We start from the raw sequence: 57,284 nt of genomic DNA, 5'->3' as shown, positions 1-57,284 counted from the left end.
CCCCGGCATCCCTATACGCGCCAGTTGCGCGAAGCCGTGCTATTGCCTGAGGTCGCCAGCGCCCCGGCGATCGTCACGCCCAACATGAACGGTCTCAGCCCCGGAGCACCTGAGAGGAGAGCATGAGAAAAGCCAGAGTTCTGATCGACCGCGACTTCGCCATCGGTCACACCGACCCTCGCTTGTTTGGTGCGTTCGTCGAACATCTCGGTCGATGCGTCTATGGCGGCCTCTACGAGCCCGGCCACCCGACCGCGGACGAAAGCGGCTTTCGCAAGGACGTGCTCGCGCTGGTGAAGGAGCTTGGCCCGACGCTCATCCGATATCCCGGCGGTAATTTCGTCTCGGGCTACAATTGGGAGGATGGCGTTGGCCCGCTGGAGACGAGGCCGGCCCGTCTTGACCTCGCCTGGTTCAGCACCGAGCCGAACAGTTTTGGCACCAATGAATTTATGGACTGGTGCAGGGCCGCCGACGTCGCGCCGATGATGGCTGTCAATCTCGGCACCCGCGGCGGCGATGCTGCGCGCAATCTGGTCGAATATTGCAATCATCCGGGCGGCACGGCCTGGTCGGAGCTGCGCCGCACCCACGGCTGGGACAAGCCGCACGACATCAAGCTGTGGTGCCTCGGCAACGAGGTCGACGGGCCCTGGCAGATGGAGCACAAGAGCGCCGCCGACTACGGCGCGCTCGCCCGCGAAGCCGCCAAGATGATGCGCTGGATAGATCCCACCATCGAGCTCGCGGCGTGCGGTTCGTCGGGCCGCAACATGCCGACCTTCGGCCAGTGGGAGGACACGGTCCTCGAGCATACCTTCGATCACGTCGACTACATTTCCCTTCATACCTATCTCAACAATTACAAGCAGGACACGGCGTCCTTTCTCGCCAGCCCCGACCTGATGGACAGCTTCATCGACGAGGTCGTTGCGATCGCCGACGCGGTTGCCGCCAAGCGGCGTTCCAGCAAGCGCCTGATGCTGAGCTTCGATGAATGGAACGTCTGGTACCGAACGCGGCGCAATCGCGCCGACCGGGTCAAGGAAGGCTGGCCGGTGGCGCCGCCGATCCTCGAGGAAATCTACACGATGGAGGACGCGCTCGCCTTCGGTGGCGCCTGCATCTCCCTGCTCAATCATGCCGATCGGGTCAGGGTCGCCTGCCTCGCGCAACTCGTCAACGTCATCGCACCGATCATGACCGAGACGGGCGGCGGCGCGTGGCGCCAGACCACCTTCTTTCCGTTCGCGCACACGACCCGCTTCGGCCGCGGCAAGGTCTTGCGCGCGCAGGCGGAGTCCGAAACCTACGATTCCCACTACTACGATCCCCGTGGCACCCAGGAGCAATTTTTTCCCGTGCCTAACGTGCCCTATCTGAAGATCGCGGCCGTGGCGGCAGAGGATGGCGGCCTGTCGCTGTTTCTGCTCAATCGGGATCTGAGGCAGGAGATGGAGGTGAGCGTCGAGGCGAGAAGCTTCGGCAGGCTGACGGTGAGCGAGCGGCTCGAGCTCCGGCATGATGATCTCAAGGCAACGAATACCAAGACCGCGCCGACTAAGGTCAAGCCGGCGCCGCTGCAGGATGTGTCGTTCGATGGTGGACGATTGCAGACGACGCTCAAGCCGGCGTCGTGGAATGTGATTCATCTGTCCGCGAGCTGAGGATGGCAAAGCTTGGGTAGGTGCGAGCGGAGGAGTTGTCGATCGCTGTGGTATTCAACGTGTAGGGCCGGGACGTCCTCGCGAGTCGAGGACCTGGCGAATGGCATGCGCCAGATCTGCGGGCCGGTACGGCTTGCTCAGCAGGGTGATATCCGGGTCGAGTCGACCGTCATGCATCATGGCGGCTTCCGGATAGCCCGACATATAGAGCACGGGCACGTCAGGGCGCCGCTGGAGTACGGCATCGGCAAGTTCGCGGCCGTTCATCCCGCCGGGCATGACGACATCGGTGAAAAGCAGATCGAAGGCCGTGCCTTGGTCGACGAGCGCGAGGGCCTCCGGGCCGTTAGCGGCCGCGATCGTGCGATAGCCGAAGCTCTTCAGCTGCGCTTCGACGTAGTTGCGGACCAGCTCGTCGTCCTCGACCAGAAGGATGGTTTCACTGCCACGTTGCAGCTCGCCTTTCGTCATCACGCTCGCGGAGGCTGCGGCCTGCGTCGAGCGGGGCAGGTACAGGCTGAAGGTCGTTCCCAGCCTTTCTTCGGTGTCGATTCTAATATGTCCGCCGGACTGCTTGATGAAGCCATACACCATGCTCAAGCCGAGGCCCGTTCCCTTGCCAAGCTCCTTGGTCGTGAAGAAGGGCTCGAAGATCTTGTCCCGGATAGCCTTGGGAATGCCCGTGCCGGTATCACTCACCGTGACGAGGACAAAGTCGCCGATAGTGTCGTCGGGGCCCGAATTGTCCGGGCCAAAGCTGGCATTAGCGCTGCCGAAGGAGATCTTGCCTCCGCCTATCATTGCATCGCGGGCGTTGACGGCGAGGTTGATCAGGGCGGTCGAGAGCTGGCCCGGGTCGATCAACGCCTGCCAGCAATCCGTTTGCAGCGTGGAGCCGACCTCGATGTGCTCGCCCAGCGTTGGCCGTAGCAGCTTTGCGGTATCGACAATGAGATTGTTGACGTCGACGTTGCGGGGTTGCAGTGGCTGCCTTCGCGCGAATGCGAGGAGCTGCATCGTCAGATCGGCGCCGCGGGTGGCGGCGTCGTCGATCATATGTGCAATGGCGACGAGGTCAGGCTGATCCGCAAGCCCGTCAATCAGGATCTGGATGGTTCCGGTGATAACAGTCAGGATGTTGTTGAAGTCATGGGCGACACCACCAGTGAGCTGGCCGACCGCGTCCATCTTCTGCGCCTGGCGCAGCTGCTGCTCGAGGCGCAGACGCTGGCTAATGTCGCGTCCGATCACGATGATCAGCTCCTGGCCGCCCGTCGAGACGTGAGCGGCAGACATTTCGACATCGAGGCCCTTGTCTTCGGGGCCGTGCAGGCGAAGCTGCAGCAGGCCGGTCGAATTCGGCGCCAGCAGGCTGGCAACCTCGGCTGCGTCAGCCGGAACGAGGATGGATCGGAACGGCAGGCCGATGATCTGCTCCCGAGCCCGCCCCAGCATCACACCAGCCGTGCGGTTAGCCTCAATCACGCGGCCGCTTTGGTCAAGAACCAGGATCGCGTCGTGCGCCTGCTCCATCAGCAGGCGGTATTTTTCCTCGGCCTGCTTTCGCGCGGTGAGGTCGAGCACGAACGAGACGCATTGATCGGACGACCCGGCCAGCGAGGCGGACCCGATGAGAACAGGCACGCGGCTGCCGTCTTTCCTGATGAACTCCTTTTCCCGCGAGGCGGTCTGCCCCGATGTCCTGAGCTGCTCGACCCGCTGCGCGTCTTCGTCGCGATATTCCGCCGGGGTCATATCGTTCCAGCGGATGGCGTTCGAGACCAGGTCCTGCCTGGAATATCCGGTCATGCTCAGGAAGGCATCGTTGGCGTAGCTGATGTCGCCGCTGCCGTCCCAGAACAGGATGCCGATAATGTTGGAATCGACGAGCCGGCGGATGCGTGCCTCGCGCTCCTGAAGGTCGCGGTAGAGCAGCGTGTTCTCCAGCGAAATCGCCGCTTGGGCCGCGAGCAGGTCCAGCACCGCCACACGATCCGGCGTGAAGGCGTGCGTCGTCAGCGTATTTTCCAGATACAGCAAGCCGATGAGCTTGGCTTGTTTCAGCAGTGGCAGGCAAAGCATGGATCTTGGATGTCGGCGACGCACATACTCGTCACCGTAGAGCGGATCGGGCCGCGTCGCGTCGTCGACGATGAGAGGCCTTTGCGCGCGAATGACGTAGCGCAACAGCGCCTCCGGACAATCCGGTGTCGAGAGCGAGGTTTGACGCATCGCGACCGTGAACTCGTCGCCCCTGGATTGGCCCTCCGCCTCGATGCGGAAGCCGTCGTGCCGCGACAAGATCAGCAGGCCGCGATCGGCGCCGGCGTTTTGCAGCACGATCTTCATCAGCGTCTCGATCAGCTTCGGCAGCTCGATTTCACTTGAGACGGCCTGAGACGCCTTCACCACGGTGGTGACGTCCATATGCTGAATGGTCAGCCGGCTTCCGGAGCCGGTATCTTCGGCGACGTGGAGCCGAGGATAGAGGTGTTCGAGCTGCCTGACCTTCGGCTCGGCTCCCCAGCGAATGAATCCGTAGTGGGCGTCGCGCAGATAAGCATTGGCGATCTTGTCGAAGCCGCGCGTCGTATAGAAGCGCCCGGCGAGCTCATTTGCGATGGCCTCATTCTGAGGAAAGCCGTTTGCGTGCGCCGCGGCGATCGCCCGATCGTAGAATCGCATCGCATCGAGCTCGCGACCTTCGATGCGCGCGATTTCAGCCGAGATGAGAGCGGCGCGGTCGGTGAAGTCTTCCGGGCTGATCTCGGCCAATTGCTGAAGCTCGCGGTGGTGGCGGATCAGTGCGTCGAGATGCCGGGCTCGATCGCCCGGGGCGGCGACCTCGCAACACGCGCCTTCGGCCAAGGCCGCATAGAAGTGGAAGTCAATCCGATCGAACAGTGCTTTCGATGTCCACAAGAGCTTGTCGGCCTTTGCTGCGGCGGCGATGGCGGCGGGATCGTTGGCAAGCACACGTGCCTGCAGCTTGCGGGTCCAGTACCAGAATCCGGCCTGCTCTAGGTACGGCTCCGTCTCGAGACGACGTTCGAACTGCGCCTCGTTGAAGGCGGCATCGTCGAAGCTGCCGAATTTCGTGGTGAGGCCGCGCAGCGACCGGATGAGTTGCAACTGCCCAATAATTCGATCCGCCGCAAGGTCGACACGCGCCCGGCGTGCGAAATCGAGCCCCGCTTCGGCCTCCTGTTGCACTTCGGCAAGGGGATCGCCGCAGGCGAGAAGGTGCGTCAGGAAGTGATGACGGGTGAAGCTCGCATAGTTCACGTCGCCGACTTGCTGCGCGGCGTCAAAGGCGCGCTTCAGCCACGGGCGGCCTGTCCTCACATCTCGCGTCCAGCTGCCGAAGCCGAGATAGACGCGGGCCTTGAACCGGTCCAGTCCGCGCGTCTCGACCAGATCGAGGCCGAGCCTGGCAAAACGATAGCCGGCAGCGTAGTCGTCGAAGTCGGGGCCGAGCACTGTGCCGAGCACGATATAGGCGAGGCACGACGCGTCGGAGTTGCCGTATTGCAGGCTGAGATTGGCCATGCGTCCGATGATCAGGCGACGCAGGCCCTCGTCGATGTACCAGGCTGGCGAAACCAGCACCGTAAGGACATCCATGGTTCCGCGCGCGACCGGATCGGCCATCTGCGGCAGATCTAGCAGGGCCTCGATCGGACGGTCACCGATCGCCTGCCACATCCGCTGATATTCTTGCTGGACTTCATCCGGCGTTGGGTGCGCGGACCAGTCGATACCGACACGTCGCAGATAGTCGAGCGCGGTCTCGACGTCGCGATCGCTTGGCTCCATCCGCAGCCGAGTGACTGCCGCGAGATCGGGCAGGGTGGCGGCCCGCTCAGCCAGTTCTGCGAGACGCAAGTTCGCAGCCGCGTGGTCGCCTGCGAGGAATTCGCATTCGGCGCGCTGGAGGGCCAGCGCGAAACTGAGCGTGTAATGTTGCTCCCAGCGATCCCGGGGTAGCATGGCCTCGCCAGCCGCGAAGTGAGCGTGCGCCATGGTGAAGGCCGTCGCGGCCTTGGCGCGGCGACCAGCCAGCAGATTGAGCTCCGCCAGCCTGACGCGCTCGTCGGGTGCGGTAATCAAGGCCGTGCCGCGGTTGAGCTGGCTGACGATCTCGAAGACGTCGTCCTCGACGGTATCAGGCGCGGCTCTCGCTGCGAACATGCGGCCGATGCGCAGATGCGCCGCAGCCCGTTCCTGCTCCGGAATCAGCGCATAGGCTGCCTCCTGAAACCGGTCGTGGACGAAGCGGTAGGTGCCAGCTTGCGGCTCTACGAATTCCTGGCGAACGGCAGGCCACAGATCCTCGTTGACCTGATCTTCGGAGGTGCCGAGCACGACCGAAAGCACTGGCACCTCGGCGACATTTCCGAGGCAGGCCATCTGCTGCAGAGCCGTGCGTGTCGGCAGGGGCAACCGGGTGAGCTTCCCCAGCATGAGGTCGACGACATTGTCGGTGTATCGCTTGGCGTGAATGCGCTCGAGATCCCAGGACCAGCTGATCGCATCATGGTCGAAGGCAAGCAGGCCTTCGTCGACCAGCGAGAACATGAACTGGATGGCGAAAAACGGATTGCCTGCGGTCTTCTCGTGCACGAGCTGGATCAATGGCGCTGCTTGTCTGGGCTCGCAACGTAGCGTGTCGGCAAGCAACTGGCCGAGATGCCTGCGGCCGAGAGGCGCGAGCGTGATCTCCACCACCTGTCGACCGCGCGCCTTGATCGCCTCGCGCATGCGCATGACCGGATGAGCGGAATCCACCTCGTTGTCGCGGTAAGCGCCGATCAGCATCAGGTGCTTCAGCTCTGACCGGGTCAGGATGTCCTCGAGCAGCTCGAACGTCGCCATATCGAGCCATTGTAAATCATCGAGGAACAGCACCAGGGGATGTTCGGCCCGCGCAAACACGCCGATGAACTGCTCGAGTACGCGGTGAAAGCGGCTTTGCGCGTGCTGGAGCGATAGCTCCGGGACAGGCGGCTGTTCACCGACGACGGCTTTCAGCTCCGGGACCAGATCCACGACGAGCTGTCCGTTTGGACCTAGCGCGACTTGCAGGGCTTGGCGCCACTCGCTTAGCTCGGCTTCGCGTTTGCCGAGAAGGGGTCGGACGAGGCCCTGGAATGCCTTGGCAAGCGTGGCGTAGGGGATGTCGCGTTTGTGCTGGTCGAATTTGCCTGACGCAAACAAGCCGTGCGAAGGCACCAGCACCTTGTGCAGCTCGTTGACGACGGAGGATTTGCCGATGCCGGAATATCCGGAGACCAGCGCAAGCTCGGGTGCGCCGCTTCTGACGATGCGCTCGAACGAGGCGAACAGCATCTCGCGCTCGGCCGTTCGTCCGTATAGCTTCTCGGGAACGAGGAGCCGATCGGGCGTGTCGTGCTCGCCCAGCGGGAAGTCTTCGATGCGATGCCTAAGCTCCCATTCGGAAAGGCAACGTTGCAGGTCCCTCTCGGCGCCGCCTGCGGTCTGGTAGCGCTCCTCGGCCATCTTGGAGAGCAGTTTCATGATCAGCCTGGACACCGCACGGGGGACGTCGCCGCATCGCTTGGCCGGGGCTTCCGGCTCTCTTGCAACGTGACAATGCACCCATTCCATCGGATCACCAGCGACGAATGGCAACGAGCCGGTGACCATCTGATAGAGCGTGATGCCGAGCGAGTAGAGATCGCTTCGGGAGTCGATCGAGCGATTCATCCGCCCGGTCTGCTCGGGGGACATGTAGGCGAACGTACCGGCGATCTGCTCTTGCGCGGCCGCGGACAGCCGTTCGCGTGGGCGGCGGGTTGCGAAGCCGAAGCCGGTGAGGTGCACGCTGCCGTTGCTGCGGCTCACCAGGATATTTGCCGGTTTGATATCCTTGTGCACCAGTCCCTGTTGATGGACCTTGCCGAGCGCGGCGGCGATCTGGACCGCGAGGCGCAGGAAACTGCCCGTCTCCATGGGTGCGTCGGTCAGCCAGGTCAGTGGCTCGCCGCCGGAATCCTCGAGGACGAGAATGGTGCGGCCGTGATCCTGCAGCAGCTCGAGCGGCTTCGCCGCCCAGGCGCTGTCCAGTTCGTCCTTCAGTGCAAATTCGTGAGCCAGCCGGTCGAGGCTTTGCGGGCTTGGATGCTCGGCGGCCGGAACGACGGCCAGCACAACCTGCCGTTCACCGTCAATGCGTTCGCGGGAGGTGCGGCACAGCAGAATCCCTTCTTCGTCGCAAAGAACCTGCGGACCGTGGGCCCAGCCGGTACCCATAAACGATGAAAGGTTCATGTCGGTAGACCATGCCGCCGCCGAGCCCAAGCGCGAGCTCAAGTCCGAGCCGAAGCGGGGCTCCCCCGGTACTTTGCCTCACCCTCCAATAGGCCGCCCCGATACGCGCCGTTACCGTTTCTTTTTCCGCGTGCGGGACGCATGACGGGCAGAACGCACATGCGACGTCTGGCACGACAGGGCTGGCCCCTCACGCCTTCATTCCAGCGCCCGGTTCGATCGACAAGGCCGGGCACCGTTAAATCGTATCATTTGCCTCAATCTCGTCAACGGACGGCCGACCAGACGACGCAAAGCGAAGCGCATTCGAGCGCACCGGCATGCAACAGAGGTCTCTTGCGGGCGATCTCGCAACCTAAGGGAGAACAAAAGCGTCCGTGATGAGCCGGCGAGAGAATTCAGTTGTTTCAATTGGTTAGATGTTGGTGCTGACCAAGCCCCCACGAACAAGTCCACGACGTCAAGTCCGGATCACAAAACCCTTCGCAAGGTGATTGCGCACAAAATAGATCATCGCGATTCCCGGCAGGACAGCGAGCACTGTCATCGCCATAACGAGCCCGAAATCGGTTCGAAAACCGAACAGGCCGTTGATGGCCATGGTGATCGGCTTGCCGCCGGTCGTGGTCAGGATGCGGGCCAGCACCACCTCGACCCAGGAGAAGATGAAGCAAAAGAACGCGGCGACGCCGATGCCGGGCGCAATCGCCGGAATGAGATGGCGAAAGAAGAAGCTTGGTAGCGAATGGCCATCCAGAAACGCCGTCTCGTCGAACTCGCGCGGCACTGCCGAGATAAAGCCTTCCAGGATCCAGATCGAGATCGGTATGTTGAAGACGCAATGGACCAGCGCGATGCCGACCGGTGTATTTGCAAGGCCAATCTGAGCGAACAGGACGAAGATCGGCAGCGACAGCACGACGGTCGGCGTGATCCGGAACACCAGCAGCAGGAAGAACAGCTGGCGATCGCCGGCGAAGCCGTAGCGCGCGAACGCATAGGCGGCCGGCAGTCCGACGCCGAGACACAGCGCGACATTCAGCACGACATAGATGATGGAGTTGACGATCGAGTCCTTCAGAGCGGCCGAATGCAGGATGTTCTGGTAGTTGACGAGGCTGAAATGCCCCTCCGCGATCCCGGCTCTCGGCAGCGTCGAGACGAAGCTGGTGATGATCGTCTGCGCCAGCGGCACAAGAATGAAGGCGCCGATCACGGCAAACAGGGCGATCCGCCCCCAAGACGACGGCGCCCTCACGTGGCGAGCTCCTGGGTCGGCGGCACCGCGGGCGCTGGCGCGCTCGTCGCCGCCTTGAAGGTCCATGCGACCGTCAGCACGATCAGGAAGTAGACGATCGAGCGGGCCGCTGATGGTCCGTAGTTGAAGGACAGGATCTCCTCGCCGAGGTCGAGACTGAGAAATGCGGTGGCGCTGTCAGGGCCGCCTGCATTGATGCGGAACGCCTCGATATAGATCATGAAGCTGTCCATGAAGCGAAGCAGCACGGCCATCGACAGCACGGTCTTCATCTTCGGAAGCTGAATGAAGCGAAATACCTGCCATTGCGAGGCGGCGTCGATGGCGGCGGCCTGGTAGTAGGCGGGCGGAATGCTGGAGATGCCGGCATAGGCGAGCACGACGACCAGCCCCAGCCAGTGCCATGTGTCCATCACGACGAGCACGATCCAGGTGTGCAAGGCGTTGAACTTGTAATCGAAGCCGACGCCCGGCCACGCCAGCATTTTGCCGGCGAGACCCGCATTGGGATTGATGAAGTTGAGCCAGATCACCGGGATCATGTTCCAGGGCACCACCAGCGGCACGGTGATCAGAACGAGGACGGTGCTGACGATGAACTGGTTGGAACGCTGCAGCAGCAGCGCGATCCAGATGCCGAGTGGAAGCTGAATCGACAGCACGATCGCCGAGAACAGGAAGCTGCGTCCGAGGCTTGCGTAGAATCGTTCCGAGGTTACGATGTTCCGGTACCAGTCGACGCCGACCCAATACGGATTGTTCAGGCTGAAAAGGTCCTGGAAGGAGTAATTGGTGACGGCAATCAGAGGCACGATTCCGACGAAGGTCACGATGACTAGCGCAGGAAACACCAGGAACCAGGCTCTGTTGTCGTATAGCTTCATGTCGAACGATTGCAGCGGGACACGCCCGGTCACGAAAAAAAGGCCTCGATTGACACCGAGGCCTTCCCAGCATTCCGGATCGAGCCTGACCTAGCCTGTGATCTGGCGAAAATCCAAGAGGCTGCAGCGCAGCCCAGTTCCGCGCCGCAATCATGTGTCGAGGCGCCTCGTCAGCGCTGCGCGTCGCGTCCGTTTTCCGGATCGCTCTCTGGCTCCGAGATCAGCACTACCGGCTCGTCATAGCCCTGGCGGCTGCTGTAGAACACCAACGCCATCAGGCCGGCGCCGACGATGAGCGAGAACACGGCGCCGAGCGCCAATGCGACATAACCTGCTTCCGGAACCCTGGTATCCGTGCTGGTCCAGCCGAGATAGCCGAGAATGCAGGCTGCAAGGAGTAGTGCGCACATCACTGCAATGACGGCCCATCTGGCAAATTTGCCGCCTTCAGAGCCCGACGGCGCGACGGCCGGTTGATGGTCGGTGCTGGTCATGGATTCCTCCTCACACTATGGCGCAGTGGCCTTGGTCGCGATCGCATGCAACGCGCCGGTCAGCGCCGCGACGACGGGCGTGGCCGGCTCGCCGGCGCCGTGACGTTGTGCGAGAAAGGCCGGATCGTTGTAGGACAGCCAGGTCGCGCCCTGTTCGTCCTGCCAGACCAGGGCCTTCAGCGGCAAGTCGATGCCGGCAGTCTGCGCTTGTTGCATCAAGGGCGTGCCGCCCTTGGCATTGCCGAAGATGAGCAGATCGGTCGGTCGCAGCGTCAGGTCGACGGCGGCCGCACCCGCGGCGTGATCGATGTGAGCGAACACGGTGAGGCCCCTGGCCTTCACCTCGGCCTCGAGCCGCTTCATCGTGTCTTCAGGTCCAAAATTGCTCTTGATGGAGATGAGTCCGTCCGCGGCCATGGCTTGCGTCTCCCATAAACATGTCGCTGCAATCAGCGCGACGATACCTATCAATGTCGACAGCTTCACGCTCACGCGCTCACTTCTTGTGAAACAGCTTCGCCGGGTCGAATTCCGGATCCGGAACGAAACCGTCGCGATTGGGCATCCTGATTTTCGGCAAGGAGTCCTTGTCGACCTTGCCGTCTGCCGGAACGATGCCGTTCAAGCTCAGAATGTAGGCGGTGACGGCGTAGGTCTCATCGGTGCTGAGCGAGCCCGGCGTCGGATACGGCATGGCGCGATGGATGTAATCGAACAGCGTCGTCGCATAGGGCCAGAAGCTCCCGACGGTCTTGACCGGCATGTTGGAGGCGAGCGTGCCCTGTCCGCCGACAAGACGATCCTTGATGCCGCCCTGGCCGTTCTCGCCATGACAGGCCGCGCAATTGTCGGCAAAGATCTGCTTACCCTGCGTTGCGGTGCCGCTGCCAGCAGGCAGGCCCTTGCCATCGGGACCGACGTCGATGTCCCACAGCTTGATCTCGTCAGGCGTTGCCGGACGACCGAAATCGAAGGCCAGCGCGGGCGCCGCGAGAAGGCCTGCGGTGAGCAGGCCGGCGAGAAGCACCTTGCTATGCGAGGACATTGCGGACCCTCCCGGCCTCGTCGATGCTCCAGCTCTGCTGGGCATTGTAGTGAAACAGCGCATTCGTCCCCATCGCGGCGATGAAGGATTTCCGGTCCGGCTGGACATTGCCTTGGTCGTCGGTGGAGCGGCTGACGATCGTGGTCGGCTTGCCGTCCCACACCCAATCCATCTGGAAGCGAACCTGCGCCTTGGGAAGCACCGGCAGGCTCAACTGCGCCTGCTTCCAGGTCTTGGCACCGTCGGTCGAGATCTCGACCTTTGCGATCTTACCATGGCCGCTCCAGGCAAGGCCGGAGATCCTGACGTATCCTGGTTGGATCTGCATCATGCCCGAGGGCTGGGTGATGACGGAGTTGGTGTCCATCCGCAGCTGGAATTGCCGTGCCTTGCCGTCGGCGAGCAACTGCGTGTAGCGCGCCGTCTCCCAGCGCGTCATCCATGGCGCGTTGCCGAATTTGAGCCGGCGCAGCCATTTGATGTTGAGGTTCCCCTCGAAGCCCGGCATCACCAGCCGCATCGGAAAACCGTGCGCGGGCCGCAGCGGCTCGCCGTTCTGGCCGTAGGCGACGAAGGCTTCGTTCACGATCTCGTCGGTGAGAGGAATGCTGCGGTCGACGCCGGCGCCGTCGCCGCCCTCGGCCAGCATCCAGGTCGAGCCCTTGTCCTTGGCGACGAGGTCGATCAGGAATTTGAGCGGTACGCCGGTCCATTCATTGGTGCTGACGAGGCCATGCGTGTTCTGCACCGTCAGCTCAGGGTCGGCCTTCTTCCAGTTTTCCCAGCCGTTTCCGGTGCATTCGATGAAGACAACACGCGAGATCGACGGCATCCGCTTGAGATCGTCGACGCTGAACACCAGCGGCTTTTGCACCATGCCGTGGATCAGCAGCCGGTGCTGTGCGGGATCGATATCGGGCACGCCGGAATGGCTGCGTTCGTAATGCAGATCGGTCGGCGTGATGTTGCCGACCAGCTTCTGATGCGGCGTCTTGGAATTGATGGCGTCGCTGGGATCGATATTGCGCTTGCCTGGCGAGGCCTCCGGGATGCGATCAATCTTGACGAAGCGGGATCGTTCGCTGTGTGTGCCGAGCTCGGCTCCGGGCCCGCGATCGGGGACATCCGCCAGCGATTCGGCATCGGCCGCCTCGGTCGCGGCCACGCCCAAAATGCCTGCCGACAGTCCTCCTACGAAGCCGCGGCGCGACATATTCGCAGGCCGTGACAACATTTCGATTGGCGTCTTGAACGTCATACGATCTCCCATCGGTCGTCGTGCTTTTTGGAAATTCCGATCGCGTCCATTCCGCGACGTTTACCGCACGCTGTGAAGATTGCTTGTTAGGTTGTGTTAGAAGGAGTGAGCCTGGCGCGCTCCCTCATTTTGCGCTGTTCAAGCTTCCTTGAACGCCTCGTGCGCGCGGGTCGAATAGACCAGAGCCGCGCCGGCGTTGACCGAGATGGCGGTTCCAAGCGCTTCGGCCAACTCGCTTTCGGTCGCGCCGTGCTTCTTGGCTTCGGCGGCATGGACAGTGATACAGCCGTCGCAGCGCAGGCTGATGGCGACGGCGAGCGCGATCAGCTCGCGCGTCTTAGCGTCGAGATGGGCGGTCTTGACGCCGGCGCCGCTCAGCGTCGCGTAGCCTTTGACCGTTTCCGGCGAGAGCTTTCCGATCTCGCCGACGCCGGCGACAAGCTGCCGGCGATAGGTGTTCCAGTCGAGCATTGCCATGTTAACCTCCATTGGTGTTGTTGCCTCGAATGTGCGGGCGCGTGCCGCTCACGGATATGGCCGGGCGGCTCGGGCTCATGTCTGGGCGGATCAAGGAGTGCTGATGTCGGAGGCTGAAGCAGCCGAACTGTTGAATGCCATGGTGCCGCTGTTCAGGATCCGCCCGGTGATCGAGGATTCCTGCCGGTTCGGCGGCAGCTGGGCGTCACCCCACGCGGCGAACGGCAGGGGATGGGCGCAATTCCATATGGTGACGCGTGGCTCCTGCGTGGTCGAGAGGCCGGGCTTGGGTCCGCAAAGGCTGGAGGCCGGCGACATTCTCCTGCTGCCTCACGGTGACAGTCATCTGGTGCGGAGCGAGGTGAAGGGCGCTGTAGGGCGGGTGTCGACCGAAATCCGCAATGGAGTGCGTCAGCGCGCCACGGTCGATGCTGCGGTCGATACCGAGCTGCTCTGCGGCCGGTTCCTGTTCGAAACCTCGGATGAGAATCCGCTGATCGCGGCTCTTCCCGACGAGATTATCTTGCGCACGGCCGGGGAGCCGCTGCTGGAGAGGTTTCGGCGACTGTTGCTCGACATCCGCGAAGAACTGGATGCGGGGCGGGCAGGCTCAGAGATGGTCGCGGCCGATCTCGCGAGGGCGCTGTTCGTCATGATGCTTCGTGACCACCTGACCGGGCAGGCTTCAGGCAACGGCACGCTTTCGCTTTTGCAGGACCGCACCACGGCCCGGGTCGTGTTGGCGATCCTTGGCGATCTCGCCCGCGACTGGACGCTCGACGAGATGGCTGAGGTTGCCATCGCCTCGCGTGCGACGCTGGTGCGCGCCTTTCAGAAGCGCGCAGCCGCGGCGCCGATGACGTTCTTGTCCGATCTCAGACTGGCGGTCGCACGCAAGCGCCTTGCCGGCACATTAGACCCGATCGCGAAGATCGCCCATGAAGTCGGCTACGCATCCGAAAGTGCCCTGAGCAAGGCCATCATGCGCAAATACGGCATGCGACCCGGCGCTTTGAGAGAGCCGGGTTCGCAGCCGCGTGCCGTCAGCTCCGATACCAGCTCGCAATATTCCACGTCGTGACGTCCCATCCCGAGATATCTGTCATCAGGCCATTGACGGCGCCGCCGACGATGTAGCGCGAGAGCAACGGCAGGAAGATGTTGGCCTCGCAGAAGATCTCGTCGACCTTGATCAGCAGCGCGGCGCGCTTGACCGGGTCGAGCTCGTTCTGCGCGGCCTTGTAGGCCTTGTCAGCGTCCAGATCGGACCAGCGCGAGACGTTGCGGCCGAGCCATTTGTTGTCCTTGTTGGCGATCTCCCAAGAGACACATTGGTTCAGGAATCGCTCCGAATCGGGCTGCGGTTGCGTCGCATTGTACATCTCCATGTCGCAATAGAATTTCGTGTAGGTGTCGGGATTGCCGGCGTCCGATGAGAAGAACACCGACGCGGTGACCGATTTGAGCTCGATCTCTATCCCGGCCTTCTGGCAAGCCTGCTTGATGATGGCTTGCGTCTTCTGGCGCGGTGCGTTGATCGAGGTCTGGAAGACGTATTTCAGCTGCTTGCCATCCTTCGCGCGGATGCCGTCGGCGCCCATCTTCCAGCCGGCCTCATCGAGAATCTTGTTCGCCTTGTCGATGTTGAACTCGTATTTCAGCTTGCCTGATTTGAATTGCGGGGGCTGGTTGACAAAGCTCGCCGTGGCGATCGCGGCGCGGCCGTAGATGAATTTCTGGATTCCCTCGCGATCGATCAGCAGGTTGAGGGCCCGGCGCACGGCCGGATCGGACAGCGTCGGGTGTTTCGTCCTGGCGTTGGATCGTTCGCCGTCGACCTCGGTCCAGGGGTCCGTGGTGTTGAGGATGATGAACTCGATGCCGCCGGCGGTCGTGTACTCGACCCTGCCTTTGCCACCCGTCTCCATGCGCTTGAGGATCTCGTCCTCGACCAGCAAATTCCAGGCGTAGTCGTATTCGCCGGTCTGCAGCACGGCGCGCGCCGCGGAGACCGCGTCTCCGCCGCCCTTGATCTCGAACGTGTCGAAAAAAGGCTGGTTCTTGACGTGATAGTCGGGATTGCGTTCGGCCCTGAGCAAATCGCCTGGCTTGAACTCGACGAATTTGTAGGGACCGGTGCCGACCGGCTTCAGATTGCCCGGCGCGTCGCGCGATTTCGCACCGGCATAGTCGCCGAAATGATGTTTCGGCAGGATCTGGCCGACCGCGCCGACGAAGGGGTCGGCCCAGAACGGGGTCGGTGCCTTGAAGGTGACCTTGACGGTGTGGTCGTCGATCTTCTCGACAAGGATGTCCTTGTAAGAGCCCGTGGTGTAGGCGGCCGTCGCGAGATCGGCGGCATAGGTCCAGGTGAAGACGACGTCGTCGGCGGTGAAGGGCTTGCCGTCATGCCATCTCACGCCCTGCTTCAGCTTCCAGATCACGGTGGTGCCGTCAGCAGAGAGGCCGCCATTCGCCTTGGTCGGGGTCTCGGCGGCAAGACACGGGATGAGATTGCCTTCCTTGTCCCAGCCGGCGAGGGGCTCGAAGAAGATTCGTGAGGCGACCTGGTCCTTGGTGCCGAGCGCGAAATGCGGATTGAGCAAGGTGGGGGCCTGCCAGACCAGCATCCTGAGCGGACCGCCGCCGCCGGCTTTCGTCGGCTTGTAGGCCAGTGTGGCGTTAGCCATCGCCACGTCGTTCCAGAGCAGGATCTGGCTCGCAATTGGCGCCGTGATCCCGACCGTGGCCAAGCTCTGGATGAACGAGCGTCGAGACAGCGTGCCCTGCTTCACTTCCGCAATGAGCCCGCGGATATCGTTTTCGTCCATCAGATGACCTCCACCTGCCACAAGAACAGTCGTCACCGGCGGACCCATCATGTTGCATCGGGCGCGAGGCGGCAATGCCCACAAAGTGCGAATAGCCCGCGGCGAAATAGCAGGCGCGAATTCGAGTGGGCCATGTGTCTGCAGGTCGGCAGCTTCTGCCGGGACGGATTTGCCGGCGTGAAAGATCTGTTGCCCGGAATTCATGATAACCCCTTGATTGCAAGCGCTCTCGCTTCTGGCATGCGCATTGCACGCAGAACGTGCGTTCGCAGTGACAGTGGAGTTTTGGAATGAGCGTTAGCGGCACGAGCAGTATCGTCGGTGGAAGCGCGGCGAGTTCGTCGTCATCCGCCAGCCCGTCGAAATCGACCGACGGTTCGCAAGGGGACGTCTCGACTTTCGCCTCGCTGATGAACGACGGGACGCCATATGATGAAGTGAAGGTCAACCTACCGAACGGCATATCGGTCGGCCTCGTCCATTTCGGCGGCGGCGGCCTGGATAGTAGCGCGCTCAAATCCATCGAAGATTTCGTGCAACATTTCGCCGACCGGCAGGTATCGGGAAGTTCGTCCTCCGCGACCGCCCAAAGACAGAATGACGACACGCCCGATACCGTGGGCTTCGACAAGATCCATGTCGATCTCCCGAATGGATATTCGTTCGAGGTCGTTCACTCCTCCGGCAATCAGGCATCGGACAGCGCCAGCGTGATGAAAGAGCTCACCGAGGCGGCCGAGGAGCTCACCGAATCCTTCGCGCAATATTCACCGACATCCTCGGCTGCGTCCGCTTACGCCGCGCAGCAGGCGGCGTCGTCCGGTCGGACGAGCCATGTTGACGCGCAGAGTTGAGGCTCTCCGCACTCTCAACGCCGATATTGGGGCTGCGAGCCAAAGTTCCTGACGTCACCCCAGCGACACGGCTTCGCCGTTGCGCGGGGATGACGGATTTAGATGGAACGTGCCGCACGTCGTCGTGCGATCCGTGGGATGCGGCCATGCGCGCGGTTCCGCGCATCGGTATTCCGTTGCCCTGCACGCGCGGGCCTCATTATATTGGCGAACGATGCAACCGGAGCTGCCTGCGCGGCGCTCCGCGATTGAGGGCCACGCGATGGACGATACGATCGGCTTCCCCGACCCCGGCCTCGATTTGTCGGATGGATTCAAGCCGCACACCTCGCATTGGGGCGTGTTTTCGGCGCGCAACGGCAAAGCCGGGCTCGAGGTCAGACCCTATGGCGGCGATCCCGATCCGAATGGCATCATCGACAATTTCCCCGGCGCTCTTCGCCATCAGGCCCGTATTGCGCAGCCCGCTATCCGCAAGGGCTGGCTCGAACGCGGGCCCGGTCCCGATGACAGGCGGGGCCGCGACGAATTCGTTTCCGTCAGCTGGGAAAAGGCGCTGGATCTGCTCGGCGATGAGCTGGCGCGCATCCGCGACACGCGCGGCCCCGGCGCCGTGTTCGGCGGTTCTTACGGCTGGTCGAGCGCCGGACGTTTGCATCATGCGCAGAGCCAGGTCCACCGTTTCCTCAACATCGCGATGGGCGGCTATGTCCGCTCGGTGAATTCCTATTCGTCGGGCGCCTCTTCCGTGCTGTTGCCGCAGATCATGGCGGGCTACGAGGACATCACCAAACGCAACGTCACCTGGGAGCAGATTGCTGAAGAGACCGAGATCGTGCTCGCATTCGGCGGCATGGCGCTGAAGAATTCGATGGTGGCCGGCGGCTCGATCAGCAAGCATGTCGAACGCGGTGCAATGCAAGCGGCGCGCAAGCGCGGCTGCGAGTTCATCCTGATGAGCCCCCTGCGGGAGGATTTGCCTGTCGAGGCCGGCGCCGAATGGATGACCTGCATCCCCGGCACTGATACCGCGCTGATGCTCGGCATGGTCCACACGCTGGTCAGCGAAGGCCTACACGATCAGGCCTTCCTCGACCGCTACACGGAAGGGTGGCCGGTGTTTTTGCGTTACCTCACCGGCGAAAGCGATGGTCAGCCAAAGCATGCCGAATGGGCCGCCGCGATCTGCGGTGTCGATGCCGACGCGATCCGCGTGCTGGCGCGCCGGCTTGCCGGCAAGCGCGCGCTGATCACCGTCTCGCACTCGCTCCAGCGCGCCGAGCATGGCGAGCAGCCGGTCTGGATGGGCATGGTGCTGGCGGCAGCGCTGGGCCAGATCGGCCTTCCCGGTGGCGGCTACGCCTATTCGCTTGGCGCAATCGGCTATTACGGCCGCCGCGTCAACGACGTGCCCGGGCCGACGCTGGGGCAGGGCCGCAATGGTGTCAGGGATTTCATCCCGGTGGCGCGCATCGCCGACATGCTGCTCAGTCCCGGCAACACCTATCGCTACAATGGCGAGACGCGCACCTATCCGGACATTCGCCTGGTCTATTGGGCCGGCGGCAATCCGTTCCATCACCACCAGGATATCAACCGCCTGCGCAAGGCCTTTGCGAAACTCGACACGCTGGTCGTGCACGAGCTCGCCTGGACCGCGACCGCGCGCCATGCCGACATCGTGCTGCCGTCGACTATGACGCTTGAGCGCGAGGACATCGGCTACTCCAGCAACGATCCCCTGATGGTCGCGATGCACCGCATCGCCGAGCCGTTTGGGCTCGCGCGCGACGACTACGAGATCTTCGCCGATCTGGCCGATCGCCTCGGCGCCCGTGAGCCCTTCACGGAGGGACGCAGCTCGCGGCAATGGCTGGAGCATCTCTACGAGCCGACCCGCGCCTCGCTCGCCAAGCGCGGCCTGGAGGCTCCGAGCTTCGAGGAATTCTGGAAGCGCGGCAGCCTGGTGGTGCCGCAGCAGCCCGACGATGGTGGCCGCTTGCGCAGTTTCCGCGAGGACCCGGTCGCGCATCCGCTGCCGACGCCGAGCGGACGCATCGAAATCTATTCCGCGAAGATCGCCGGCCATGGCGATGCGGATTGTCCGGGCCATCCGGTGTGGCTCGAGAAGACCGATATGCCCAAACCTGGGGCGCCGTGCTTCCTCGTCGCTAACCAGCCGGTAACGCGGCTGCACAGTCAGCTTGATTTCGGCGGACATTCGCTTGGCGCCAAGCATCGCGGCCGCGAAGTCGCGCGGATGAATCCTCGGGATGCTGACGCGCGTGGCATCAAGAACGGCGACATCATTCGCCTGTTCAATGAGCGCGGCGCGTGCCTGGCCGCGGTGCATGTCACTGACGACATCGCGCCCGGTGTCGTGCAATTGCCGACCGGCGCGTGGTACGACCCGATGGACCCCGAGGACGACGCGCCGCTTTGTGTTCACGGCAATCCCAACGTGCTCACCCGCGACATCGGCACCTCGTCCTTCGCGCAGGGCTGCACCGGCCAGCTCACCACGGTGGAGGTGGAGAAATTCACCGGCAACCTGCCGCCGATCCGGGCGTTTGATCCGGTGTAGCCACACATGGCAGCCGAACGTGCGAGCGCGTCAGCGCGCGTTCGCGATCGTCACCGCGGCGTCCACCGCATTCTCCAGGATCTCATCGGACAACTGCTTGTCGTTGACCGCGCGCGCCAATTGCAGTGCGCCGACCATGGTCGAATAGATCGTGATCGCCTTGCGCCGTCGCTCGTCTGCGGTGCCTTGCCTGATCTGCTCCGCCATCAGCCCGACGATGTCGGAGACCTTGCCGGTGAAGGCATCGCGTGTTGCCTTGGGATGCCGCGCGATCTCGGCGACCAGCGCGGCAGTCGGGCAGCCGCTGTCGGCGCGATCGCGGTGACGCGCTGAGAGATAGTCGCGGATCACGGTTTCGACCGCGATGCCACTCTCGAGATTGGCCTTGTGGCGCTCCTCGCGCCGGGTGAGCACGTCCACGAGCACCTCCCGCACCAAATCCTCCTTGGATGCGAAGTGGGTGTAGAAGGCGCCGTTGGTGAGACCGGCCTCCGACATGATGCCGGCGAGGCCGACCGCGGCGATTCCGCTCTCGCGGAACTGGGCGGAGGCGACATCGAGGATGTGCCGGCGGGTTTCGTCCTTGTGTCCTTTTTCGTAGCGCATGGCCTCAACTCCCTCCCGATGCCCGGCCTGAAATCCATGGCCACGACATCGTGAGCGATTAGCTATTGCATTACGATCACAATAACACATTATAATCATAATTCAATAGCTGCCGCGGCAGCCTCGGAACGGAACAGGACCTCAGGAATGTCAGTCGAGGACGTCGCCGCATCGTCAATGCCGACCATGGAGGTCCCGGCGCGTAGCGCGGCAGCGCCTCGCCCGGCAGTGACGTCCGCGGACCCGCGGCGCGCCGCGCTTCTGACCGCGCCGATCCTGCCGACGCTGATCAAGCTCGCGGCACCGACGGTGACGGTGTTGGTGGCGCAGACGGCGGTGAACATCGCCGAAGCCTATTATGTCGGCTATCTCGGCACCGATGCGCTGGCGGGCGCCGCGCTGGTGTTTCCGATCTTCATGCTGATGACCATGATGTCGAATGGCGGGTTCGGCTCCGGCGTAGCCTCGTCGGTGGCACGCGCGGTTGGCGCCGGGCGCCGCGACGATGCCGATGCGGCGCTGTTCCACGCCATCTTGCTTGCGATCATTGCGGGAGGGCTGTTCACGCTTGGGGTGCACTTCGGCGGTCCGGCGCTGTTCCGAACGCTCGGCGGCCGAGACGGCGCACTCGATGCGGCCGTCACCTATTCCAGCTATCTGTTCGCCGGCGCCATTCCGGTGTGGATCGTGAACCTCCAGGCCGCCGCGCTGCGCGGCTCCGGCAACGTCAAGGTGCCTGCGCTGGTGACGCTGATCGGCGCGATCGTGACCATTCCCGTCTCGCCTTTGCTGATCTTCGGCTTCGGACCCGTCCCAAGCCTCGGCATCGGCGGCGCCGGCATTGCCTTCGGTCTCTATTACGGTGCGGCGATGCTGTTCCTGTTGCGTTACATGTCCTCGGGCGCATCCGGCCTGCGGCTGCACATCGCGCCGTTGCGTGCAAAGATCTTTGGCGACATGCTCAAGGTCGGCATCCCCACCGCGTTCAATGCCGTGCTGACCAACCTCACCGTCATCCTCGTCACCGGTGCGGTCGGCCTGTTCGGCACCTCCGCGCTTGCCGGCTACGGCATCGCCTCGCGGCTCGACTACATCATGATTCCGCTGCTGTTCGGCATCAGCACGGCGACGCTGACCATGGTCGGCGTCAATATGGGCGCGGGCCAGACCGCGCGCGCGCAACGGATCGGCTGGGTCAGCGGCGCCGCCGGCATGATCATGATCGGCTCGATAGGGCTACTGGTGGCGATCTTTCCGACCGCCTGGCTGCATCTGTTCAGCCACGACACAGGCGTCGTGAGCGAAGGCATGACTTACCTGCGCATCGTGGCGCCGGCCTATGCCGCGCTGGGTTTTGGTTTCGTGACCTCCTTCGCGGTCCAGGGCACGGGCCGCGCGCTGGGCCCGCTCGCCGGCTCCATCGCGCGCATCCTGATTGCGGCTGGTGGCGGCTGGATCGCTGTCGCAAGCTTCGGGGCAGGAATGACCGGGCTTGCCACCATGGTCACGGTATCGCTCGCGGCCTACGCTGCGATCTGCGTATGGATCATGCTGTCACCGTCGACCTGGCGCGCCGAACCGCGCGCCTAGGAAGGGCTTGCGCGCGGCTCGCCCCTGCCTCAATTTGCGTTCATTTCCCATTTCGCGGCGAACGGAGAAGCGTTGCCCGCCGCCGGTGCCAAATATGAATTTCCATTTCATTGATTTCGTCCGGCGGAGAAGCGAATACGGTTCCAATTGTTGTCGCTGAGTCATGGAGACCAAGATGTCGTTTCGCCCCGCCCTGATCCTCGCAACCGTGCTCGCCGCCTGGTCGGCAGCAAGCTCAGCCGAGACCATCAAGATCGGCGTGACGCCGGGTCCGCATGCGCAGATTCTGGAGGCCGTGAAGCCGATCGCCGCCAAGCAGGGGCTCGTCATCCAGCTGATCGAGTTCTCCGACTATGTGGTGCCGAACGCCGCGCTCGATGCCGGTGAGATCCAGGCCAATTCCTTCCAGAACCAGCCTTACCTGGACAACCAGAAGGCCGATCGCGGCTACAAGATCGAGTCCGTCGCGCTGACCGTCAACTTCCCCATCGGCGTCTACTCCAAGAAGCACAAGGCTTTCGCCGACATTCCTGAAGGCGGCAAGGTCTCGATCCCCAACGATCCGACCAATGGCGGCCGCGTCCTGCTGCTGCTGCGCGACAAGGGCGTGATCAAGCTTAAGGACGGTGTCGGCTTCAAGCCGACCGTACTCGACATTACCGAGAATCCCAAGAAGCTGAAATTCATCGAGGTCGACGCTGCTCAGGCCCCGCGCGCGCTCGACGACGTCGACGCCGCCGCGATCAACACCAACTATGCAACCCAGGCGGGCCTCGATCCCGTCAAGGATCCGATCCTGCGCGAGGACCCCAAGGGACCCTACGTGAACCTGATCGCGGTGCGCAGCGCCGACAAGGACAAGCCCTGGGTCAAGACCCTGGTCGACAGCTACCACACACCCGAGATCAAGGAGTTCGTCCTCACCAAGTTCAAGGGCGCGGTGCTGCCGAGCTGGTAGGCAGCCTGCCTAGCCAAAGTTCTGCGTGGGGTACCGATCCCGGCGGGCAGCCTTGCACATTGCCCGCTTGTTTCCTGCTCCAGCAACCGACATCATCGGGACCCATTCTCGCCCGACAGGGGTCGTATGAAACGCTTTGCAAACCTGAAACGCCTCGGATTCTTCACGCGCCTGCTTGATGAGGCCCCGCCGGCCGAGCGCTATCGCAATGCCGCCGAGCAGATCGTGCGTGCCGAGAAGGCCGGTCTCGATTCCGCGTGGATCGCGCAGCACCATTTTCACGAGCGTGAGGGCGGCCTGCCGTCGCCCTTCGCCTTCCTCGGCTATGTCGCAGCCCAGACCTCGCGCATCCGCCTTGGCACCGGCATCGTCACTCTGCCGCTGGAGAGCGCGGTGCGGGTGGCGGAGGACGCAGCTGTCCTCGATCTACTCTGCAACGGCCGCTTCCAGCTCGGGGTCGGCACCGGTGGTAACCCATCGGCGTTCGCTGCCTTCGGCCTCGATGGCACTCAGCGCAACGAGATTTTTGCGCGCAATCTGGAGGTGGTCCGCAAGGCACTGACCGGCAAGCCGCTCGACGGTGGCGACACGCTCTACCCGCAGCGGCCGCAACTGGACAAGCGCATCTGGCAGGCGACTTTCTCGGTGGCGGGCGGCGCCCGCGCCGGCAAGGCCGGCGACGGCCTCTTGCTCTCGCGTACCCAGCCGCGGACCAAGGATGCGCCAAACGCTACCCTCGCCGAGATCCAGAATCCGATCATCGACGCCTATCTCGAAGCGCTGCCATCAGGGGCCGAGCCGCGCATCATGGCCTCGCGCAGCGTCTTTGTCGCGGACGATCATCGCGAAGCGATGCGGCTTGCCGATATCGGGCTACGCCGGGCGCTCCCGCAATTCATGAAGAGCGGTCACCTTCCCCCGGGCGAGACACTGGAGGAGATGATCACGGCGTTCGACACCCATGTCGGCGGCGCTAGCGAGGTGATCGCCTCGCTGCGCACGGACGCCACGCTGGAGCGGATCACCGACCTCGTCTTCCAGGTCCATTCCGTCGATGCGCCGCACCCCCAGGTGCTGCGCTCGATCGAGCTGGTCGCGGAGAAGGTTGCGCCGGCGCTGGGCTGGACCAGGACAGCGCCCGAAGTGGCCTTGGCCGGCTAGTCGGATTTGATGGATTGCATGAGGCTTTATGATGAGTACGCCTGACATCATCGACACGCTTGTCGGAATCGAGCCGGGATCGGCGCTGGACGCCATTCGCGGAAAGCGCATGCAAGCGCGCGAAAACGCGCAGAAGAGCTATCTTTCGCTGTTCGAACCGATCGATGCCGGCGATTTTTCGTTGCTCGAACGCGCCGCGGTCGCGGCCTTCGTGACCGGACTCCATGGCGAGTCTCCCGTTGCCAGCTTCTATCGCGACAAGCTTGCCGCGACCGCCGGCGGCGCGGCTCTGGTTAAGGCGATCGACGCCGAGATTGCACGCGGCAAGACCTCCGGCCCCTATGGCTCGTTTCCGGCGGGACCGCTCTCGATCGAGAACACGGCAGGCCTGATTTATCGCGTGGACGCCGCGAGCAAGTCCGCCCTCAGCCCCCGGCTGGTCGCGGCACTCGAGCATGCGCATTTGCTCGTGTTCCGGCCGCGCGATGCGGCATCCAGCGACATGAAGGCGTTGCTCGCCGCCGGCTGGTCGACCACCGGCATCGTCACCTTCTCCCAACTCGTCGCGTTCCTGTCGTTCCAGGTGCGGGTCGTCAGCGGCTTGCGCACGCTTGCCGCCGCGAACGCATAAGAGGAGGCCGCCATCATGAGCGCCACCGTCAATCCGCCCGTCGTCTTTACCCAGGATGAGCTCGGCTGGGTCTCCTGGATCGAGCCATTGCCGGAGGCCGAGCTCACCGAACGGCATTTCAACGGCTTGGTCGACCGCGCCCGCGCCAAGTCGGAATATTTCCGCCTGCTGGTGCGCGATCCCGAGGTGCTGGAAGCCCGCACCAAGACCGACAAGGACATCTTCTACAACGTCGCCGACGGCCTGCCGCGCGCCGAGCGCGAGCTCGCGGCGGCCGCGACCTCGCGCTACAACGGCTGCATCTATTGCGCCTCGGTGCATGCGCGCTTCGCCAGCACCTATTCCAAGCGCCGCGAGGACGTGCAGAAGCTGCTCGATGAAGGCGTCAAGGCCGATCTCGGCGAACGCTGGAACGCCGTGGTGAAGGCGTCGGTGGCGCTGGCCGCGACGCCGATCGCGTTTGGCCCTGACAACATCAAGGAGCTGCGCAGTGCGGGCCTTGACGATGCCGAGATCGTCGACGTCATCAACGGCGCCTCGTTCTTCAACTGGGCGAACCGGCTCATGCTGTCGCTGGGCGAGCCCTCGAAATAGGCAATTTCACCGGCACAAGACTTGCTGCTTGTTTTCAACACCTGAGTGGATGGAGCCGTGCATGAGCAACATCAATCGCCGAACCCTGGTCAAGGGCTCACTGGCCGCCATGATGGCGGGCGCAGTCTCCTCCCGCAGCGCCTTCGCCGACATCGATCCGATCATGCTCGGCGTCAGCGGTCCGCTGACCGGGCCGAACGCGCAATATGGCACGCAATGGAAGCAGGGCTTTGATCTCGCGCTCGACGAGATCACGGCCGCCGGCGGCATCAATGGCCGCAAGCTTGCCTATCAGTTCGAGGACAGCCAGAGCGATCCACGACAATCGGTCGCGATCGCCCAGAAATTCGTGTCCGATCCCAAGATCGTCCTGGAGCTCGGCGACTTTTCCAGCCCCGCCTCGATGGCAGCCTCGCCGATCTATCAGCGCGGCGGCCTGGTGCAGTTCGGCTTTACCAATTCGCATCCCGACTTCACCAAGGGCGGCGACTTCATGTGGAGCACGTCGGTCAGCCAGGCCGACGAGCAGCCGCTGTTGGCGCGCTATGCGGTGAAGAGCCTCGGCCTGAAGAAGCTCGCGGTACTGCATCTCAACACCGATTGGGGCCGCACCAGCCGCGACTACTTCAACAACGCCGCCAAGGAATATGGCGCGGAGATCGTCGTCACCGAAGGCTATATCGCCGAAGAGCGCGACTTCCGGTCCACGCTGGTGCGCGTGCGTGATGCCAATCCCGATGGCCTGGTCCTGATCTCCTATTACTCCGACGGTGCGCTGATCGCGCGCCAGGCGCGGCAGGTCGGGCTCAAGCAGGTGATCTGCGCCGCGAGCTCGGTCTATTCGCCTAAGTTTATCGAGCTTGGCGGTGATGCCGTTGAGGACGTCCATGTCGGCACGCGCTACTTCCCGGAAGATCCGCGGCCCGAGGTGCAGAAGTTCATCGCCGGCTTCAAGAAGAAGTACAATGGTCTCGAGCCCGATGCCTTCAACGCCTACGCCTATGACGCCATGAACATGGCCGCGGCCGTGCTGAAGATCGGCGGCACCGATCGCAAGGCGATCCGCGATGCCTTCGCCAAGGTGAAGGACGTCCCGAGCGTGATCTTCGGCACCGCGACGTTCGACGTCGCCACCCGGCGCGTCAAGGGCGCGATGAATGCCGAGCTCGTCGTACGCAAGGGCCAGTTCGCGCTTTGGGACGGCAAGCCGACCTGATCTCTTGGCCGGAGCTCCTGCTCCGGCCTTTCTCCCTTCATTAGGAACCCTGCGTGTCTTCCTGGCTCGACTACACCATCAACGGGCTGATCGTCGGTAACGTCTACGCCCTGGTTGCGGTCGGGCTCGCGCTGATCTTCGGCGTCAGCCGGCTGATCAACTTCGCGCAGGGCTCGATCTACCTCGTCGGCGCCTATATCGGCTGGGTCGCGGTGGTGCAGCTGCACACGCCGCTGCCGCTCACGATCATTGTCGTCGCGGTGGTGGCCGCGGTCGTCGGGCTGATCATCGAGCGGTTCGGCCTTCGGCCCCTTCAGAACTCGGTGCGCATCGCGCCGCTGCTGGCGACCATCGGCATCAGCTTCGTGCTCGATCAGCTGGTCATGCTGACCTTCTCGCCCAATCCGCGCGCGCTGCCGAGCCAGTTGCCGGATGTGCGATTTCAGGTTGGCGGCGGAACCATCGGGCCGCTGGATCTGCTGATCGCCGGCGTCGGGATCTCCAGCGCGCTGCTGCTGTTCGTGTTCCTGCGCTATACCAAGCTTGGCTGGGCGGTGCGCGCCGCCTCGCAGGACCGCGACGCCGCGATGCAGATGGGCGTCGATGTCAACCGCGTCAACCAGACGGTGTTCGGGATCGCAGCGGCGCTCGGTGGTGTCTCTGGCCTCTTGGTCGGCATGTATTACAACCAGATCGACACCGCGATGAGCCTGCAGGCGACGCTGAAGGGCGTCGTGGCTGAGGTGGTCGGCGGTGCCGGCAATGTGCCCGGCGCCGTGATCGGCAGCATGCTGCTTGGCCTTGTCGAGAGCTACGGCGTCGCCGTGTTCGGCACCAGCTATCGCAATCTGTTCGCCTTCCTGCTGTTGGTGGTCGTGCTGGTGCTGCGGCCGAACGGCCTGTTTGCCAGCGCCCGGCAGGCGCCGCCGGAGCCACTCACTGGCACCTTTATCGCGCCGAGCCGGCCAGTGCGTATTCCGCGCTGGGCCCTGGCTGTCGCAATCGTCGCATTGGCGATCCTGCCGCTGCTGCCGGTGTCGTTCTACATCCTCCAGACGCTGATCAACGCCTGGCTGCTCGGTATGCTCGCGCTCAGCCTGACGCTGGTGGCCGGCACGATCGGCCAGGTCTCGCTCGGACACGCCGCGCTGCTCGCGATCGGTGCCTATACGTCCGCGCTGCTGTCGCTGACATTGAACGTGCCTGTTGGCCTCGCCATCATGGCCGGCGGCCTGATGAGCGCCGCACTCGGCACGATCCTGATCTCGCCATCCTTTCGCCTGCGCGGGCATTACGTCTCGATCGCGACGCTCGCCATCGGCGAGATCGTGTCGCTGGTGATCCTGAACTGGGAAAGCGTCACGCGCGGGCCGATCGGCATTTCCGGCATCCCGCCGCTCTCGCTGTTCGGCTACGACCTGATCAGCCCGGCCTCGGTATATTGGTTCGCCTTCGCCGTGATGGTCGTGCTCGCGCTGCTTCAGGCGCGCCTGCTGGGCTCGCATCTCGGCCGCTGCTTTCGTGCCATCCGCGATGACGACATCGCCGCGCGCGCCTATGGCCTTAGCCTCAACCGTTACAAGTCGCTCGCCTTCATCTTCGGTGGCTTCGCAGCGGGCGTCAGTGGCGGCATCGCCGCGCATCTCTATTCCTACATCAATCACGAGACCTTCAACACGCAGCAATCGATCCTGGCGCTGACGGTCGTGATCCTCGGCGGCCTCGGCAACGTCGTCGGCGCGATTCTCGGCGCAGTGGCGCTGGTCGGCCTGCCCGAAATGTTCCGGATCGCGGCGGAGTACCGCATTCTGATCTACGGCATCGTGCTGCTCCTGCTCGTGCGATTCAGGCCGCAAGGCCTGTTGGGGACGATCTGATGGCGGAGGCGCTCGCACCGCTGTTGTCCCTGCGCGGGCTGACGCGCCGCTTCGGCGGCCTCACCGCCGTCGACGGCATCGATCTCGATCTCGCCAAGGGCGGGCTCGTCAGCATCATCGGCCCGAACGGCGCCGGCAAGACCACGCTGTTCAATCTGGTCACCGGGCTCGATCGGCCGGATGGGGGCACAGTCAGCTTCGAAGGGCAGGACATCACGGGCCTTTCGCCGGAGCGGCTCGCCGCGCAGGGCATCGCGCGCACGTTCCAGCTCGGCCGCGTCTTCGGCAATCTCAGTGTCATGGACAACGTCCTGATCGGCGCGCACACACGCTTGCGTGCCGTGAAGCCGGCCGTGCCTGTGATCGGCCCGCTGCTGGAGCTGGGCCTGGCGTTGCTGCGTCCTTCAAGCGTCAAGGCCGAGGAAGAGCGGCTGCGCGAAGACGTCAAAGCCATTCTCGCCCGCTTCGGTGAGCGGCTGCTGCCGCGGATCGACCAGCCGGCCTACAGCCTGTCCTATGCCAACCGCCGCCGCGTCGAGATCGCGCGCGCACTCGCGCTGAAGCCGCGTCTCTTGCTGCTCGACGAGCCGACCGCCGGCATGAACCCGAGCGAGACCGCGGAGATGCAGGCGCTCGTCGCCGAATTGAAAGCAGAAGGGCTGACCATTCTCCTGATCGAGCACAAGCTCGAGATGGTGATGCAGCTCTCCGATCGCGTCATCGTCATGGACGAGGGTAAGAAGATCGCGGAAGGGCCGGGCGAGCAGGTGCGTGGCGATCCCAAGGTGATCGAGGCCTATCTCGGCCACGGGCTGTCAGGAACAGCGGAGCAGGAGAGTGCGGCATGACCACGGGCGCACCCGAACCACTGCTGGCGTTGACTGATGTCAACACGTTCTATGGCCAGGCCCAGGTGCATTTCGACCTGTCCATCACCGTGGGCCGCGGCCACATCGTCTGCCTGCTCGGCGGCAACGCCAGCGGCAAGTCGACGACGATGAAGATCATTCTTGGCCTGGTGAAGCCACGCTCGGGCGAGGTGACGTTCGACGGTGCCTCGCTGATCAGCCTCACCACGCCGCAGATCGTCCGCCGTGGCATTGCCTCGGTGCCCGAGGCGCGGCGGCTGTTCGCCGACATGAGCGTCCGCGAGAACATCCTGATGGGCGCCTTCGTGCGCAGCGACCGCGACGCCGTGGCGCAGGATCTCGACAAGATGCTGACGCTGTTCCCGAAGCTTGGCCAGCGGCTGTCGCAGCGCGCGGGCTCGCTGTCAGGCGGCGAGCAGCAGATGGTGGCGATGGCGCGCGCGCTGATGAGCCGTCCGCGCCTGATCGTGATGGACGAGCCGACCATGGGCCTGTCGCCGCTCTATGTCGACCGCGTGCTCGAGCTGATCCGCACCATCAACCAGGACGGCGTCTCGATCTTCATGGTCGAGCAGAACGCCAGCCTTGCGCTCGAAATCGCGCATGAGGCTTATGTGCTCCAGACCGGCAAGATCGTGCTCTCGGGCCCGGCGCGCACGCTGAAGGATGACCCTCGCGTGCGCGACGCCTATCTCGGCGGCAGCGAAGCCGCGTAAGGCGGCTATGCGCGAATGCCGCCTCGGCGGTTCGGGTTTTGCGCTGGTCAGTGTGACAATTATCTGAAAAGATCATACCGTTGACGCAATGGGGCGCGCGGCGGAATGCGTGACGTGACGAGATGGTCTGTGCGGGCGGCTGAGCCCGGAATGGTGCTGCTGTTCGGCGGCCTCGTCGCCGCCAATGTCGCCGTATGGGCCTGGGCTTTCGCGGCGTTCGGCGAGCTGCCGGCGGTGATGGCGACTGCGCTGCTCGCCTGGGTGTTCGGCCTGCGCCACGCCGTCGATGCCGACCACATCGCCGCCATCGACAATGTCGTGCGCAAGCTGATGCAGGCGGGCGATGCGCCGCGCAGCGTCGGTCTCTATTTCGCGCTCGGTCACTCCACTGTGGTCGTGATCGCGACCATGCTGCTCGCGCTCGGCGTCGTCAGCCTTGGCGGTGGCAGCCTGTTGAAGGATATCGGCAGCCTGATCGGCACCTCGGTGTCGGCGCTGTTCCTGCTGGCGATCGCCGCGATCAACCTTGTCATCTTCGCCGGCCTGTGGCGAACCTTTCGCGCCGCGCGCGAGCAGGGCGTTCATGACGCCGCCGGGCTCGAGGCGCTGCTCGCGCATCGCGGCTTTCTCGCGCGCCTGCTCGGCCCGATGTTCCGCCTGGTGACGAAGCCATGGCACATGTTTCCGCTCGGATTGCTGTTCGGCCTCGGCTTCGACACCGCGACCGAGGTCGGGCTGCTCAGCATCTCCGCCACCGAAGCGGCACGTGGTGCCTCGCTCGCCGACATCCTGGTCTTCCCCGCACTGTTCGCGTCAGGCATGGCGCTGGTCGATACCGCCGACTCCGCGCTGATGGTCAGCGCCTATCGCTGGGCCTTCGTAGATCCCATGCGCAAGCTCTGGTACAACCTCACGATCACTGGCGCGTCCGTCGCGGTCGCGCTGTTGATCGGCGGCATCGAGGCGCTTGGCCTGATCGGCGACCGGCTTGGACTTAATGGTGGCGTGTGGGCGTTGGTCGATAGCCTGAACGAGTCGCTCGCCAATGTCGGTTTCGCGGTGATCGCGCTGTTCGTGATCGCCTGGCTCGTCTCGAGCCTACTTTATCGCCGTATGTTCGCGGCGGCGTGACGGCGTCAGGCCGACGCCGCGCTCGGCATTTGCTCGGCCGGCTGATCGTCGCCGTTGGGATCGCCAGGTGCGGTCGCCCAGGCCAATTCCACCAGTGTGACGATTCGGCGGCCGCCGCCGTCGAGCTGAACGACGATCAGGCCCTGCTCCTCCATATAGCCAAGCAGGCGCTGGGCCCGGCGCAGCGAATGCGAGCCATAGGCGCGGGCGATGGCGATGTCGCCGGGGCAGGGCCAGCCTTCCTTGGCCGCGCGCGCGAGCATCATGAACACGCCCTGCATGTCGTCGGGCAGGACCGAGGCGCGCAGCGTCACCTCCCGCCAGGAATCGTCTCCGGCAATGTCCGTGCCGAGGCCCGCGCGCGCATGCGTCAGCATGCGGCGGAATTCGGTAAGGTCAGGCACGGACGCGCCGAGGCCTTCGATGCGGCAGCGGACCACGAACTCCTGATAGAGCACGCCGATGGCGCGGAAGCCGGCATCGGGCGCGGCCAGCACCGCGCGCAACGTCCGGTCCACGCGCTCGCGCCGTTCGGCGAGCTCTGCGGCACTGACCGGCTCCTCGACCTCTTCAGTGCTGATTTCAGGCGCTGCCGCCTTGGCCGCACGAAGCTGCTCGAGCAGATCAGGCGCAGGCCGGCGCTGCGGCCGGCTGGCGTCCGGCGGCGGCGCAGCCAGGATCACGGCGCGCGCATCTTCCAGCGTTGCCTCCGGCATCGGCATCAGCCGCGGCGTCGAATTGCGCGGGGATGTTTCGGTTGGGCCGATATTCAGGCGCAAGGGGCGGCGCGACAGCGCCGGTCCCAGCGCCATGAACTGCCCGCGTTCGAGATCGCGAAAGGCTTCGGCCTGCCGCCGCTCCATGCCGAGCAGATCGGCGGCGCGCGCCATGTCGATGTCGAGGAAGGTGCGGCCCATCAAGAAGTTCGATGCCTCGGCCGCGACATTCTTGGCGAGCTTGGCCAGACGTTGCGTCGCAATGATGCCGGCAAGGCCGCGCTTACGGCCGCGGCACATCAGATTGGTCATGGCGCCCAGCGACAATTTTCGCGCTTCGTCCGACACCTCGCCGGCGACCGCCGGCGCGAACAGCTGCGCCTCGTCGACCACCACAAGCATCGGGTACCAATGGTCGCGCTCGACGTCGAACATGCCGCCAAGGAACGCAGCCGCGCGCCGCATCTGGTTCTCGGCGTCCAACCCCTCGAGATTGAGCACGGTGGACACGCGATGCAGCCGGGCGCGCTCGCCCGCCACCTGCAGGCCGCGCTCGGTGTGATCCTCGGCGTCGATCACGAGGTGGCCGAAGCGTTCGGCCAGCGTGACGAAATCGCCCTCGGGATCGATGATGGCCTGCTGCACCCAGGGCGCGCTCTGCTCCAAAAGGCGCCTGAGCAGATGCGACTTGCCGGAGCCGGAATTGCCCTGCACCAGGAGACGGGTCGCCAGCAATTCTTCGAGGTCCATGGCCGCCCCGGCTCCCGCCGTGGTCAGACCCATCTCGATCGCAACCGTCATGTCCCCGACTCAAGCCCCGTCATTCGCGGACAGCGGCTTATCAATCGAAGCGGGATGCGTCGAGCGAAACACGAGGGAACACGTCGCGTTGCCCACGGCGGAATTTCTGTTGGGATTTGAAAGCCGTAGAAGTGCGGGTTGGGATGACGGCGGGATCAGCGATGCATCCATATTTCGGGTAAATCGCATTTGGTGAAGTGAATCGGCCTGCCGGCGCTATCCGCACAGCGGAATATCGGGCGCTCCTTGTATGCATTATCCCAGTTGCCATCCCCGCCCAGTTTGCCTTAGATGCTGCAACGCACCCGCGGACAACGGCCGGGGCTCAAAAATCACACACATTTTCGAGGGGACGATCATGGCGCGCAACGTTCTGATTCTGGGAGCTTCCTACGGTTCCCTGCTGGGCACCAAGCTCTTGATGGCCGGGCATAACGTGACCCTGGTCTGCCGCGCCAAGACCGCGGAGCTGATCAACCGCGACGGCACCGAGGTGCGCATCAAGCTGCGCGACGAGGCGGTCCACCGCGCCATTTTCTCGCGCGACCTGCCCGGCAAGCTCGACGCCGTGACGCCGCAGAATGTGGACGTCTCCCGCTATGATCTCGTCGGCCTTGCAATGCAGGAGCCGCAATACACCAACCACACGGTTCGCATGCTCATGGTCAAGATCGCCGCGGCGAAGTTGCCGTGCCTGTCGATCATGAACATGCCGCCGCTACCTTATCTCAAGCGTATCCCGGCGCTGTCAGACATGGATCTCGAGGAAGCCTACACCAATGCGCAGGTGTGGGAGCGGTTCGAGCCGGAGCTGGTGACGCTGTGCTCGCCCGATCCGCAGGCTTTCCGTCCGCCGGAGGAAGCCGCGAACGTGCTGCATGTCGGCTTGCCCACCAACTTCAAGGCCTCGGTCTTTGCCGACGAGAAGCACAACAAGGTGCTGCGCGAACTCGAGGCCGACATCGACGCGGTGACGCTCGACGGCAAGGACGTGCCGGTCAAGCTGAAGGTGTTTGATTCCCTGTTCGTGCCGCTGGCCAAATGGTCGATGCTGCTCACCGGCAACTACCGCTGCATCACGCCGAACGAACCGCAGTCGATCCGCGACGCCGTGCACGGTGACCTCAAGCGCTCGCAGACGATCTATGACCATGTCGATGCCATCGCCCGCCGCCTCGGCGCCGATCCCGCGGACCAGGTGCCGTTTGCGAAATACGCCAAGGCCGCCGAAAGCCTGCTGAAGCCGTCATCGGCGGCGCGGGCGGTCGCGAGCGGCGCGCCCTTCATCGAGCGCGTCGACCTGCTGGTGAAGCTGATCTCGCACCAGCTCGGTGCGCCGAATGCCGAGATCGACCGCACGGTCGATACCGTCGACCAGAAGCTGAACGAGAAGATCGTGCAGGGCGGATCGGGCGCGCAGTAACGGCGCGCCTCGATCATCCGGGGGCGGGCGCCCCAACGGCAAAACACCCGCAAGGGCTGTCAATCCGCGTCGGTGAAAATATTTCGTTTTACCGAAATTCGGAAATGGCGTATGTGTCGCCCATCCCGGTTCACCTTGAGGGGCGATCGTACGTCGTCACGCTGCGCGAGCCGGGCTTGCGGTGGATGCGGCAGCGTCGGCACGAGATGGCGCGGGCAGGGTGGGTAGTCCCTGTGAGCCCGAAGCCGCGTGTGGACGAGCGGCGCTGTCAGTTCGTCGTGCCAACATGCTTTGCGGCGCGTGTGCACACTGCCGAAAGCCTCTGTGGCGCTGGCGAGCGCGCGTACGGCAAAACCGTGTGGTCTCGGCCGTCGTCGCTACGGTCAAGCCTGTCGCGGAGGTGTGGAGCGTCCAACCGGATCAACCACATCGCTAATTCGCGAGGCGAGGGAGGCCAGAAGGAATTCGGCTCCCGGGAGAGCACGGCATAAGCCGTCAAACCATCGCGCAGGGAAGGCCGTGTGTTGGGCTTCACCTGTATGCTGTTGTGCGGTCTTCTTGCGCTACATTTTTCGCGCAGCAGACCGCGCCGGCACCCGGTCTTCCCTGCGCCCTCTCGATTGAGAGGGTGGAGAGATCAAGCAAAGCTCGGGCAAACGCGCCGCGAGGCTGCGAAAGTGTGTCCGTGATTGGAGCTGCTTGCCGCAGGCGACGATATCGTAGGACGGGCAAAGCGGAAGCGTGCCTACTACAAGCATATGGTGGGCACGGCTTTGCGCCTTTGCCCACCCTCCCGCACTACAGCCTCACCCCTGGCTTGCCACGCGCGCGCGATCGAAATGATCTTCGATCTTGGGGCGGTCGCGGGTGCGCTCGAAGCTGGTGCACAGCAGCTCGGTCTCCTCGAGCGAGACCGGCGCACGATACAGCCGGCACATGAACTCGGCGGTGGTGCGGCCCTTGCCCGTGCCGGGGCTGCGCTCGGCCAGGAACATGCAATCGCGGCAGATGCTGGCGTCGAGCCGCTGATGGGCCGCATCGAGATGATTGAGAACCTCGCGGAGCGAGTCGCGGAGCCTTACGCATTCCTCGGTGCCGAGCGAATTGACCGCATTCAACACGTGATTGATCGGGTCATGCTGGTTCAGGCATTTCTCGCCCTGCGGCGTGACGTGCAGAACGACAGAGCGCTTGTCTTCCTGCGACGGCTTTCGCACCAGGAAGGATTTGCTCTCCAGCGTCTTCACGATCTGCGACGCGGTTGCTCTGGTCGCGCCAATGAACCCGGCAAGCGCGGACGGCGTGCGCGAGAAGCGATTGGCGCGGCCGAGAAAGCGCAGCGCCATCCACTCCCGATCGCGCAATCCGTGTTGATTACCTTCGAAGTACCAGGCTCTGGCCGCCTGAACCAGCAGCTCGACTGCTTCGCGTGCCAACGGCATAAATTCCTACCTTGCCCCGGGAATCGCGTGTGCGGCGCCCCGAAGCCGCTTTCCACCATGGAGCACGAATATCTTGCGCAAAGCCGGATGCTCAGCCGCGTCCGATGAGTGCCTCATGCCCAACACAAAGGCCTGGATGGCGAGGCTTTCGCCCCGGACTGATGAGCGTCGCAGGATGCTGCGCAAGAAACGGTGCCGCCGATGCCATGCCAACCGCAAGGTCGTCGTACGCAAGCCCGAGTTGCCGTCACTTCTGGACGATGGATCGGAATTGCTCAACCGAAGCCCCTGAGTTCAAGTCACACGCAGACGTTTCTTATGTTCCATCGAAACGATGAATGAGCTTCTCAACAAAATCAAGTAGAGAGAGTACTCGAGAACGAATGTCGTTGCAGACCAATGTAATGTTCAAGACAATCTCGCTCTCCGGGACACATGAAGTTGAACGCAATACGCAGTGAAACAAGCCAGATCACGTAGTTCTACGCGTGCCGGATTGCACGCATATTGCTGTCTGTCGTTGATGCAGTTGATCGAAGCTTGTGCAGGACAGGCGACGCGCAACACGAAAGTCATCCACAACTTCTGCGATCTGCTTCGGAAATCGCCAACGCAGCGTCAGGGGAATTTGCAGGGAATGCACGCGGCGGTTGTCGCGGGATTATGCCTGGAGCATCATCCGGGTGTCGTCTTCCGCGACCATGCTGATCGTCTCATCCTAACGGCTGAGATTCGCGCGACTGACATCGCCGGCGAACGAGCGCCTATGCAGTTTGTGCCACGATGCGCGGGTCGCAGGCAGGAAGCGAGGGCACGCGCCGCGCGCGGCCGGCAAGCCGTGCCGCTAGTCGCCCTTGAGCATGTCCCTGAGCTCGCGGAACGGATCCGCGCTCGCCGGCGCCGAGGCGTCTTGGCGCATGGCGTTGTAGATTCGCGGCACCATGTCGACAGCCTGGTCGAGCCCCGAATCGCGTCCCGACTGGTACCCGCCCATCAGGCGAAGGTCGCGAGTGTCCTCGTATTTGGCGATCAGGGAGCGCAATTTGCTCACCAATTCGCGCTCCTCAGGGTCCCATACGTTGTGAGCAAGGCGCGAAACCGAGGCCAGCACGTCCACCGCCGGATATCGCGCCTGGTCGGCGATGTGCCTGGAGAGCACGATGTGCCCGTCCAGCGTGCTGCGGATGGTGTCGGCGATCGGTTCGTTGTGATCATCGCCATCGACCAGCACGGAGTAGATGCCGGTAATGGTCCCGGATCCTTCCTCGCCGGGTCCGGCGCGCTCCAAGAGCCGCGGCAGGTCGGTGAAGACCGTCGGGGCGTAGCCGCGGGCCACCGCCGGCTCGCCGGCCGCCAGCGCGACCTCGCGGGCGGCATGGGCGAAGCGGGTGATCGAATCGACGATGAGAAGCACCGATTCGCCGCGGTCACGGAAATATTCGGCCACTGCCATCGCCGTCTTTGGCGCCAGCCGTCGCATCATCGGGCTTTCATCGCCCGTCGATACGATGGTCACGGCGCGGTTGCGGTCGTTGCCGAGCACGTCCTCGATGAATTCGCGCACCTCGCGGCCGCGCTCGCCGACGAGCGCCAGCACGACGGTGTCAAAGCCCTGGCTGCGGGCGAGCATGGCAAGCAACGTCGATTTGCCGACGCCCGAGCCGGCAAAGATGCCGACGCGCTGGCCGGCGCAGATCGGCGCAAACAGGTCGATGACGCGGACGCCGGTGCGCAGCGGCTTGTGCACGCGCGCCCGCTTCATGGCCGGCGGCGCCTCCGCCTCGGCCGAAACGGCCCTCGACCCTGGCGTGAGCGGCCCTATTCCGTCCAGTGGCACGCCGAGCGCGTTGATAACGCGGCCCTTCCAGCTCGGACCCGGCGCGAACGACAGCGGCGGCATGCGGTAGGCGACCGCGCCGAGCCCGCCGGCGAAATGCCGGTCGAACGGCTTGGCCACGATGCCGTCGCTGTCGATCCGCACCACCTCGCCGATCTGGGGCTTGGCCCCGGTATTGACGCCGATCAGCTCGCCGAGCTTGACCGAGCGCGACAGGCCGGAGACACGAAAATGCGTCGGCGCGATCTCGGAGATCGCGCCGCTGATGCTTGCCAATGGCGTGCTCTGCTCGAGCTCGAGCATCGCCCACTCAAGTTGCCGAAGAGCGTTCAAGGAAACAGTCCACCCCAAAATTACGCGCGACGCGCACGTCTACTTGCTAGGATCGCCCAGCGTCTGGATTGCGTTGCGGAGCGCGCTCTCGGTGCCGTCGATCAGCGAGTTGGTGCTGTCGAAGGCGCGGGAGGCCGACATCAGCTTGGTCAATTCCATCATCGGATTGGCGCTGGAGCCCTCGACATAGCCTTGCTTAAAGCCATCGCGGCTGAAATCGGCGATGGCAGTCGCGGGCCGGTCGGGCGTGACGCCGGAATTGCCGTAGCGATCGAGATTGGCATCGGCGGGAATATTGAACAGGCCGATGGTGCCGATCTCGTTGTTGTCCTGGGTGATCGCGCCGCTGCGCGAGATCGAGACCGGTCCACCGTTGGGATCGAGCGTGAGCTGCGCGCCGCCGGAATCGATGACGGGGAAACCCGACACCGTCTGAAGGTCGCCATTGGCGGCGATCTGGAGGCGGCCGTCGCGGGTATAGACCGTGCCGTTGGGGCCGGCGAAGGCGATCCAGCCCTGTCCGACCACGGCGACGTCGAGCGGGTTGCCGGTCTCCGTGATGTTGCCTTGCTCGCGCGAGATGATGTTGTCGCCGGGCGAGGAGAACGCGACCGGGTTGGCGCCGGCCTTGGACAGCACCGTCTCGAATTTCACGACGTCGGTGCGAAAGCCCGACGTGTTGACGTTGGCGACGTTGTTGGCGATCGTCTGGAGGCGCTTCTCGAGCGCGACCTGGGCCGACAATCCGACGTAGAGAGCCGATTGCATGACTTACCTGCTGAACTTGATGTTCTGAAGTGTCGTGAGCATATCGGTGTCGAGACTTGCCGACGACGTCGAGGCGCCGGTGATCAGCACCAGCGCGGGGTTGGTCGAGCTATCACTCTGGGCCTGGGTCGCATCCCACATCGCCGCGAAGCGCTGCACGAATTTGGTCACCTTGGTCGGGTCCTTGAAATCGGCAAGGTTGATCTTGTCCGTGATCATCTTGGCCTGCATGTCGATATCGGACGAGCTGATCATCGACGACCAGCCCTCCGCGGTCTGCACCACCTGGGTCAGGGCCTTGTCGGCGAGGATCTGGTAGGGGCTCGTGATCGAGGCGGCCTTGCGCGTGAAATAGAGCGCCAGCCGCAGGCCCTCATTCTGGTCGCCGGCGTCCTGCTCCAGTGTCTGGGTGGCATACTGGCTGGTCGTGCCTGATGTGGCCGCGGTGCTCTGGGTCGCATTGGCGCCGAGCGCCGCGAAGTTGAAGGCGGCGGCGAACTCCCGGTAGCGGCTGTCGCTCAGCTTGTTGGCGAAGGTGTTCGATGTCGCGACGCCCTCGGTCAGCACTTTCCGCATTAACGCCTTGGCGTAAATCATGTCGTCCAGGCCGAAAGCCTTCATTGCATAGGAGTAGAGCTTATAGTTGTTCAGGAAATCGTCGATGCTCTTCACCTTGCCGATATTGGCAAGATAGTAGGCGGTATCGCGGCTGACGTCCGGTTGCTGCTCAACCTGCGTCAGCGACTTGCTCATGTCGGTTGTCAGCCTGGTGTAATCCGCGATCGTGGATAGCATGGCACGCGCCCCTCTGGTCGCTGCTGCGACATCGTCTCAAGCTGCCGCGAATTGCTTGCGCGGGGCTGGCGAGGCCGGAAGGGGTGTGCAAGCCAGCTTCGCGCAAGCGTCGCCAACTAGATATTCCCGATGGGATCGGCGATGGAGCGGCGCGTTGGGCAGTTTCGTGGGGATTGTCATCACGGTGGCAGCACTGCTTGGCGGATTTGCCGCCATGGGCGGGCACCTGGCCGTGCTGATGCAGCCGTGGGAGTTCGTGATCATCATGGGCACTGCGGTCGGCACCTTCATCGTGGCCAATCCGTGGAAGACGGTGGTGGATACCGGGGTCGCCTGCATGCAGGCCGTCACCGGCGCGGTGCCCGGCCAGCGCTATTATCTTGACCTGCTCGGCGCGCTTCATGCCTTGATGCGCGAGCTGCGCGGCAAGGGCCGTAACGAGGTCGAGGCACATATCGACGATCCCTCGTCCTCCGAGATCTTCAAGGCGTTCCCGAGCGTGCTCGGCGACTCGTCTCTGCTCCAGTTCATCTGCGACTATGTGCGCCTCATCATCATGGGCAATGCCCGTACCCATGAGATCGAGGCGCTGATGGACGAGGAGATCCACACCATCGTGAAGAGCAAGCTGACGCCCTATCATGCGCTGGTGGTGGTGTCGGAGGCGCTGCCGGCGCTCGGCATCGTCGCGGCGGTGCTCGGCGTCATCAAAGCCATGGGCGCGCTGGACCAGTCGCCAAAGCTGCTCGGCGGCTTCATCGGCGCGGCGCTGGTCGGCACCTTCGCCGGCATCTTCCTGTCCTACGGCATCATTTCGCCCTTCGCGCTGAAGATCAAGATGACGCGCGAGAAGAAGTGCCGGCCCTACATCATCGTCAAGCAGACCCTGCTGGCGTTCATGAACGGCGCCATGCCGCAGATCGCCGTCGAGCACGGCCGCAAGATGATCGCGAGCTCCGAGCGGCCGTCGATCGATGTCGTCGAGAACGAGACGATCGCGGGTCCCAAGGCCGTCGTGACCGACGCTGAACCCAAGGCTGCACGCGCATGAGGATGGAAGACGTCGAGGTCGATCAGCGCAAGCAGTTGCCGAACTACCTGCTGGACGCGGCCGGCATCTCGATCGAACGCATGCCGATGCTCAATGTGATCTTCGATCGCATGGCGGCATCGTGCACGGACAGCCTGCAGCCGATGGCCGGCACGCCCTGCTACTTCTCGGTCAACGGCATCACCAACGACCGCGTCGGCGACATTATCAAGGACTACGAAGGCAATGCGGTCGCCGCCGTGCTCTATGCCGAGCAGTGGGATTCGCGCGTCATTATCATGCTCGACCGTGACTTCGTGTTCACGATGGTCGAGGCGATGTTCGGCTCCGATGGCGCCGAGCCCCCGCTCGATGTCGAACGCACTTTCTCGAACATCGAGATCCGCCTGGTCCAGGCGCTGTTCGATCGGTTCGCAAAGGCGCTGCAAGCCGCTTTCGCCGGCACCTCCAACGTCACCTTCCGCGTCGAGCGGGTCGAGACGGCGATGGCGTCGCTGGCGATCGGGCGCAGCGGCAACATGTCGATCTGCGCGAACATCATGCTGCAGGCGCTCTATCGCGGCGGCCAGATGTTCCTCATCATACCGCACTCCGCGCTCAACCCGCTCAGGCAAAAGCTTGCCCACGTCGTCGTCAGCGAGGGCGGCGCAGCCGATCCGCGCTGGCGCGAGCAGATGGAGAGCGAAGTTCACCGCACCGAGGTGACGCTGAGCGCTGTGCTCGACGAGAAGATGATCGCCCTCGAGGACGTCGTCAAATTCAAGGTGGGGCAGATCCTGGAGCTCGAGGCCACGCCGCGCACGCTGGCGCGGCTCGAGAGCAACAACCAGGTGCTGTTCTGGTGCCAGATCGGCCAGCTCGATGGCTACTACGCCATGCAGGTGGCAGATCCCGTCGATCAGAAGCGGGAGTTCGTCGATGATATCCTATCTCGTTGATGCGGTGCTGCTGATCGCGCTGGCCTTCACCAGCATGCGGGTGACCCGGATGCACCGCGAGCTCGCGAAGCTGCGCAGCTATCAGGGCGAATTCTCGACCATCGTTCACGAGACCGCCGGCGCCTTCGACACCGTGATTACCGCGGCGCACGATTCCACCGCAAATCTGGGCCGGCTTGCCAATGTGTTGAGCGCGAAGATCGATCAAGCCCACGAGGCGATCGCGGCACTCGATGCACGCACTGGGCTGCAGGGCGCCGTGACCGCGAATGGTCCTGAGGCCAACAAGCATTAGGGCCCGAAGCGGCCGAAGAGTTAGATCGGAGCGTTGCGACGCTCCGGGAGCGGAACTACCAAGAGGCGATACCAGATGGCGCAATCCTTCGACTACGAATCCGCAACCGCATCCGACGATGCCGAGACCTCTCCACTCGAGCGGCTGGCGGAGATTGCCGCCCGCACCGCCGAGGAGACCGGCAAGTTCGCCAATGTGGATGCCATCATGCGCATTCCCGTCACCATGCAGGTGGTGCTGGGATCGGCCACCATCCCGGTGGCGAATCTGATGAAGCTCGGCCGTGGCGCCGTCGTCCCGTTGGATCACCGCGTCGGCGAGCCCGTCGACGTCGTGGTCAACGGCCGCGTCGTTGCCCGCGGCGAAGTGGTCGTCGTCGAGGAAGACAATTCCCGCTTCGGCGTCTCGCTGACCGAGATTGTCGGACCGCTGGGGCAGGGTGATTCCTGACCATGGCGGCACCGGTCGCTCCCATCAAGCAGCGCGGCGTTGCCACGCTGGGCGGAACGGAAAAGGTCGCGGCGCTGCTGCTGGCCATGGGCCGCCAAGCGGCCGCCAGCGTGCTCGCGCAGTTCGAGCCGCAGGACATTCGCATCGTCACCAAGGCCGCGGCCGAGCTGCGGCCGATCACGGCCCAGGAGCTCGAGTCGATCGTTGAGGAGTTCGCCCAGCAATTCTCGATGGGCGCCAACATTCTCGGCACCCTCGGCGGCCTCGAAGCCGTGCTCGGCGACGTGCTTCCGGCCGACCAGGTCACGGCAATCATGTCGGACCTGCTCGGCAATTCGAGCCGATCGGTGTGGGACCGTGTCTCGTCGGTGTCGGAAAACTCGCTGGCGACCTACCTATCGAAGGAGCATCCGCAGACCGCGGCGCTGATCCTGTCCAAGGTCAAACCGTCCTGCGCCGCCAAGGTGATGAGCCAGCTGCCGTCGAGCCTGCGCAACGAATTGATGCGGCGGGTGCTCAGCCTCAAGCCGATCGTCGACGATGCGATGAAGGTCCTCGAGAAGACTCTGCACGAAGACCTGACGCTCAACTTCGCCCGCAACCTCGGCGCGGATACCTACGCCCGCGTCGCCGACATCATCAACAAGATGGAGCGCGGTCATATCGAAGACATGCTGAAGAGCCTGTCGGAGAAGCGGCCGAAATCGGCCGAAGTGCTGAAGGAGCTGCTGTTCACCTTCGACGACGTCATCAATCTGGCGCCGAAGGCGCGCACCATGATCTTCGACCAGGTGCCGACCGATCGCATCGTCGTGGCGCTGAAGGGCACCGACAAGCATTTCCGCGAGTTGATCCTGTCGGCGGTCGCTTCGCGCGTTCGCCGCGTCGTCGAGTCCGAGCTCGCCATCGGCGAGCCGTCGAACCAGCGCGACGTGCTGGAGGCGCGCCGCGTGATCACCGATCTCGCGCTCGACCTCGCCGAGAAGGGTGAAATCGAGCTCAACCCCGATCAGGAGGACGAGCTGGTCTTCCGCTGACCGCTGAACGGGCATGGCAGAGACATCCGACCAGGAGAGCAAGACAGAAGAGCCGACCGAGAAGAAAGTCCGCGATGCGCTCGAACAGGGCAAGATTCCGGTCTCTCGGGAGGCATCCCTGTTCGCGTCCATCGCGGCGCTGATGGTGATTATGTCTTTCCTGATCGGCCAGGGCGTACAGCAGCTGACCCCGACCTTGAAGAGCTTTCTCGACGAGCCCGATGGCTTCCCTCTCAGCACCGGTGCGGACGCACAGAACCTGCTCACCGTGGTCGGCCTCGAGGCCCTGCGCTTCCTGGTGCCACCGGTCGTGATCCTGGCAGTGTTCGGGCTCGCAGCGTCGCTGCTGCAGAATGCGCCGCGCCTCGTGCTGGAGCGCATTCAGCCCGACTTCTCCCGGATTTCGCCGGCGAGCGGCTGGAGCCGAATCTTCGGAACTCAGGGTCTCGTGGAGTTCGCCAAGTCGATGTTCAAGCTCGTCTCGGTGACATCGGTCGTCTGCTTCGTATTGCGCTCGTCGGAGGCGAGGGCGTTCGAGGCGATGTACACCGATCCGGTCGCGTTGCCCGAGATGATCCTCACCATCGCGATGCGGATCGTGTCGGCGATCTGCATCGCGACGATCGTACTGGTCGCAATCGATCTCGCCTGGGCGCGCTTCCACTGGCGGCGCCAGCTGCGCATGACCAGGCAGGAGATCAAGGACGAGCACAAGCAGGCCGAAGGCGATCCGCTGATCAAGGCGCGCCTGCGTTCGCTCGCGCGCGACCGCTCGCGCCAACGCATGATCGCCTCCGTGCCGCGCGCGACGCTGGTGATCGCGAACCCAACGCATTTCGCGATCGCGTTGCGCTATAACCGCGACGAAAACCCGGCGCCGCTCGTGGTGGCCAAGGGCATAGACGTGATCGCGCTGAAGATTCGCGAGGTCGCCGAGCAAAGCAAGATCCCGGTGATCGAGAACAAGGCGCTCGCCCGCGCGCTCTACGAAGCGGTGCAGGTCGATCAGGTGATCCCGGCCGAATTCTTCCGCCCCGTCGCCGAGATCATCTATTTCCTGCAATCGAAGCAGGCGCCGCGGCCCGCGAAGGTTCAGTAGAATCCCTGGGATGGTGCTCCGCGCAACAGCTTGACGAAAGCTTAACGCTCTAGGGTTCTTTCCAATGAACCAAAATGGGGCCGTCGTGGGACCACTGTTTCTCTTCGAACTCGCATCGTCGCAGGCACGCTGGCTCGAGCTTCGTCAGTCGACCATTGCCACCAACGTTGCCAATGCCAATACGCCGGGCTTCAAGGCGCGCGATGTCGAACCGTTCAACAAGGTGCTCGATGCGGTGCCGGTAAGGCTGGCCACGACCTCGCCCGCCCACATGCAGCTGTCCCCCGCCGAAACCGACACGCGGGCCACCGCCAAGAAGGACAGCTGGGACGTCGTCCACTCCGGAAACTCCGTGAGCCTGGAGCAGGAAATGATCAAGGGTAGCGACGTCAATCGCGACTATTCGATGAATTCGGCGATCGTGCGCTCGTTCAATCGCATGGTCCTGACCAGCGCGAAGACCTGAGGTGAACCGACATGCTTGACCCTCTATCGGCTTCATTGACCGTCGCGAGCTCGGGGCTCGAGGCACAATCGACGCGCATGCGCGTCGTCTCAGAAAACCTCGCCAATGCGACCTCGACCGGGCGCAGCGCGGGGGCCGACCCCTATCAGCGCAAGACCATCACCTTCGATGCCGCGCTCGATCGGGCCTCCGGCACACAGCTGGCGAAAGTCAAGGAAATCGGGGTCGACACCACGCCGTATCGCGTCGAGTACGACCCGGGTCATCCCGCTGCCGACAAGGCCGGCTACGTCAAGATGCCCAACGTCAACATGATGATCGAGATGGCGGACATGCGCGAAGTCAATCGCTCCTATGAGGCCAATCTCCAGGTCGTGAAGCAGGTGAGATCGATGCTCGGCATGACCATCGATCTGCTGAGGAGCTGACAATGCTGGAAGCAATTTCATCCACCGCGATCACCGCAGGGCAGGCGGCCTCTCGCGCCAGCGAGACGCGGACCATCGCGCCTACGGGAACGTCCGCGGTTCAATCCGCCGACGATGTCGGCTTCGATTCCGTGATGAAGCAGGTGACCACGGACGCGATCGGGACGCTGAAGACGGGCGAGGCAGCGTCGATCTCGGCGATGCAAGGCAAGGAATCGACGCGAAGGGTCGTCGAGGCGCTGATGTCGGCCGAGCAGGCCTTGCAGACGGCGGTCGCGGTTCGCGACAAGGTCGTGCAGGCCTACCAGGAAGTCGTTCGGATGTCGATTTGATCTGAAGGAGTGACCTAAGTGAAATCGCTCGCCATCGCGGCAACGGGCATGAATGCCCAGCAGACCAACATCGAAGTCATCGCGAACAATATCGCCAACATCAACACCACGTCGTTCAAGCGCGCGCGTGCGGAATTCACCGATCTGTTCTACCAGATGGACCGCATGCAAGGCGTCGCAAACGTGAACGGCTCGTCGCCGATTCCGGAGGGCGCAAATCTCGGTCTTGGCGTCAAGTCGGCGGCGATCCGCAAGCTGCACATCCAGGGCGCGCTGACGCAGACCGGCAATCCGTATGATCTCGCGATCAATGGCCGGGGCTGGTTTCAGGTGCTGGGCCCGAACAACGAGGTGCAATACACCCGCGCAGGTTCGTTCAACACCAATGCCACCGGCCAGCTGGTGACGATGGACGGCTATCTGCTCGATCCCAACATCACGGTGCCGCAGGGCACGGTGCAGGTCACGGTCAATCAGACCGGGCAGGTGTTCGCCAAGCTGGATACGGAGGTCAATCCGCGCCAGATCGGCCAGCTCAACCTTGCCAATTTCGCCAACGAGGCAGGCCTCGAGCCGCTCGGCAGCAACCTTTATCGCGAGACCACAGCGTCGGGTGCGCCGGTGGTTGGCCTGCCCGGCGATGCCGGTTACGGCAAGATCAACCAGCAATATCTCGAAGCCTCGAACGTCGATCCCGTCAAGGAGATCACCGAATTGATCTCGGCACAGCGCGCCTACGAGATGAATGCCAAGGTCATCCAGGCGTCGGATGACATGGCCCAGACGGTATCGAAGGGTCTCAGTCGCTAGTTCGGTGTGTCCATGTTGAACAGGGTAGGCCTGATCGTGCGCGCGTTGGCCGCCGCGCTGCTGGTTCTCGTCTTCACGCGGTGTGCCGCCGCAGACGAGAAGCGGCTTCCCGTGCCGGCGGTATCGATCCGCGCCGGCGAGCTGATCAGGGAGGACATGATCACCGAACGCAACTTTGATCAGAACGCGCTCGGTGTCGCGATGTTCGTCGAAGGGCGTCAGGTCCTCGTCGGCCGGATGGCACGACGGGCGCTGTTGCCGGGCCAGCCGATCCCCACGAATTCAGTGGAGGATCCCTGGACCATCGCCCGCGGCGCCATGGTGAAGGTGGTTGTCGAAGACTCCGGCTTGTCGATTGTGACGTACGGATCGGCGATGCAATCCGGTGCGCCGGGTTCGCTCATCACCGTGCGAAACACCGACACGGGCGTGATCATCAGGGCCATCGTCCAGCCGGACGGCACTGTCAAGGTTGCTGACGGAACATGACCAGAGTCCTGATCGCGCTCCTGCTGATCTTCTCCGCCGCCGGCGCCCACGCTGCCGTCCGTATCAAGGACATCGCGGACATCAAGGGCCTGCGTGAGAACCAGATCGTAGGCTACGGCCTTGTGATCGGCCTCAACGGCACCGGCGACACTCTGCGCAACGCGCCGTTCACGGAACAATCGTTGCAGTCGATGCTCGAGAACATGGGCATCAATGTCCGCAACGAGACGAGCAGCACGACTAATCAGTCGCGGCCGACGACCCTGCGTACGCGCAATGTCGCAGCCGTGATGGTGACCGCGGACCTGCTGCCTTCGATCGGCCCGGGCGAACGGATGGACGTCACGGTGTCGTCGCTGGGCGATGCGACCTCGCTGCTCGGCGGCACGCTGGTAATGACGTCGCTGCGCGCGGCCGATGGTGCGGTCTACGCGGTGGCGCAAGGTGCGGTCACCGTCGCCGGCTACAGCGTCGGAGGCCAGGCCCAAAACCTCAGCCAGGGCACGCCGACCGCGGGCCGCATTCCGAATGGCGCTCTGGTGGAGCGCGAGGTACAGGGCAGTCTCCACGAGATGGAGTTCCTGGTGCTCGAGCTGAAGAACCCCGATTTCGTCACCGCGACGCGGATCCTCGATGCCGTCAACCGCTATGCCGGTGGACGGTACCGTGCCCAGATCGCCTTTGAGCGCGACTATCGGACGATCGTGCTGTCCAAGCCGCGCTATGTCGGCCCCGTTCGCTTTCTCGCCGAGATCGGAGAGCTCACCGTCGAGCCAGACACGCCGGCGCGGGTTGTGATCAATGAACGTACCGGCACGGTGGTTATCGGGCGCGACGTTCGGATATCGACTGTCGCCGTCACGCACGGCAACCTGACGGTTCGTGTCACCGAACTGCCCGTCGTGTCCCAGCCGGCGCCGTTCTCGCAAGGCCAGACGGTCGTCGTACCCCAGACCGTGGTCGAAGCCAACGAGGCTGGATCGCAGGTGGCGATCCTGAGCGGTGTCGATCTCCAGCGTCTTGTGCGCGGATTGAACCAGATCGGACTGAAACCATCAGGCATCATCGCGATCCTCCAGGCTATCAAGACGGCCGGCGCGCTGCAGGCTGAAGTCATCGTGCAATGATGCATAAGCGTCGTGCAAGCTTGGTCGCTCAATGCTCAGGTCCTGACCGAGAATCGCACGCGGGCCGATGCTGAAGCTGGATCACAAAGCGCAACTCCTTCTGGCGACGGTGTTCGTGCTCGCGAACACATTGCCTGCGTTCGCGCTCGACGAACCGAAGCCGTCAAAGCCGCTCAATCTGCTCTCGTTTGCACGCGCCCGTGCGCCCGGACCGCAGAAGGCGCATGCGCAGGCTACGTCTGTTCCAGGCGATAATTCGCGGGCCACGGCCTGGGCGGCTGAGGATGCAGGGCCTGCAACCACCGGCGCAGTGCCGGAGGCGGCTCCTCCAGCACCGGCTCCCGCACCTCTGCCGACGCGTCCGGCGAAGTCCGGCAGTGTCACGGCGCCGCCGAAACCAGCGCCCGCCCAGGCTGGCGCGCCTCCGGACAACGAAGTGGCGCTATTCTGTAGCAATGTGGCCGATCCCGCCGTCGACGCCAGGCTCGCCTGGCAGCTGAAGGAGCTGGAGAAAGCCGAAAGCCTGCTGCGGGAGCGGATCGCGGAAGTCGAGGCCAAGCGGGTCGAGTACGAGAAGTGGATGGAGTTGCGCGACGACTTCCTGAAGAAGGCCGAAGCAAGCGTCGTCGAGATTTATTCGCGCATGAAGCCCGACGCGGCCGCGACCCAGATCGCCGGCATGGCGGACGAGACTGCCGCGGCGGTTCTCGCAAAGCTGAGCCCGAGGAGCTCGAGCGCAATTTTCAACGAGATGGAGACCGGGCGCGCAGCGCATCTTGCTGACCTGCTCGGTGGAATGCGTCGCGTGGATGACGGGAAGACCAAGTAAATGAAGACGCCGTTCCTCATCCTGTCGCTGTTGCTCCTTGCCGGGTGCTCCCATGATCCCGCGGAGATCCTGACCGGCCCGAAACTGTCGCCCGTGGGCAGCGGATTGAGGACGCCAGCCGAGCCTATTCCGGTGACGCCCCGCATGCGCACGCCCGTCAGTTATCGCTCGACGTGGGACGACGGCACCGATCTCTATCGCGATCCCCGTGCGCGCCGCGTCGGCGACGTCGTGACAGTGATCATCTCGATGCAGGACAAGGCCAAGCTCGACAACAAGACCGGCCGCTCGCGCGATTCGCAGGTCCAGTTCGGGCTGAACTGGCTGATGGACGTCGCGGGATGGCAGGACAAGGGCCAAGCCAACGCCAACCTCAACACCAATACGCAGATCAAAGGCAACGGTCAGATCGACCGCTCCGAAGACATCAAGCTTTCCATCGCGGCCGTCGTCACCGACGTGTTGCCAAACGGAAATATGATGATCAGCGGCTCGCAGGAATTCGGCATCAACACGGAGATGCGCGTGCTCAATGTCGGCGGCATCGTGCGTCCACGGGATATTTCGCGGACCAACACGATCTCCTACGAGAAGATCGCCGAGGCGCGCGTCTCCTATGGCGGCCGTGGAAATCTGTCTGACGTGCAGCAACCAGGATGGGGACACCGGATCTATGATGCCGTGGCACCGTTCTGAGGCTCACGCGTCATGGAAGCAGGGGGCGTCATGCGCCTGATCGCAGCCATCGTCGTGCTGACCCTGGTCGCGATTGGCGCCGGCGCGCTTGCGGGCCTGCATCTGTTCGCTGCTGCCGAGCGCGTCGCCGATGCAAAGAAAGGCGCCATCCCGCCTCCGATTGCGTCGAGCTATTCAGGCAGCGCGCGGCTCAGAAAGCTGTCGCCGATCGTGACCAATCTTGCGGCGCCGGCCAACAACTGGGCCCGGGTCGAGGCCTCCATGGTGACCGACAGCATGAGTGACGAGGATGCCGGCATCCTCGCTGCCCATATCAGCGAAGACATCGTCACCTATCTGCGGTCAGCTTCGGTGACGCAGTTCGAAGGCACGCGCGGACTTCAGCATTTGCGCGATGACCTGTCCGAACGCGCCAGCATCCGCTCGTCCGGCAAGGTCCGCGAATTGATCATTGAGACGTTGGTGATCCAGTGAAATTGAAAGTCCTGCTGCTCGCGTTGTTGCTGGTTGTGCTGCCCGAAGTGGCATTCGCCCAGATCCCGGATCTCAACTCGCTGTTGCCGCCGGGCAATGGCTCGACCAGCGGCCGCATCATCCAGCTGATGGCGCTGCTGACGGTGCTGTCCGTCGCACCGGGATTGCTCATCATGGTGACGAGCTTCACGCGGTTCGCTGTGGCGCTGTCGTTCCTGCGCGCCGGGCTCGGCCTTCAGACGACGCCTCCGAACCTCGTGCTGATCAGTCTCGCACTGTTCATGACCTTTTACGTCATGGCGCCGACGTTCGATCGTGCCTGGGAGACCGGCGTGCAGCCGCTGATGAAGAACGAGATCTCGGAGGAGGACGCCTATCTGAAGATCAGCGATCCGTTCCGCGAGTTCATGCTGGCACACGTCCGTGACAAGGATCTGCAGACGTTCGAGTCGCTCGCAGCGGAAAGCTTCCGCAAGAAGTTCGACGACAAGCGCGTCGATATGCGCGTCATCATCCCGGCCTTCATGATCTCCGAGCTCCGGCGTTCGTTCGAGATCGGCTTCCTCATCATCCTGCCGTTCCTCGTCATCGACATGATCGTGGCGACGCTGACCATGTCGATGGGCATGATGATGATGCCGCCGTCGATCCTCGCGCTACCGTTCAAGGTGCTGTTTTTCGTGCTGATCGACGGGTGGAATCTGCTTGCCTCGGGATTGGTCCGGTCGTTCTCTTGAGAGCGGTCATCGGTCCACCGGAATCGTTAAGGTTAGTAAAGAGTAATATTAACCATATGATTTTGCTGAAGAATTCAAGCTGGCCTTAATTCGGAAGCAAGATTCGGCGTGTTAGCGATGCGGCACGGCGGGTTGGACCCCACCCACATTCAGTCCAAAGGCATGATGCCGCCCCTCCGTACCGGTGAAAGCCCGGTATGTCCCCTCGTGAAAATGTAACGCGTACATAAAGGGACATTCGCAATGTCAAGCCTGCTTACGAACTCGACCGCGATGACCGCTCTCCAGACCCTCCGGTCTGTGAGCTCGCAGCTCGCCACCACGCAGACCCGCATCTCCACCGGTCAGCGCGTCTCGACCGCTTCGGACAACGCCGCCTACTGGTCGATCGCAACCTCGATGCGCGCCGACAACGCCGCGCTCTCCGCGGTCTCCGACTCGCTCGGTCTATCGGCCGCGACGGTCGACACCGAATATACAGCTCTGACGTCCGTTGTCGGTGACAGCAATGGCGGCCTCACCAAGCTGCAGTCGCTGCTGGTCGAAGCCAAGACGGCTGGTATCGACCGCACCAAGATCCAGGCGGACGTCACCCAGATCCAGCAGCAGATGCAGGCGACCGCGTCTGCGGCGACCTTTAACGGCGTGAACTGGCTCAGCACCACGACGGCCACCCCGACGACGGTCGACCTGGTGTCGTCGTATTCCCGTGTCGGCGGCACGCCGACCACCGGCGCCATCACCCTGACCGTTGCCAACTACTCGCTCTACACCTCGTCCACCAGCGGCATCCTCGACAAGGTGAGCGGCGGTGCGTCGGTCAACACGATCGACATCAGCACGCTGACTGACTCGGCAGCCGACCAGACCACGCTCGATGGCTACATCGCGCAGGTCACTGGCGCGATCAACTCCGTGGCTTCGGCTGCCGCGAACCTTGGCGCCGTTAAGAACCGTATCTCGACCAACACCGACTTCGTGAAGTCGCTGATGGACTCGGTGACCCGCGGTATCGGCCAGCTCGTTGACGCCGACATGAACCAGGAGTCCACCCGCCTGTCGGCCCTCCAGGTCCAGCAGCAGCTCGGCGTTCAGGCGCTCTCGATCGCCAACAGCAGCAGCCAGAGCATCCTGTCGCTGTTCCGCTAAGACTGACGACGATCTGAGGGGGCCGCGCTTCTCGCGAAGCGCGGCCCTTTCGTTTGACGTGACGTCCAGGGCACGCCGCAACTTTGGCTTCCCTGTTGCGGTAAGGACACAGAGCCACAAGCCTCGCACAAGCTTCGAGCGCTACGGTCGCCGTACGACAGGTTGGGCCCTCAACGCTATTGCGCAGCCCAAAGGCATGACGCCGCCCTGTCGTACCGGTGCAAGTCCGGTATGTCCCCAAAACAACTCGATCTTCAAAGGGACATCAAAATGGGTTCTAGCCTTCTCACCAACTCCGCCGCCATGACCGCGCTGCAGACGCTGCGCAACGTCAGCTCCAGCCTGCAGACCACCGAAAACCGGATCTCGACCGGCCAGCGCGTCGCCACCGCGTCGGACAACGCCGCCTACTGGTCGATCGCAACCTCGATGCGCGCCGACAACGCCGCGCTCTCCGCCGTCTCCGACTCGCTCGGTCTGTCGGCCGCGACCGTCGATACCGAATATACCGCTCTCACCGCGGTCGTCGGTGACAGCACCGGCGGCCTCACCAAGCTGCAAGCGCTGCTGGTCGAAGCCAAGACCGCCGGCATCGACCGCACCAAGATCCAGGCCGACATCACCCAGATCCAGCAGCAGATGAAGGGCACCGCCAATGCGGCAACCTTCAACGGCGTGAACTGGCTGAGCACGACGACGGCGACGCCGGCGACCTTCGACCTGGTGTCGTCGTTCTCCCGCGTCGGTGGCACGCCGACCATCGGCTCGATCACGCTGACGATCTCGAACTACTCGCTCTACACCTCGTCCACCAGCGGCATCCTGGACAAGGTGAGCGCCGGTGCGTCGGTCGACACGATCAGCATCAGCACGCTGACCGACTCGGCGGCCGACCAGACCACGCTCGATGGCTACATCGCGCAGGTCACCACTGCGATCAACTCGGTGGCTTCGGCTGCCGCCGATCTCGGTGCCGTCAAGAACCGCATCGCGACCAATACCGACTTCGTCAAGACCCTGATGGACTCAGTCAACCGCGGTGTCGGCCAGCTCGTCGACGCCGACATGAACGCGGAATCCACCCGCCTGCAGGCGCTGCAGACCCAGCAGCAGCTCGGTGTCCAGGCGCTCTCGATCGCCAACCAGAACAGCCAGAGCATCCTCTCGCTGTTCCGCTAAGTCTGAAAACGATCTGAGCGAGCCGCGCTTCTCGCGAAGCGCGGCTCTTTCATTTCGGGGTACGTTGTTCGCGCGGGAGAAGAATATCGATTTGGCGCCTCGAACTGCCGCTCCAGTCCAGTACGGTCACAGCGCCACAAGCTTCGCGCAAACTTCGCGTGCTATCGCCGCCGTTACGACAGGTTGAGCGCGCTTTTCTGCAGCCCAAAGGCATGATGCCGTCCCGTCGTACCGGTGCAAGCCCGGTATGTCCCAACAATTTCAGTTCGTTTTCAGGGGACGCCAAAACATGAGTTCTAGCCTTCTCACCAACTCCGCCGCCATGACCGCGCTGCAGACGCTGCGCAACGTCAGCTCCAGCCTGCAGACCACCGAAAACCGGATCTCGACCGGCCAGCGCGTCGCCACCGCGTCGGACAACGCCGCCTACTGGTCGATCGCAACATCGATGCGCGCCGACAACGCCGCGCTCTCCGCCGTCTCCGACTCGCTCGGTCTGTCGGCCGCGACCGTCGACACCGAATATACCGCGCTGACCGCCGTGGTCGGTGACAGCACCGGCGGCCTCACCAAGCTGCAGTCGCTGCTGGTCGAAGCCAAGACCGCCGGTATCGACCGCACCAAGATCCAGGCCGACATCACCCAGATCCAGCAGCAGATGAAGGGCACGGCCGCGGCAGCGACCTTCAACGGCGTCAACTGGCTGAGCACGACGACGGCGACGCCCGCGACCTTCGACCTGGTGTCGTCGTTCTCGCGCGTCGGTGGAACGCCGACCATCGGCTCCATCACGCTGACGATCTCGAACTATTCGCTCTATACTTCGTCGACCAGCGGCATCCTGGACAAGGTGAGTGCCGGCGCATCAGTCGACACGATCAGCATCAGCACGCTGACCGACTCGGCAGCCGACCAGACCACGCTCGATGGCTACATCACGCAGGTCACTGCCGCGATCAACTCGGTGGCTTCGGCCGCCGCCGACCTCGGCGCTGTCAAGAACCGCCTCGCGACCAACACGGACTTCGTCAAGACCCTGATGGACTCGGTGACCCGAGGCGTGGGCCAGCTCGTCGACGCCGATATGAACGCGGAATCCACCCGCCTGCAGGCGCTGCAGACCCAGCAGCAGCTCGGTGTTCAGGCGCTCTCGATCGCCAACCAGAACAGCCAGAGCATCCTCTCGCTGTTCAAGTAAGCTTCGGCTTCGAAAGCGACCGTGCTCCCCCGGGAGCACGGTCCCGCGGTGATCGGCGGACGTGACGGCACATGATGTGCGCGCAATTGATTTCCTGACGTCGGACGTCAAGGCAACGCGCCGTCCGCGTCGGCGCTCGCGCCTCGCCGTCGAATCGGTTGCGGCGTCCGAACTTCCAGTAAAATTGCAACGCCTCGCCCGCGAAGCGACATATTCGCGTGTTCGCGCAACCTTCAGACAAGGTTGGCAGCGGAGTGTCCTCACCATTCGCATTGGTACGAGGTCACATGCTCAGTCGCGCGCAGCTACAGCAGCTGCTCAACAATCTGCTGGAACTTGGGCCGCGACGTCTGATGGCCTTGGGATTGATCGGTTTCGCCGTCCTCGTCACCGTGGTCGGCGGCGCCTATTATCTGAGCCGGCCGGAATTCGAAACGCTTTACACTGGTCTCACGCGCGAAGACGTGACGCGCATCGGGGCCGCGCTGCGCGAGCAGAACATCAGCTTCGACATCAATGCGGCCGGCGATGCCGTGTCGGTGCGACCGAGCCAGACCGCGCAGGCGCGAATGCAGCTCGCCGAGAAGGGGCTGCCGACGAGCGCCAATTCCGGTTACGAGCTGTTCGACAAGATCGGTTCGCTCGGGCTCACTTCGTTCATGCAGGAGGTCACCAAGCTGCGGGCACTCGAAGGCGAGATCGCACGCACCGTACAGCTGATGAAGGGCGTCAAGGCGGCGCGGGTGCACATCGTGATGCCGGTGCGCGGTTCGTTCCGCGCGACGCAGCAACCGCCTTCTGCATCGGTCGTGCTGCGCACCGATGGTGCGATCGAGGCGCGGACGGCGCAGTCGATCCGCCACCTCGTCGCGGCCGCCATTCCCGGCATGACGCGCGACAAGGTCACGGTGCTCGATGCCGACGGCTCGATGTTGCTGGCGGAAGAAGACGAAGCCAGTGCCGCACCGACCAAGATGGCAAGCCTTCAGAAGACCGTCGGCGGAATGGTGCAGGAGAACATCCGCAAGGCGTTGACGCCCTATCTGGGACTGGACAATTTCGAGGTCAGCGTCTCGCCGCAGCTCTCGACCGACAAGCGCCAGATCAACGAGACCGTCTACGATCCAGAGACACGCGCCGAGCGTTCCGTACGCAACGTTCGCGAAAACGAGAAGTCATCGAACGCCGACCGCTCGACGCCGACGACCGTCCAGCAAAACCTGCCGGACCAGCAGGTTAATGCAGGCGGCACCAAGAACTCCAGCGAAGACAAGACCCGTCGCGAAGACGTCACCAATTTCGAGGTCTCGTCCAAGACCACGACGACGGTCAGTGACGGCTATTCGGTCAAGAAGCTCTTCATTGCCGTGCTGGTCAACCGGGCGCGGCTGGTCGCCGACCTCGGCGACAAGACCAACCAGGCCATCGTCGACAGCAAGCTCGCCGAGATCAGCCAGCTGGCGGCAACCGCCGGCGGACTGGACAAGGCGCGCGGCGACCAGATCCAGGTGACGGCGGTCGACTTCGTGGAAGGCTCGCGCGATCCGGCGCCGGTTCCGCCGATCAGCTTTGTCGAGATGATGAACAAGCAACTCGGCAGCGTGATCAACGCGGTGACGATCCTGGCCGTCGCTTCCATGCTGGTCTGGTTCGGGCTTCGGCCCGCGGTCAACGGCATCCTGACCCATCGCGCGGCGCAGGAGCAGAGCGAGGCGGCCGAAGCCGCTGAGCTTGAAGCTGCCACGGCCCTCGCCTTGGCCGACAGCCAGGACTCCGAGCTCAACCTTGTCGAGGATCTCGAAGGCAAGATGCAGCGCACGCCGCAGAAGCGGCTGGAGCAGATCGTCCGCCTCGATCAGATGCAGGCGGCAGCAATCCTTAAGGACTGGATGCGACGCGAGGAGGCGGCATGAACGCGGCAATCGGAAAACTGCTGACGCAATTCGACGCCAATGGGCGGACCAAGTTACCGCCGCCTCCGCCGCCCAATATTCAGGATGTGCTGACGAAGAAGGAGGTCCGGCGCGAGCCGCAGCCTCAACCACAGCGTCAGGAACGCCAGGCGCAATCGCAGTCGCAACTTCATCCGCCGCCCGCGCCGGAAGCAGCACCGGTCAACCTTCTCGAAGACGCTTATCGGCGCGGCCATGCTGCAGGTGTTGCGGAGGGCGAAGCCAAGCTCGCCGAAGAGCGAGTCCGCAGCGCGATCCGGCTGGGCGAGGAGCGAGCCAAGTGGTCCGACCAGCAGGCGGTCGCGATCGTCAACGGTTTCGACGCCGCCTGCCGCGAGATCGAGAGCAACATCGCAAGCTCGGTGGCTCGGATATTGCTGCCGTTCCTCGCTGAAGCGGTCCGCGACAAGGCGATCGGATCCCTGGTCGAGCAGATCGCGGCGTTGACTTCGAACTCGCCCGTGTCGGTGTTCCGCGTCATCGGACCCAGCGAGCTCATCGATCTCGTCAGGACGCAGCTCAATCTGGCCGGCCGTACCGGCATCGAATACCAGTCCGCCGACACTGTCGAGGTGCGCGTCCTCGCCGATCAGACCACGATCGAGACGCAGATCTCGACCTGGGTCGACCGGCTGAACGAGGCGCGCCGGTAGTTGCACCATGGAAGAAGTCAAGCACGAGTTCGTTATCATCCGCAGGCGGAGCGCCTTCGAAGACGAGAAGGCGCACGGTGGCGTCTGGAAGATCGCCTATGCGGACTTCATGACCGCGATGATGGCGTTCTTTCTGGTGATGTGGCTGATCAACGCGCTGAACCAGGACCAGAAGCAGGTGGTCGCGAGCTATTTCAACCCGATCAAGCTTGCGGAGAACGCGCCTGCGCCGAAGGGCCTGAAAGATCTGTCCAAGAAGGAGCCGACGAATTTCGACGGTCAGGACGGCAAGCGCCAGCCGGCCGGCCCGAACGAGGAGCGTCGCGGCGACTCGCCGACCGCCGAGAAGCCGCCCTTCTACGAAGAGAAGGTCCTGTTCCGCGATCCCTACGCGACGCTCGCCGAAATCGCGGCAAGCTCCAACCAGGCCTCCGGCCAGCGGCGCGCCGGCGCCTTGACCTCTGCGGAAGAGGACGGCCTCAAGGGCGGCGACGCCTATCGTGATCCGTTCGACCCCGGTTATTGGAAGCTTGCGCCCGAGGCGTCGAAGGAAGCTGACAGGATCATGGAGGGCGAGCCGAAGACGAGTGCTTCGGCGCGTGACAATCCGGCCAACACAAATCAGGGCGAGCCGCGCCGTGGCAGGACCGATGATGCCGGCGGCAGCGTGGCTCCCGACGCTCAGGCGTCGTCCACGAGCATGTCGCCGCTGCTGCCGCCGGGGCCGGCCCCATCATCGTCTGCGCGCGACGCGGGCGTGCAGCCGAGCCCGCAAGCGAATGTCCGGG

The 57,284-nt window shown here is 63.7% G+C and carries 53 protein-coding genes (2 of these 53 running past the window's edge); 38 read left to right on the top strand and 15 right to left on the bottom strand.

Features of this window, described 5'->3' with window-relative positions; genetic code table 11:
• Positions 1 to 126, top strand: partial view of an ABC transporter ATP-binding protein gene (locus L6639_RS16580; protein ID WP_237862800.1) — the 3' portion only. The gene continues 744 nt to the left of window position 1, outside the view; only the last 126 of its 870 coding nucleotides appear in the window; the start codon falls outside the window, past its left edge; it ends in the stop codon at positions 124 to 126.
• Entirely contained in the window at positions 123 to 1,667 is a 1,545-nt protein-coding gene (gene arfA, locus L6639_RS16575) for an arabinosylfuranosidase ArfA (RefSeq protein WP_237862799.1), read from the top strand. The genes L6639_RS16580 and arfA overlap by 4 nt, the downstream gene beginning before the upstream one ends.
• A 54-nt stretch (positions 1,668 to 1,721) precedes the next feature.
• Here the strand turns inward: arfA and L6639_RS16570 are convergent, their stop codons facing one another.
• The 8 genes from L6639_RS16570 to L6639_RS16535 form a co-directional block, all read right to left on the bottom strand.
• Positions 1,722 to 7,958, bottom strand: a complete 6,237-nt coding sequence (locus L6639_RS16570; RefSeq protein WP_237862797.1) for an AAA family ATPase — start codon at positions 7,956 to 7,958, stop codon at positions 1,722 to 1,724.
• A 460-nt stretch (positions 7,959 to 8,418) separates the two neighbouring features.
• On the bottom strand, positions 8,419 to 9,216 hold the full coding sequence (locus tag L6639_RS16565; RefSeq protein WP_237862796.1) for a carbohydrate ABC transporter permease: 798 nt from the start codon (positions 9,214 to 9,216) through the stop codon (positions 8,419 to 8,421).
• Positions 9,213 to 10,100 carry a carbohydrate ABC transporter permease gene (locus tag L6639_RS16560; RefSeq protein ID WP_237863335.1) on the bottom strand — a complete coding sequence of 296 codons (888 nt, stop codon included), beginning with the start codon at positions 10,098 to 10,100 and terminating at the stop codon, positions 9,213 to 9,215. Before L6639_RS16560 ends, L6639_RS16565 begins: the two co-directional genes overlap by 4 nt.
• A 170-nt stretch (positions 10,101 to 10,270) precedes the next feature.
• Positions 10,271 to 10,594 carry a hypothetical protein gene (locus tag L6639_RS16555; RefSeq protein WP_237862794.1) on the bottom strand — a complete coding sequence of 108 codons (324 nt, stop codon included), beginning with the start codon at positions 10,592 to 10,594 and terminating at the stop codon, positions 10,271 to 10,273.
• A 15-nt stretch (positions 10,595 to 10,609) separates the two neighbouring features.
• The gene (locus L6639_RS16550) at positions 10,610 to 11,011 is read right to left on the bottom strand and encodes a DUF302 domain-containing protein (RefSeq protein ID WP_249798219.1); all 402 of its coding nucleotides are present in this window, start codon (positions 11,009 to 11,011) and stop codon (positions 10,610 to 10,612) included.
• A gap of 79 nt (positions 11,012 to 11,090) precedes the next feature.
• Complete coding sequence (locus L6639_RS16545; protein WP_237862792.1) at positions 11,091 to 11,639, bottom strand: c-type cytochrome; 549 nt, start codon at positions 11,637 to 11,639, stop codon at positions 11,091 to 11,093.
• Entirely contained in the window at positions 11,626 to 12,897 is a 1,272-nt protein-coding gene (soxC, locus tag L6639_RS16540; RefSeq protein ID WP_237862791.1) for a sulfite dehydrogenase, read from the bottom strand. Before soxC ends, L6639_RS16545 begins: the two co-directional genes overlap by 14 nt.
• Positions 12,898 to 13,035: 138 nt before the next feature.
• Positions 13,036 to 13,374 carry a carboxymuconolactone decarboxylase family protein gene (locus L6639_RS16535; protein WP_237862789.1) on the bottom strand — a complete coding sequence of 113 codons (339 nt, stop codon included), beginning with the start codon at positions 13,372 to 13,374 and terminating at the stop codon, positions 13,036 to 13,038.
• Positions 13,375 to 13,477: 103 nt separating this feature from the next.
• Here L6639_RS16535 and L6639_RS16530 point away from each other — a divergent pair, with 103 nt between their 5' ends.
• Positions 13,478 to 14,455, top strand: coding sequence for an AraC family transcriptional regulator (locus L6639_RS16530; protein ID WP_237862787.1), 978 nt, complete (start codon positions 13,478 to 13,480; stop codon positions 14,453 to 14,455).
• On the opposite strand, the gene L6639_RS16525 is transcribed toward L6639_RS16530, so the two are convergent.
• Positions 14,418 to 16,205, bottom strand: a complete 1,788-nt coding sequence (locus L6639_RS16525; protein ID WP_237862786.1) for a peptide ABC transporter substrate-binding protein — start codon at positions 16,203 to 16,205, stop codon at positions 14,418 to 14,420. The genes L6639_RS16530 and L6639_RS16525 overlap by 38 nt on opposite strands.
• A 410-nt stretch (positions 16,206 to 16,615) precedes the next feature.
• Between L6639_RS16525 and L6639_RS16520 the strand changes: the two genes are divergently transcribed.
• Together L6639_RS16520 and L6639_RS16515 are read left to right on the top strand one after the other, a co-directional pair.
• Positions 16,616 to 17,059 carry a hypothetical protein gene (locus tag L6639_RS16520; protein WP_237862784.1) on the top strand — a complete coding sequence of 148 codons (444 nt, stop codon included), beginning with the start codon at positions 16,616 to 16,618 and terminating at the stop codon, positions 17,057 to 17,059.
• A gap of 262 nt (positions 17,060 to 17,321) precedes the next feature.
• Entirely contained in the window at positions 17,322 to 19,643 is a 2,322-nt protein-coding gene (locus L6639_RS16515; RefSeq protein WP_237862782.1) for a molybdopterin guanine dinucleotide-containing S/N-oxide reductase, read from the top strand.
• A gap of 30 nt (positions 19,644 to 19,673) precedes the next feature.
• Here L6639_RS16515 and L6639_RS16510 read toward each other — a convergent pair whose 3' ends face one another.
• Positions 19,674 to 20,249, bottom strand: a complete 576-nt coding sequence (locus tag L6639_RS16510) for a TetR/AcrR family transcriptional regulator (RefSeq protein WP_237862780.1) — start codon at positions 20,247 to 20,249, stop codon at positions 19,674 to 19,676.
• Between the two features lie 147 nt (positions 20,250 to 20,396).
• Here L6639_RS16510 and L6639_RS16505 point away from each other — a divergent pair, with 147 nt between their 5' ends.
• From L6639_RS16505 to L6639_RS16460, 10 genes are all read left to right on the top strand, one after another.
• On the top strand, positions 20,397 to 21,839 hold the full coding sequence (locus L6639_RS16505; protein WP_237862779.1) for an MATE family efflux transporter: 1,443 nt from the start codon (positions 20,397 to 20,399) through the stop codon (positions 21,837 to 21,839).
• A gap of 163 nt (positions 21,840 to 22,002) precedes the next feature.
• Positions 22,003 to 22,797: a MetQ/NlpA family ABC transporter substrate-binding protein gene (locus L6639_RS16500; protein ID WP_237862778.1), complete on the top strand. Its 795-nt coding sequence runs from the start codon at positions 22,003 to 22,005 to the stop codon at positions 22,795 to 22,797.
• Positions 22,798 to 22,923: 126 nt separating this feature from the next.
• Complete coding sequence (locus L6639_RS16495; protein ID WP_237862777.1) at positions 22,924 to 23,958, top strand: putative FMN-dependent luciferase-like monooxygenase; 1,035 nt, start codon at positions 22,924 to 22,926, stop codon at positions 23,956 to 23,958.
• Positions 23,959 to 23,989: 31 nt separating this feature from the next.
• Positions 23,990 to 24,589, top strand: coding sequence for a CMD domain protein (locus tag L6639_RS16490; RefSeq protein WP_237862776.1), 600 nt, complete (start codon positions 23,990 to 23,992; stop codon positions 24,587 to 24,589).
• 15 nt (positions 24,590 to 24,604) lie between these two features.
• Positions 24,605 to 25,183, top strand: coding sequence for an alkylhydroperoxidase domain protein (locus L6639_RS16485; protein WP_237862775.1), 579 nt, complete (start codon positions 24,605 to 24,607; stop codon positions 25,181 to 25,183).
• A gap of 61 nt (positions 25,184 to 25,244) precedes the next feature.
• Positions 25,245 to 26,399 carry an ABC transporter substrate-binding protein gene (locus L6639_RS16480; RefSeq protein ID WP_237862774.1) on the top strand — a complete coding sequence of 385 codons (1,155 nt, stop codon included), beginning with the start codon at positions 25,245 to 25,247 and terminating at the stop codon, positions 26,397 to 26,399.
• A 53-nt stretch (positions 26,400 to 26,452) separates the two neighbouring features.
• On the top strand, positions 26,453 to 28,276 hold the full coding sequence (locus L6639_RS16475; protein WP_237862773.1) for an ABC transporter permease: 1,824 nt from the start codon (positions 26,453 to 26,455) through the stop codon (positions 28,274 to 28,276).
• On the top strand, positions 28,276 to 29,124 hold the full coding sequence (locus tag L6639_RS16470) for an ABC transporter ATP-binding protein (protein WP_237862771.1): 849 nt from the start codon (positions 28,276 to 28,278) through the stop codon (positions 29,122 to 29,124). The genes L6639_RS16475 and L6639_RS16470 overlap by 1 nt, the downstream gene beginning before the upstream one ends.
• Positions 29,121 to 29,861 carry an ABC transporter ATP-binding protein gene (locus tag L6639_RS16465; protein WP_237862770.1) on the top strand — a complete coding sequence of 247 codons (741 nt, stop codon included), beginning with the start codon at positions 29,121 to 29,123 and terminating at the stop codon, positions 29,859 to 29,861. The genes L6639_RS16470 and L6639_RS16465 overlap by 4 nt, the downstream gene beginning before the upstream one ends.
• Positions 29,862 to 30,011: 150 nt before the next feature.
• Positions 30,012 to 30,992: a HoxN/HupN/NixA family nickel/cobalt transporter gene (locus L6639_RS16460; RefSeq protein WP_377818816.1), complete on the top strand. Its 981-nt coding sequence runs from the start codon at positions 30,012 to 30,014 to the stop codon at positions 30,990 to 30,992.
• Positions 30,993 to 30,997: 5 nt separating this feature from the next.
• Here the strand turns inward: L6639_RS16460 and L6639_RS16455 are convergent, their stop codons facing one another.
• Complete coding sequence (locus tag L6639_RS16455; protein ID WP_237862768.1) at positions 30,998 to 32,509, bottom strand: helicase HerA domain-containing protein; 1,512 nt, start codon at positions 32,507 to 32,509, stop codon at positions 30,998 to 31,000.
• A gap of 358 nt (positions 32,510 to 32,867) precedes the next feature.
• Here L6639_RS16455 and L6639_RS16450 point away from each other — a divergent pair, with 358 nt between their 5' ends.
• Positions 32,868 to 33,932 carry a ketopantoate reductase family protein gene (locus L6639_RS16450; RefSeq protein WP_237862767.1) on the top strand — a complete coding sequence of 355 codons (1,065 nt, stop codon included), beginning with the start codon at positions 32,868 to 32,870 and terminating at the stop codon, positions 33,930 to 33,932.
• Between the two features lie 806 nt (positions 33,933 to 34,738).
• On the opposite strand, the gene L6639_RS16445 is transcribed toward L6639_RS16450, so the two are convergent.
• From L6639_RS16445 to L6639_RS16430, 4 genes are all read right to left on the bottom strand, one after another.
• Positions 34,739 to 35,374, bottom strand: a complete 636-nt coding sequence (locus tag L6639_RS16445; protein WP_237862766.1) for a MarR family winged helix-turn-helix transcriptional regulator — start codon at positions 35,372 to 35,374, stop codon at positions 34,739 to 34,741.
• Positions 35,375 to 36,218: 844 nt separating this feature from the next.
• Entirely contained in the window at positions 36,219 to 37,544 is a 1,326-nt protein-coding gene (gene fliI / locus L6639_RS16440; protein WP_237862765.1) for a flagellar protein export ATPase FliI, read from the bottom strand.
• A 39-nt stretch (positions 37,545 to 37,583) separates the two neighbouring features.
• Positions 37,584 to 38,312 (bottom strand): flagellar basal-body rod protein FlgF, encoded by a 729-nt coding sequence (gene flgF / locus L6639_RS16435; protein ID WP_237862763.1) that lies wholly within the window; start codon positions 38,310 to 38,312, stop codon positions 37,584 to 37,586.
• Positions 38,313 to 38,315: 3 nt separating this feature from the next.
• Positions 38,316 to 39,107 (bottom strand): DUF1217 domain-containing protein, encoded by a 792-nt coding sequence (locus tag L6639_RS16430; RefSeq protein WP_237862761.1) that lies wholly within the window; start codon positions 39,105 to 39,107, stop codon positions 38,316 to 38,318.
• Positions 39,108 to 39,261: 154 nt separating this feature from the next.
• Between L6639_RS16430 and motA the strand changes: the two genes are divergently transcribed.
• The 22 genes from motA to L6639_RS16320 all read left to right on the top strand — a co-directional run.
• Complete coding sequence (gene motA, locus L6639_RS16425) at positions 39,262 to 40,158, top strand: flagellar motor stator protein MotA (RefSeq protein ID WP_237862760.1); 897 nt, start codon at positions 39,262 to 39,264, stop codon at positions 40,156 to 40,158.
• Entirely contained in the window at positions 40,155 to 41,096 is a 942-nt protein-coding gene (locus tag L6639_RS16420) for a flagellar motor switch protein FliM (protein ID WP_237862759.1), read from the top strand. Before motA ends, L6639_RS16420 begins: the two co-directional genes overlap by 4 nt.
• Positions 41,077 to 41,391: a hypothetical protein gene (locus tag L6639_RS16415; protein ID WP_237862758.1), complete on the top strand. Its 315-nt coding sequence runs from the start codon at positions 41,077 to 41,079 to the stop codon at positions 41,389 to 41,391. The genes L6639_RS16420 and L6639_RS16415 overlap by 20 nt, the downstream gene beginning before the upstream one ends.
• A 75-nt stretch (positions 41,392 to 41,466) precedes the next feature.
• Positions 41,467 to 41,841, top strand: coding sequence for a flagellar motor switch protein FliN (gene fliN / locus L6639_RS16410; RefSeq protein ID WP_237862757.1), 375 nt, complete (start codon positions 41,467 to 41,469; stop codon positions 41,839 to 41,841).
• Between the two features lie 2 nt (positions 41,842 to 41,843).
• A complete protein-coding gene (locus L6639_RS16405) occupies positions 41,844 to 42,878 on the top strand; it encodes a flagellar motor switch protein FliG (protein WP_128950035.1) in 1,035 nt (344 codons plus the stop codon).
• 13 nt (positions 42,879 to 42,891) lie between these two features.
• Positions 42,892 to 43,977, top strand: a complete 1,086-nt coding sequence (flhB, locus tag L6639_RS16400) for a flagellar biosynthesis protein FlhB (protein ID WP_237862756.1) — start codon at positions 42,892 to 42,894, stop codon at positions 43,975 to 43,977.
• 64 nt (positions 43,978 to 44,041) lie between these two features.
• On the top strand, positions 44,042 to 44,443 hold the full coding sequence (flgB, locus tag L6639_RS16395) for a flagellar basal body rod protein FlgB (protein ID WP_237862755.1): 402 nt from the start codon (positions 44,042 to 44,044) through the stop codon (positions 44,441 to 44,443).
• Between the two features lie 11 nt (positions 44,444 to 44,454).
• On the top strand, positions 44,455 to 44,871 hold the full coding sequence (gene flgC / locus L6639_RS16390) for a flagellar basal body rod protein FlgC (RefSeq protein ID WP_237862754.1): 417 nt from the start codon (positions 44,455 to 44,457) through the stop codon (positions 44,869 to 44,871).
• A 2-nt stretch (positions 44,872 to 44,873) separates the two neighbouring features.
• On the top strand, positions 44,874 to 45,203 hold the full coding sequence (gene fliE, locus L6639_RS16385) for a flagellar hook-basal body complex protein FliE (protein WP_237862753.1): 330 nt from the start codon (positions 44,874 to 44,876) through the stop codon (positions 45,201 to 45,203).
• 18 nt (positions 45,204 to 45,221) lie between these two features.
• Positions 45,222 to 46,013 (top strand): flagellar basal-body rod protein FlgG, encoded by a 792-nt coding sequence (gene flgG / locus L6639_RS16380; RefSeq protein WP_237862752.1) that lies wholly within the window; start codon positions 45,222 to 45,224, stop codon positions 46,011 to 46,013.
• A 12-nt stretch (positions 46,014 to 46,025) separates the two neighbouring features.
• A complete protein-coding gene (flgA, locus tag L6639_RS16375; RefSeq protein ID WP_237862750.1) occupies positions 46,026 to 46,502 on the top strand; it encodes a flagellar basal body P-ring formation chaperone FlgA in 477 nt (158 codons plus the stop codon).
• On the top strand, positions 46,499 to 47,629 hold the full coding sequence (flgI, locus tag L6639_RS16370) for a flagellar basal body P-ring protein FlgI (RefSeq protein ID WP_237862748.1): 1,131 nt from the start codon (positions 46,499 to 46,501) through the stop codon (positions 47,627 to 47,629). Before flgA ends, flgI begins: the two co-directional genes overlap by 4 nt.
• A 67-nt stretch (positions 47,630 to 47,696) precedes the next feature.
• Positions 47,697 to 48,458 carry a MotE family protein gene (locus L6639_RS16365; protein ID WP_237862743.1) on the top strand — a complete coding sequence of 254 codons (762 nt, stop codon included), beginning with the start codon at positions 47,697 to 47,699 and terminating at the stop codon, positions 48,456 to 48,458.
• Positions 48,459 to 49,154, top strand: a complete 696-nt coding sequence (gene flgH, locus L6639_RS16360; RefSeq protein WP_237862742.1) for a flagellar basal body L-ring protein FlgH — start codon at positions 48,459 to 48,461, stop codon at positions 49,152 to 49,154. It begins immediately after the preceding gene.
• Positions 49,155 to 49,184: 30 nt separating this feature from the next.
• The gene (locus L6639_RS16355; RefSeq protein ID WP_237862740.1) at positions 49,185 to 49,628 is read left to right on the top strand and encodes a flagellar basal body-associated FliL family protein; all 444 of its coding nucleotides are present in this window, start codon (positions 49,185 to 49,187) and stop codon (positions 49,626 to 49,628) included.
• Positions 49,625 to 50,365: a flagellar type III secretion system pore protein FliP gene (fliP, locus tag L6639_RS16350; protein WP_237862738.1), complete on the top strand. Its 741-nt coding sequence runs from the start codon at positions 49,625 to 49,627 to the stop codon at positions 50,363 to 50,365. Before L6639_RS16355 ends, fliP begins: the two co-directional genes overlap by 4 nt.
• Before the next feature lie 243 nt (positions 50,366 to 50,608).
• The gene (locus L6639_RS16345; protein ID WP_237862737.1) at positions 50,609 to 51,514 is read left to right on the top strand and encodes a flagellin N-terminal helical domain-containing protein; all 906 of its coding nucleotides are present in this window, start codon (positions 50,609 to 50,611) and stop codon (positions 51,512 to 51,514) included.
• 270 nt (positions 51,515 to 51,784) lie between these two features.
• On the top strand, positions 51,785 to 52,693 hold the full coding sequence (locus L6639_RS16340) for a flagellin N-terminal helical domain-containing protein (RefSeq protein ID WP_237862735.1): 909 nt from the start codon (positions 51,785 to 51,787) through the stop codon (positions 52,691 to 52,693).
• Between the two features lie 289 nt (positions 52,694 to 52,982).
• Complete coding sequence (locus tag L6639_RS16335) at positions 52,983 to 53,891, top strand: flagellin N-terminal helical domain-containing protein (RefSeq protein ID WP_237862733.1); 909 nt, start codon at positions 52,983 to 52,985, stop codon at positions 53,889 to 53,891.
• Positions 53,892 to 54,178: 287 nt separating this feature from the next.
• On the top strand, positions 54,179 to 55,804 hold the full coding sequence (gene fliF / locus L6639_RS16330; RefSeq protein ID WP_237862732.1) for a flagellar basal-body MS-ring/collar protein FliF: 1,626 nt from the start codon (positions 54,179 to 54,181) through the stop codon (positions 55,802 to 55,804).
• Positions 55,801 to 56,496 carry a hypothetical protein gene (locus tag L6639_RS16325; protein WP_237862731.1) on the top strand — a complete coding sequence of 232 codons (696 nt, stop codon included), beginning with the start codon at positions 55,801 to 55,803 and terminating at the stop codon, positions 56,494 to 56,496. The genes fliF and L6639_RS16325 overlap by 4 nt, the downstream gene beginning before the upstream one ends.
• 7 nt (positions 56,497 to 56,503) lie before the next feature.
• Positions 56,504 to 57,284, top strand: the 5' portion of a protein-coding gene (locus L6639_RS16320; RefSeq protein WP_237862729.1) for a MotB family protein. The gene runs 539 nt beyond the window's last position; only the first 781 of its 1,320 coding nucleotides appear in the window; the start codon lies at positions 56,504 to 56,506; the stop codon falls past the right edge of the window.

Source organism: Bradyrhizobium zhengyangense (genome assembly GCF_022012555.1).
Taxonomy (GTDB): Bacteria; Pseudomonadota; Alphaproteobacteria; order Rhizobiales; family Xanthobacteraceae; genus Bradyrhizobium; species Bradyrhizobium zhengyangense.
The sequence above is the reverse complement of the archived record's forward strand: the minus strand, read 5'-3'. Positions and strand labels throughout refer to the sequence as shown.

Bases quoted from the DNA above. Each gene is read 5' to 3' on its own strand.
- arfA (WP_237862799.1), top strand. From the start codon at position 123: ATGAGAAAAGCCAGAGTTCTGATCGACCGCGACTTCGCCATCGGTCAC.
- L6639_RS16570 (WP_237862797.1), bottom strand. From the start codon at position 7,958: ATGAACCTTTCATCGTTTATGGGTACCGGCTGGGCCCACGGTCCGCAG.
- L6639_RS16560 (WP_237863335.1), bottom strand. From the start codon at position 10,100: ATGAAGCTATACGACAACAGAGCCTGGTTCCTGGTGTTTCCTGCGCTA.
- L6639_RS16555 (WP_237862794.1), bottom strand. From the start codon at position 10,594: ATGACCAGCACCGACCATCAACCGGCCGTCGCGCCGTCGGGCTCTGAA.
- L6639_RS16550 (WP_249798219.1), bottom strand. From the start codon at position 11,011: ATGGCCGCGGACGGACTCATCTCCATCAAGAGCAATTTTGGACCTGAA.
- L6639_RS16545 (WP_237862792.1), bottom strand. From the start codon at position 11,639: ATGTCCTCGCATAGCAAGGTGCTTCTCGCCGGCCTGCTCACCGCAGGC.
- soxC (WP_237862791.1), bottom strand. From the start codon at position 12,897: ATGACGTTCAAGACGCCAATCGAAATGTTGTCACGGCCTGCGAATATG.
- L6639_RS16535 (WP_237862789.1), bottom strand. From the start codon at position 13,374: ATGGCAATGCTCGACTGGAACACCTATCGCCGGCAGCTTGTCGCCGGC.
- L6639_RS16530 (WP_237862787.1), top strand. From the start codon at position 13,478: ATGTCGGAGGCTGAAGCAGCCGAACTGTTGAATGCCATGGTGCCGCTG.
- L6639_RS16525 (WP_237862786.1), bottom strand. From the start codon at position 16,205: ATGGACGAAAACGATATCCGCGGGCTCATTGCGGAAGTGAAGCAGGGC.
- L6639_RS16520 (WP_237862784.1), top strand. From the start codon at position 16,616: ATGAACGACGGGACGCCATATGATGAAGTGAAGGTCAACCTACCGAAC.
- L6639_RS16515 (WP_237862782.1), top strand. From the start codon at position 17,322: ATGGACGATACGATCGGCTTCCCCGACCCCGGCCTCGATTTGTCGGAT.
- L6639_RS16510 (WP_237862780.1), bottom strand. From the start codon at position 20,249: ATGCGCTACGAAAAAGGACACAAGGACGAAACCCGCCGGCACATCCTC.
- L6639_RS16505 (WP_237862779.1), top strand. From the start codon at position 20,397: ATGTCAGTCGAGGACGTCGCCGCATCGTCAATGCCGACCATGGAGGTC.
- L6639_RS16500 (WP_237862778.1), top strand. From the start codon at position 22,003: ATGGAGACCAAGATGTCGTTTCGCCCCGCCCTGATCCTCGCAACCGTG.
- L6639_RS16495 (WP_237862777.1), top strand. From the start codon at position 22,924: ATGAAACGCTTTGCAAACCTGAAACGCCTCGGATTCTTCACGCGCCTG.
- L6639_RS16490 (WP_237862776.1), top strand. From the start codon at position 23,990: ATGAGTACGCCTGACATCATCGACACGCTTGTCGGAATCGAGCCGGGA.
- L6639_RS16485 (WP_237862775.1), top strand. From the start codon at position 24,605: ATGAGCGCCACCGTCAATCCGCCCGTCGTCTTTACCCAGGATGAGCTC.
- L6639_RS16480 (WP_237862774.1), top strand. From the start codon at position 25,245: ATGAGCAACATCAATCGCCGAACCCTGGTCAAGGGCTCACTGGCCGCC.
- L6639_RS16470 (WP_237862771.1), top strand. From the start codon at position 28,276: ATGGCGGAGGCGCTCGCACCGCTGTTGTCCCTGCGCGGGCTGACGCGC.
- L6639_RS16465 (WP_237862770.1), top strand. From the start codon at position 29,121: ATGACCACGGGCGCACCCGAACCACTGCTGGCGTTGACTGATGTCAAC.
- L6639_RS16460 (WP_377818816.1), top strand. From the start codon at position 30,012: ATGGTGCTGCTGTTCGGCGGCCTCGTCGCCGCCAATGTCGCCGTATGG.
- L6639_RS16455 (WP_237862768.1), bottom strand. From the start codon at position 32,509: ATGACGGTTGCGATCGAGATGGGTCTGACCACGGCGGGAGCCGGGGCG.
- L6639_RS16450 (WP_237862767.1), top strand. From the start codon at position 32,868: ATGGCGCGCAACGTTCTGATTCTGGGAGCTTCCTACGGTTCCCTGCTG.
- L6639_RS16445 (WP_237862766.1), bottom strand. From the start codon at position 35,374: ATGCCGTTGGCACGCGAAGCAGTCGAGCTGCTGGTTCAGGCGGCCAGA.
- flgF (WP_237862763.1), bottom strand. From the start codon at position 38,312: ATGCAATCGGCTCTCTACGTCGGATTGTCGGCCCAGGTCGCGCTCGAG.
- L6639_RS16430 (WP_237862761.1), bottom strand. From the start codon at position 39,107: ATGCTATCCACGATCGCGGATTACACCAGGCTGACAACCGACATGAGC.
- L6639_RS16420 (WP_237862759.1), top strand. From the start codon at position 40,155: ATGAGGATGGAAGACGTCGAGGTCGATCAGCGCAAGCAGTTGCCGAAC.
- L6639_RS16415 (WP_237862758.1), top strand. From the start codon at position 41,077: ATGATATCCTATCTCGTTGATGCGGTGCTGCTGATCGCGCTGGCCTTC.
- fliN (WP_237862757.1), top strand. From the start codon at position 41,467: ATGGCGCAATCCTTCGACTACGAATCCGCAACCGCATCCGACGATGCC.
- L6639_RS16405 (WP_128950035.1), top strand. From the start codon at position 41,844: ATGGCGGCACCGGTCGCTCCCATCAAGCAGCGCGGCGTTGCCACGCTG.
- flhB (WP_237862756.1), top strand. From the start codon at position 42,892: ATGGCAGAGACATCCGACCAGGAGAGCAAGACAGAAGAGCCGACCGAG.
- flgB (WP_237862755.1), top strand. From the start codon at position 44,042: ATGAACCAAAATGGGGCCGTCGTGGGACCACTGTTTCTCTTCGAACTC.
- flgC (WP_237862754.1), top strand. From the start codon at position 44,455: ATGCTTGACCCTCTATCGGCTTCATTGACCGTCGCGAGCTCGGGGCTC.
- fliE (WP_237862753.1), top strand. From the start codon at position 44,874: ATGCTGGAAGCAATTTCATCCACCGCGATCACCGCAGGGCAGGCGGCC.
- flgA (WP_237862750.1), top strand. From the start codon at position 46,026: ATGTTGAACAGGGTAGGCCTGATCGTGCGCGCGTTGGCCGCCGCGCTG.
- flgI (WP_237862748.1), top strand. From the start codon at position 46,499: ATGACCAGAGTCCTGATCGCGCTCCTGCTGATCTTCTCCGCCGCCGGC.
- L6639_RS16365 (WP_237862743.1), top strand. From the start codon at position 47,697: ATGCTGAAGCTGGATCACAAAGCGCAACTCCTTCTGGCGACGGTGTTC.
- flgH (WP_237862742.1), top strand. From the start codon at position 48,459: ATGAAGACGCCGTTCCTCATCCTGTCGCTGTTGCTCCTTGCCGGGTGC.
- L6639_RS16355 (WP_237862740.1), top strand. From the start codon at position 49,185: ATGCGCCTGATCGCAGCCATCGTCGTGCTGACCCTGGTCGCGATTGGC.
- L6639_RS16345 (WP_237862737.1), top strand. From the start codon at position 50,609: ATGTCAAGCCTGCTTACGAACTCGACCGCGATGACCGCTCTCCAGACC.
- L6639_RS16340 (WP_237862735.1), top strand. From the start codon at position 51,785: ATGGGTTCTAGCCTTCTCACCAACTCCGCCGCCATGACCGCGCTGCAG.
- L6639_RS16335 (WP_237862733.1), top strand. From the start codon at position 52,983: ATGAGTTCTAGCCTTCTCACCAACTCCGCCGCCATGACCGCGCTGCAG.
- fliF (WP_237862732.1), top strand. From the start codon at position 54,179: ATGCTCAGTCGCGCGCAGCTACAGCAGCTGCTCAACAATCTGCTGGAA.
- L6639_RS16325 (WP_237862731.1), top strand. From the start codon at position 55,801: ATGAACGCGGCAATCGGAAAACTGCTGACGCAATTCGACGCCAATGGG.